A 55,309-nucleotide genomic window follows, 5' to 3' on the forward strand; every position below is an offset into this window, starting at 1 on the left:
GCCCGCCCCGCCGCGCCCCGCGCCTGCCGGGCCGGAGCCGCCCGGCGGGCGGTCCGAGGAGCGGCTGGCGGTGAGCCGGTGAACGTCCGCCGGATCCCCCGGCACGTCCTGGCGGCGGTGTGCGCCTTCCTCGCCACCCTCGCGGTGCTGCTCCGCTTCCAGGTCTACGAGAGCGCCCTGGTGCTCCCGCGCGAGCAGGGCAAGACCTACCGGCTGACCGCGCGCAGCGCCTCCTACTTCGACCTGGGCACGCTCACCGCGCGCACCGGCATCCCGCTGGTGTCCACCACGACGCTGAGCGGCGACCCCGCGGCGGGGGACGAGGAGACCGCGGTGTGGGTGGAGTACACCTCGCTCACCACCGCGTGGGGCGCCCGGATCGACTACCACGAGCGCCGGACCGCCTTCGACCGCCGGACGGGTGAGGTGGTCGACTGCTGCGACGGGTACGTCGACGAGGACCCGCGGGCCCGGCAGGACGGGCTGGCCTTCCGGCTGCCGCCGCGTGCCGAGCCGCGCTCCTACCCGCTCTACGACACGGTGCTGCGCCGGGCGGTCCCGCTGCGCTACGAGGGCGCCGAGGTCGTGCAGGGCGTGCGGACCCACCGCTACGCCTACACCGCGGGCCCGATCAGGATCGAGGACCTCGGGGACCTGCCCGGAAGGGCCCTGGGCCTGCCGGGGCGGCGGACCGTCGCGGTGTCCCGCTACGCCGAGGTGACCCGCACGCTCTGGGTCGAGCCGGAGAGCGGGCTGACGGTGAAGACCGCCGAGCGGCACCGGCAGAGCCTGCGCACCTCCGACGGCGTCGAGCGCCGGGTGAGCCTGGCGGCCGACCTGGTCATGTCCGACGAGGACGTCGCGGTCAAGGCCGCCGACGCGAAGGCCTTCACCCGGTGGGTGCTCCTGGTGCGCGACGTGCTGCCCGGCGTGTTCGGGCTGCTGGCGCTCGTCGCGGCCCTGCTCGCCCTGCCGTCCCGCCGCCGGCCGGAGCCCGGCGGCGGGGGCCGCCCGGACGCCCCGGGCGAGAGCGGCCGCGGTCCGGCCGGCGCCGCCGAGGGCGGGACCGGCGGGGTCAGCGGCGGCGCAGCACCAGCAGGAGGTTCCAGCTCGCGATCTCCCGCAGTCCCGGAACATGGATGACGGCCCGCGCCCAGCGGGGGTGGTAGCGGGGCAGGGCGTCCATGACGCGGACGTCCGGGTGCCGCCTGGCCCAGCGCAGCGCCGCCCCGACCGAGACCGGGTAGAGGCTGCTGCCGTACACGTTCTTGGGCGGGCGGCCGTACCGGCGGGTGTAGCGGGCGGCGGCGCGGTGGCCGCCGAGGTAGTGCCAGGGGGAGGTCTCGTGCCCGCCCCAGGGGGAGAGCCAGTTCGTGAAGGACAGGTAGACCACGCCGCCGGGCCGGGTGACCCGGATCATCTCCTCGCCCATGCGCCACGGGTCCGGGACGTGCTCCAGCACGTTGGAGGAGAAGCAGACGTCGACCGAGCCGGTCGCCAGCGGGATGTCCAGGGCGCTGCCGAGCACCGCCCCCTCCGGGGCCGCGCCCGCCCGGGCCATCATCTCCCCGGCGTCGCAGTCCACGCAGACGGGCCGGGCGCCCGCGGCCCGCAGCACCTCGGTGAAGTAGCCGGGGCCGCCGCCGACGTCGGCGACCAGCGCGCCGTTCAGGTCGGTGTAGGAGCCCAGCTGGGCGACGGTGTCGCGGGCCAGCATGCCGTAGAAGAAGTCCGGGTCGGTCTGCTCCTTGCGGAAGGCGCCGAGCAGTCTGACGGACCGGCCCAAAGTGGCGCGGAACGGCGCCTGCGGGGTCTCCAATGCTGCTCCTCACCGCCGGGGACGAACCAGGGTGCGCGGAGCATAACACCGTATTGCGGGCGATGTTACCGGCTCGTAGGGTGAGCGGCCGGGAGCCTCGCAGGACATCGGAGAAGGAGCGGACAGTGGAGACCACGGAGAGCGGGCCCGTGACGCCGCACGCCGTCCCGCCCGGCCGGGCCGCGCGGCTGCGCGACCCGGTGACGCTCGGCGCGGCGGTGCTCATCGCGGCCTCGCTGGCGCTGCGCGTGCTGATCCTGCGCGACTCCTACTTCGTCGAGGACGACCTGATCTTCGTCGGCAACGCCTACGAGAACGACCTCACCCTCGACTTCGTGACCCGGGTCCACAAGGGCCACTTCATGCCCGGCGCGCTCGCGCTGACCTGGGTGCTGTCGCGGATCGCCGCCTACGACTGGCTGCTGGTCGCCTCCGTCACCTTCGCCGCCCAGGCGCTGCTCGCCGTACTGCAGTTCCGGCTGCTGCGGCTGCTGTTCGGCGGCCGTCCGGCGATCCTGGTGCCGCTGGCGGTGCTGCTGTTCTGCCCGCTGACGATCCCGGCGTTCGCCTGGTGGGCCGCCGCGCTCAACGCGGTCCCGCTCCAGCTCGCCCTGGTGCTCGCGCTGACGGCCCAGGTCCGCTCCGCCCGAGGCGAGGGCGACCGGCACGGCCGGCGGGCGCTGGCCTGGTCGGTGCTGGGCATGGCCTTCAGCACCAAGGGCGTCTTCGTCCCCTTCCTGGCCTTCGCCGTCACCACGGCGTTCTGCGGGGACCGGCGGACCGGCTGGGTCCGGTCGATGCTCCGCGAGCTCGGGCGGCACCGGTGGCTGTGGGCCGCGCACGCGGCCGTGCTCGCCGCCTACACCGCGGTCTACCTCGCCCGCCGGGGCACCGCACCCGGGGAGGGCGCCGCCGTGCCCAAGCCCGGCATCGCGGCGGAGCTGACCGGGCTCCTGCTGGGCCGCACCTTCCCCAGCGGGGCGGTCGGCGGGCCGATCGGCTGGAACCCCACCCCGGCCGGCGGGCTCGCGGCCCCCTCGGACCTGACGGTCGCCGCCGCCTGGCTGGTGCTGGCCGCCCTGGTCGCGGCCACGCTCCTGTACCGCCGGCGGGCGGTGCGGGCATGGCTGATCCTGGCGGCCTACCTGGTCTGCGCCGACGTGATCCCCACGCTGATCGCGCGGGGCAGCTACACCGGACTGGTCGGCCTGGAGACCCGCTACGTCGCCGACGCCGCGGTCGTCCTCGGCGTCTGCCTGGGACTGGCGCTGCTGCCGCTCCGGGACGAACAGGGCGCCTACCGGCGCCCGCTGCCCGACCGGGCCGTGCTCTCGATGACCGCCGGGCTGACCGTGGGCGCCTACCTGGTGACTTCGACGGTCTCCATCGAGGCCTACCGGGGGACGCTCACCGGCGACCGGGTCCGGGCCTACCTGGACACCGCCGCGGCGGAACTGGCCGCAGCCCCGGCCGGCGTCGTGATCTACCCGACCCCGCTGCCCGAGGACATCGTGCTGCCGTTCAACGGGGACCGGAGGCTCACCAGCCACCTGCTCATCCCGCTGGCCCGCCCGGAGCTGCGGGCCCGGATGGCCCACCCCGAGCCCAGCCACGAGGCCAGGGTGTTCGACGAGAACGGCAGGCTGGCGAAGATGACCATCGACGCCGTCTTCTTCCAGGCGGCTCCGGAGGGCGAGCGCTGCATCCCGGTGGTGGACGGCGAGGTGCCGCTGCCCGACGCGATCTCCTGGGGCGGGCAGGCGACCGCGGGCGCGCTGGCGTACACGTCCCGGCGCGCCACCGCGGTCCGGGTCGAGATCGGCGACGAGCGGATCCTGCTCTCCCTGAAGGCGACCCGGGGCGGCATGGTGCACTTCCCGGTGACCGAGGTGGCCAGGGGCATGCGGATCGTCCTGGAGGACCCCGCCGCCCCGCTCTGTCTGACCGGCGTGGGCCTGGGCGCCCCGGCCGCCGAGCGCGCCCTGCCGCGCTAGCGGCGCACCAGGCCGTTCAGCCGCTGGAGGGGACGCTCCACGAACCGGTAGGTCAGCACCGCCAGGCCCAGCGTGATGGCGGTGATGGGCGGCAGGTTGGCGAGGAAGCCGCCGGTGAAGGACTGCTGCTCGGTGAAGCCGTACCACGCGTAGATCGCCACGAACTGCCAGAGGAACACGCCGTAGGAGACGCGCCCGAGGAAGGCCATGACCCGGTTGCCCAGCAGGCGCCGGACGGGGGAGTCGCCCGGCGGGAGCAGCGCCGCCGGGGCGAGCAGGCAGAAGGACACGACGGTGTAGAGGGCCAGTTCGGACAGGCCCGACCAGACGCCGTCGATGCCGAGGAAGCGGGTGCCGGTCACCGGGGAGGCCGCGACGGCGTAGGCGAGGGCGGCGATCAGCCACCACGAGCCGGCGGAGGCGGCCACGTCGCGGGCGAACCGCGCGGCGGGGCCGTCCGGCCGGGCCCGGGCCCAGACCATGACGACGGCCAGCGCCATGCCCGCGGCGAAGAAGACCATCGAGCGCGGCAGCCAGGGGTTCAGGTAGGGCCGGTACTGCGGGTAGTAGGTCAGCAGCGTCCAGACGAAGGATGTCGAGGCCAGGACGGCGAGGCAGGCCAGCAGCCGCCGCGCCCGCCGGTCCACGTCGTCGCCGGCGCGCCGGGCGAAGGCCGCCATCGCGGTGGCGAGCACCGGCAGGGAGACGTAGAACGCGGCCTCCACCGACAGGCTCCACATCTGGGCCAGGCCCTGCGGACCCAGGCCGAACCACCACGGCTCCAGGTCGTAGTTCTGGCTCAGGGTGAGCAGCAGGAGCCAGGACCAGCCGTCGGACAGGTGGTCCCGTGACCAGATGAGCATGGCGACGACGACCACCAGCCAGTAGGCGGGCAGGATGCGCACCGCCCGCCGCCACAGGTAGGCGCGGGCGCGCGGGGCGGGGCCCGCGTCCAGCGCCGCGGCCGCGAAGGGCCGGTAGAGCAGCACGCCGGACAGGGCGAAGAAGACGGAAACGGCCACGTCCCCGCGGGAGAGCAGCGCGCCGATGAACCCCTCCCGCAGCATGGCGCCGGACTCGCTGGCCACGTGGTAGACGAGCACGGTGAACGAGGCGATCGCCCGCATCCCGTCGAGGGCGTCTAGGTGGCCGCCGACCCCGGGAATCCCCTGCCCGGCGGCCTGCGCCGACCTAGAACTTGTTTCGGTCACTTTTCGGCATCCCTGGTGACGTGGGTGATCGGCATCACTAACATACTGGCCAGTAGAACGTGATTTAAGTACATTTCACCCCCCATGACCACCTGCCCGGCCCGGGAACCCCCCAGGAGGATCAATGCGCCGAATAGTCGGGATCGTTCTTCTAGCCCTGGGAGCCTTCCTCGTCGTCCTGGCGCCTCTCGTGCGCTTCCAGGTCGGCGGCAGCCTGATCGCCGCGCCCGCCGACCAGTACGGCGTCAGCAGGCTGGAGGCCGAGGGCGCCCAGTACTTCAGCGTCAAGGACCTGAAGGTCATGACCGCCAGGCTCGGCGTCACCGTCACCACCCGCGGCGACGTGTCGCAGGCCAAGGACGACACCGTCGTGTGGGACGAGTTCACCGCGGTCAACGACGAGACGAACGGCAACTCCGGCATCACGCTGACCGAGCGGCGCAGCGCCTTCGACAAGTTCACCGGTGAGGGCGTCACCTGCTGCTCGGTGAACGTCGACAAGAAGCCGGTCACCCTGGAGGGCCAGATCTACAAGTGGCCCTTCGACGTGGAGAAGAAGACCTACAAGGTGTTCCACTCCGTCACCGGCAAGGCCTTCGACGCCCGGTTCGTCGGGGAGGAGCACGTCAACGGCGTGCTCGTCTACCGCTTCGAGCAGGACGTGCCGGAGACCAAGACCGAGACCCGCAACGTGCCCGCGTCCATCCTGGGCATCACCGACACCGTCGGCGACGTCCAGGCGGACCGCTACCACACCAGCAAGAACACGTTCTGGATCGAGCCCGTCACCGGCTCACCGGTCAAGCAGGAGCAGCAGCGCGACGAGGTCCTGCGCAGCACCGACGGCGCGCACAGCATCACCGCCCTGCGGGCCACCTTCCGGATGACCCCGGAGACGGTGAACACCCTGGTCAACAACGCCGTCGAGAGCAAGAACCAGATCACCCTCATCAAGGTCACGATCCCGCTGGTCCTGCTCCTGGTGGGCCTCGTCCTGCTGATCGCGGGCCTCGTCGTGGCCCGCCGGGCGGGCGCCAGGGCGTGACGGGCGAGGAGAGGACGATCGAACGGCCGCCGGCGGACCCGCCGGCGGCCGTCCGCGCGCACCGGAGGTTCTCCCCGGTCCCGCTGGTCCGGGCCTGCCGGCCCCGCCAGTGGCTGAAGAACACCCTGGTCTTCGCCGCGCCCGGGGCGGCCGGCCTGCTGGGCACCGCCGAGGGACTGCGCGGCGCGTTCATCGCCTTCGCCGCCTTCTGCCTGGCCGCGAGCGGCGCCTACCTCATCAACGACGCCGCCGACGTCGAGGCCGACCGGCGGCACCCCCGCAAGCGGTTCCGGCCCATCGCCGCGGGCCTGGTGCCGGTGGCGCTCGCCCGCGCCGCCGGCGTCCTCCTGATGGCCGCGGCCCCGGCGGTCGCCGCGCTCTCCGGCGGCTGGCGGCTGTCCGCCGTCGTCGCCGGCTACCTGGCGCTGACCTTCTCCTACACGCTGTGGCTCAAGCACCAGCCGGTGGTCGACCTGGTCGCGGTCGCGGGCTGCCACGTCATCCGCGCCTTCGCCGGCGCGGTCGCGGTGGACGTGCCGGTGACGAGCTGGTTCCTGGTGGTGGTCTCGCTCGGCTCGCTGCAGCTCGTGGCGGGCAAGCGGGAGGCCGAGGTGCGCGCCGCGCACGACGGCCCCGGCGGCAACGCCACCCGGGCGATCCTGGCGGCCTACACCCCCGCCTATCTCGCGCAGGTCCGCACCATGGCCTCGGGCGCGATGATCGTCACCTACTGCCTGTGGGCGCTGAACGAGCAGTCGGCCCTGCCGTTCCACGCCATGAGCATCGTGCCCTTCGTGCTCGTCGTGCTGCGGCACAATCTCCTCGTGGACCGGGGCGTCGGGGAGGAGCCGGAGGAGCTCGCCCTGCGAGACCGGCCCCTGCAGCTGTTCATCACCGCCCTGCTGGTACTCCTGACGATCGGCATCCACCTGACATGAGCCCCGCCGCGCCGCCCGGCATGACCTTCCTGACCGGCTGGGGCCGTACCGCGCCCACCCCCGCGCGGCTGGCCCGGCCCGCCTCGGCCGAGCAGGTCGCCGAGCTCGTCCGGCGGGCGCCGGGCCGGGGCGTCGCCGCCCGCGGGCTCGGCCGCTCGTACGGCGACGCCGCGCAGAACGCCGGCGGGCTCGTCGTCGACTGCACCGCCCTGACCTCCTGGTCGCTGGACGAGGGCACCGGCCTGGTCACCGCCGACGCCGGGCTGAGCCTGCACGACCTGATGGCGGCCCTGGTGCCCCGGGGCTGGTTCGTCCCGGTCACCCCCGGCACCCGGTACGTGACGGTCGGCGGGGCGGTCGCGGCCGACGTGCACGGCAAGAACCACCACGTGGACTCCTCCTTCGGGGCCCACCTGCGCTCGCTGACCCTGGTCACCGCCGACGGAGCCGTCCGGGTGCTGACTCCGGCCGACGAGCTGTTCTGGGCCACGGTGGGCGGCATGGGCCTGACCGGGGTGATCGTCGAGGCGGCCTTCCGGTGCGTGCCGATCGAGACCTCGCGGGTCCGGGTGGACGTCGAGCGGACCCGGGACCTGGACCACACCCTGGAGACGATGACCGCCACCGACGACCGCCACCGCTACACGGTCGCCTGGATCGACCTGCTCGCCCGGGGCGGCCGGATGGGCCGCAGCGTGCTCACCCGCGGCGACCACGCCGCCCGCGACGAGCTGCCGCGCGGCGCCGACCCGCTGGAGTTCTCCCCCCGCCCCCTGCTGGCGGCCCCGCCGTGGGCGCCGGGCGGCCTGCTCAACCCGCTCACCGTCCGGGCCTTCAACGAGGCCTGGTACCTCAAGTCCCGCCCCGGCACCTCCGTCCAGCACCTGGCGCCGTTCTTCCACCCGCTGGACTTCGTGGACGGCTGGAACCGCGTCTACGGTCCGCGGGGCTTCGTGCAGTACCAGTTCGCCGTGCCGTTCGGGCAGGAGGCGACGCTGCGGCGGATCGTCTCCCGGCTCTCCGCCGAGGGCGTGGTCTCCTTCCTCACGGTGCTCAAGCGGTTCGGGCCCGGCACGCCGGGGATGCTGTCGTTCCCGATGCCCGGCTGGACGCTGGCGCTGGACATCCCGGCGGGGGTGCGCGGCCTGGCACGGCTGCTGCGCGCCTTCGACGAGCAGGTGGCGGAGGCGGGCGGGCGGCTCTACCTGGCCAAGGACTCCCGGATGGCGGCGGAGACGCTGGCCGCGACGTACCCGAGGCTGGCGGAGTGGCGTAGGGTCCGCGACGAGGCGGACCCCCGCGGGGTGTTCCGCAGCGACCTGGCCCGCCGGCTGGGCCTGTGAGGCGGGACGGCGCGGCCGGGGAGCGGCCCGCGGTGATCGGAGTAGGCGAGGCCCGGCCGCCGAGGCGGCCGGGAGCGGAGAGGGGAGCGGCGCCGTGAGGAACGCCCTGGGCTCGGTGGACACGGTGCTGCTGCTGGGCGGCCGGAGCGAGATCGGGCTGGCGATCGTCGAGCGGCTGGTCCGCGACGGGGCCCGCCGGGTGGTGCTCGCCGCCCGGGGCGCGGCCGGCGGCGAGCCGCCGGTGATCGGGGACGCGCAGGTGCACCTGCTGGACTTCGACGCCTCCCGTCCCGAGACGCACGGCGAGGTGATCGAGGCCGCGGCGGAGCTCGTCGGCGACCTGGACGTGGTGATCCCCGCCTTCGGCGTGCTCGGCAGGCAGGAGGAGTACGACGCAGACCCCCTCGCCGCGGCGCGGGCGGTCGCGGTGAACTACGGCGGGCACGTCTCGGTCGGGCTGCACGCCGCCCGGCGCCTGCGCGAGCAGGGCCACGGGACGCTGGTGGTGCTCTCCTCGGTGGCCGGGGTCCGGGTGCGCAGGGCCAACTTCGTGTACGGCTCGGCCAAGGCGGGCCTGGACGGCTTCGCGCAGGGGCTCGGGGACGCGCTGCACGGCTCCGGGGCGCGGGTGATGGTGGTCCGGCCGGGCTTCGTGATCGGCAGGATGACCCAGGGCATGACGCCGGCGCCGCTCTCCTCGACCCCCGGTCAGGTCGCCGACGCGGTGGTGGCGGGGCTGCGGTCCGGGGCCGAGGTGGTGTGGGTGCCCGGCGCGCTGCGGCTGGTGTTCGCGGTGATGCGGGTGCTGCCCCGGGCGATCTGGCGCAGAATGCCGCGCTGAAACCTGTTCTCATTATAGTTACTCGCTAGTACAGGCGAAATATTCTGTACTAGAACGCGTTGCAGTCTGTCGGGGCCGGTCGTACCGTGGGCCCATGCGGACCCGTGTCACGGACATGTTCGGAATCGAGTTTCCGATCTTCGCGTTCAGCCACTGCCGGGACGTCGTCGCGGCGGTCAGCCGCGCCGGCGGGATGGGCGTGCTCGGCGCGCTCTACTTCACCCCGGAAGAGCTCGAGACGGAGCTCAAGTGGATCGACGACCACGTCGACGGCAGGCCGTACGGCGTCGACGTGGTCATGCCCGCCTCCTACGCGGGAGCCGACCTCGGGGTGGACTCCCCGCAGGACCTGGTGGCCCGGCTGCAGGGGATGATCCCCGAAGGGCACCGGAGGTTCGTCGACGACCTGCTGGCCGCGCACGACGTGCCGCCGCTGGGGGAGGACTCCGACGCGGGCCGGGTCCTGCTCGGCTGGACCGACGCCACCGCCCGGCCGCAGGTCGAGGTCGCGCTCCGGCACCCCATCGCGCTGCTCGCCAACGCGCTCGGCCCGCCCCCCGCCGACATCGTCGAGCTCGCCCACGCGCACGGGGTCAAGGTGGCCGCGCTCGCCTCCACCCCCCGCCACGCGGTCAAGCAGGTCGAGGTCGGTGTGGACGTCGTCGTCGCCCAGGGAACCGAGGCCGGAGGGCACACCGGTGAGATCTCCACGATGGTGCTCGTCCCCCAGGTCGTGGACGCGGTGGACGTGCCCGTGCTGGCCGCCGGGGGCATCGGCGACGGCCGCCAGATGGCCGCGGGCATGGCGCTCGGCGCCGAGGGCGTGTGGACCGGGTCGATCTGGCTGACCGTGGAGGAGGCCGACACCCCCGAGATGGCCAAGCGGCGCATCCTGGAGGCGACCTCCCGCGACACGGTCCGCTCCCGCTCGTGGACCGGCAAGCCCGCCCGCCTGCTGAAGAACGAGTGGACCGACGCCTGGGAGTCGGCCGAGTCGCCGGGCACGCTCCCGATGCCGCTGCAGTTCATGCTGATCTCCGACGCGCTGCGCCGGATCGGCCGCTCCGACGCCGCGGAGCTGGCCACCTTCCCGGCCGGCCAGATCATCGGGACCATGAACCAGGTGAGGTCCGCGCGGGACGTGGTGTTCGGCATGGTCGAGCAGTACGTCGAGGCCATGGACCGCCTGGAGCGCCTCACCCGCGACTGACCGCCCGGTCGGCCCGCCGGGCGCGCCGACCGGTGCCCGGCGTGCCGTCCCGCGCGCCCGCCGGGCGCGCCGTTCTCCCCGGGGTTCCGCCGCTGCGGCGGAGCGGAGCCGCGGGCGTCCCCGGGTCAGCGGCCGTCCGCCGCCGCTCCCGGACCGGGGTCCGCCATCCGCCGGGCGAGCCAGCTCAGGGACGCGGCGATCCGCTCCTTCGGCAGGCCGAGCGTGTGCCGCTGGAAGCGGTACACCTCCGGCGCCAGCGGGGCCAGTGCGGCCTCCACCGCCCCGTCCGGATCGGGGGCGCCGGCGTCGGCCAGCAGCATGCGCACATGGGCCCGCCAGAACGTGTAGGCGCCGGTGGCGAACCTGGTCCCGCCGGTCTCCGCGCCCAGCGCCAGATGGAGGTGCTGCTCCAGCAGGTCGATCGAGGCCGCGTAGAAGGCGGCGAGCCGGTCGGCGGGGGAGGCGCCGGGGCCGAGCGGCGGCGCGCCGCCCAGGATGTGCTCCTGCAGGCGCCGCTCGTGCTCGTCGAGCAGGGCCAGGGCGATGGAGGCGGGGTCGGGATAGCGCCGGTACAGCGTGGCCCGCCCCACGCCGGCGGCGCGCGCGATCTCGTCCATCGTGACCTGCCGGGCGTCCCGCGTGGCGAACAGCCGCTCCGCCGCCGCGAGCACCCGGGCCCGGTTGCGCGCGGCGTCCGAGCGCTCCCGCACCGGGGGCCGGGACCGCGCGGCGGTCCCGGGCCCGAGCACGGGAAGCTCGCGGCCGGCGCGGCCGGCCGGCGCGGCCGGGTGATCCGGCGCCTTCCCGTCCACCGGATCCCCGCCGGCACCCGTGAGCCTGTCGTCCATGCGTCCATCGTACGGCCCCCGTCGCGATGTGGACACGCTGTCCATTTGAGGCGTACCCTTGCCTGGGTTCAAACGGACATCATGTCCGCTTATCGCGTTCGGAGGCTCTCATGCACGCTGTGCTCCTCGCCGCGGCACTGCTCATCGGCTGTTTGCTGGCGGTGCAGGCCTCGGTGAACCTTCAGCTCAACAAGGCCGTCGGCACGCCGTACGGCGCGTCCGCCCTGCAGCTCGGGGTGGCCACCGCCCTGCTGGCCGTGCCGGCCGTCGCGGTCGGCGGGATCGGCGCGGCCCGCCTCGTTCCCGACGTGCCGCTCTGGCACCTGCTCGGCGGTCTGGCCAGCCCGCTCTACATCACCAGCGGGATCCTCCTGTTCCCCAGGCTCGGCGCCCTGGCCGCGGTCGGGCTGTTCGTCACCGGCCAGATGTCCGCCTCCCTCGCGCTGGACCTCCTGGGCGTGCTGGGCGTGCCGCGCAAGCCGCTCAGCGCGGGCGTCGTGCTCGGCGCCGCCGCCGTGCTGGCCGGCATCACCGTGGTCATCCGCAGCCAGCGCGCCGCGCGGCCCTCCGCCTCGTCCGCCCCGGCCGCGCAGCCTGCCGCCGGGCCCGTCGGCGGCTCCGCCGGGACGGCCACCGCGCCCGCCGTGCCCGCCGTGGCGGCCGGGACGGGCGGCGCCGGGCAGTGGGGCTGGATCGCGCTCGGTCTCGTCGCCGGTGCGGCCCTGCCCGTCCAGGGCGCGATCAACGCCCAGCTCCGCAGGGACCTGGAGCAGCCGATGACCGTGGCGACGATCAGTTTCATCGTCGCGACGCTGACGATCCTCGTGGTCCTGCTGCTCCTGCTCGCCCTCCGCCGCACCCCGCGGCCGCGCCTCCGGCCGCTGAGCGGGATGCCGTGGTGGGGCTGGCTCGGCGGTGCCTGCGCCGCGGCGTACGTGACGGCGACTTTCATGCTCATACCGGAGATCGGCGCCGCCACCACCGTGGCGCTCACCGTGACCGGGCAGCAGGCGGCCTCGGCCGCCATCGACGACCGCGGTCTGTTCCGCCTGCCCGCACGCCCGCTCACCGGGCCGCGCCTCGGCGGCCTCGCGCTTCTCATCGCGGGGTCGGTGCTCGTCCAGCTGACCTGAGAGAGGGCGGTGCGCGCCGTCCCTGCCCTGGCACCGCGGCCGCCCGGCTCCCGGCCGCCCCGTCGGCGCGCCCGCCGGTCCCCCGCCCGGGGGAGGCCGGGTCACCCGTACGGCGGGCGTGCCCGGCTGCCGTACGGGGCTACCGTTCTCTGCGTGCCGCCCGGAACGACCGGAGGGCACACCGGTACGTGCGGAAGGAAGATCGCAGTGAGGTGGATGTCGTGGCTCGGGGCCGGGCTGCTGGTGGCGGCCCTGGTCGCCGCGGGCGTGAGCGTGTTGGCGTTCTCCCGGGCCGCCGAGACCCAGGAGCGGCTGGAGTCGCACCTGGCGGAGGCGGGCGCGCTGCTGAACGAGGCGGAGTCCGTCAAGGAGGCGGACCCGGCCCGCCACGAGGAGTTGAAGCAGGAGGCCGGGCGGCACACGTCCTACGCCGAGTCCGACCGGGACGAGTACGCCACCCAGCGTGACGGCGCGCGCTACCTCGCCGCCGGGGCGGTCGCGGGCCTGGCCGGTGGCGGCGCGCTGATCATCATCGGCCGGCGCCGGGCCGCGGGCAGGCCGGTTCCCCAGGGGGTGTAGCCGCCTCGACGGCTCCCGCGCCCGGCCGCGTCCTCGGCGACGGCCGGGCGCCCGTCAGCCGATGATCACGCTGACCGTGGCCGCGACCGCGCCGCCGCCCAGGAGCGGGCCCCGGAACTGCATCGGCACGGAGAACAGGGTGTGCCGGTTGCGCGGCGCGCCCGGCCGGTCGGCGGGCGGGACGGCTGGAGCGGCCCTCGGACGAGGGCGGCCAGGCAAGGGATGCCCAGCGGCGATGATCAAGAGATATCGGCGATCGTCGCGGTTGATTCGATTGTTGTGGTCAGCCCGGTATGCGGCGAAGACGACCATCCCGGAGAACGCCGGTGGTCCCGGAGCCGCCGCCCCGGAGGCTCAGTGGGCGCCGCCTCCGGCGAGGTTGAGGACCACCACGCCGGCGATGATCAGGACGATGCCGGCGACCTTGGCGACGCTGAGGTTCTCGCCGAGGAAGAGCACGCCGATGGCGGCGATGGCGGCGGTGCCCACCCCCGACCAGACGGCGTAGGCGGTACCCATCTCCATCTGCAGCTTCAGCGCCTGGGCCAGCAGGAAGAACGCCGTGCCGTACCCGGCCACCACGAGCAGCGACCAGCCCTTGTGGGAGAAGCCGTCACTCAGTTTGAGCGCGGTGGTGGCCAGGATCTCCGAGACGATCGCCCCCGCCAGCATCAACCAGGCCATGTGTGAGCTTCCCCTCAAGCTGCGCCGTACCGGTGCCTTCCCGGCGGGAGTGTAGCGCCGGCAGTGTCCGCCCGGAGCGCGCGGCCGGGCGCCTCATTCGCCCCGGTAGACCGGGGGGCGCTTCTCGCGGAAGGCCAGGGAGCCCTCCTTGGCGTCCTCGGAGCCGATCACCGGCCAGCCGATGGCGTCGGAGACCTTCAGCGCCTCGGCCTCGGGCAGCCCCTCGGTCTCCCGGTAGGCGCGCAGGATCGCCTGTACGGCCAGCGGCCCGCACGCGGCGACCTGCCGGGCGAGCTCCAGCGCCGCCTCCAGGGCCGTGCCGTCCGGGACGACCCGGTTGACCAGGCCCATGGCCAGCGCCTCACGGGCGGTGACCGCCCGGCCGGTCAGCAGGACGTCCATGGCGAAGGCGTAGGGGATCTGGCGGGGGAGCCGCACCGCCGAGCCGCCCATCGGGAACAGCGCGCGGCGCGCCTCGAACAGGCCGAGCGTGGCCGACTCGGCGACCACGCGCAGGTCGGTGCCGACGAGCAGCTCGGTGCCGCCGGCCACGGCGTGGCCCTCGACCGCGCAGACGATCGGCTTGGCGGGCCGCGCGCCGGGGTCGCGCAGCAGGCCCTTCCAGTGGTAGTCGGGGATCCGCGCGGCCCGCTCGGCGACCCGGGGGTCGGAGGAGGGGCGGCCCATGGCCTTGAGGTCGGCGCCCGCGCAGAAGGTGCCACCCGCGCCGGTCAGCACGGCGACGCGGACCCCGGGCTCGTCCGAGACGTAGGCCCACGCGTCGGCGAGGCCGACCAGCATGTCCGTCGAGAGGGCGTTCCTGGCCTCGGGCCGGTCCATGGTCACGACGACGACGTGGCCGTCGCGCTCGATCCGGCAGTGCGGCGTGCTGATCGGGAGCTGTTCCACGGGCGACCTCCGCTTGGGGCAAGCGCTTGGTCGGTAATCCTAGATCCGTACGGCGCGCCCCGCCAGAGGCCGCCCGCGGCTCAGCCCACCAGGTGGGCGTAGACGATGACGTTGTCCTCGTAGTGCCCGGTCGCCTCGTCGAAGGCGCCCCCGCAGGTGATCAGCCGCAGCTCGGCGGCGGAGGTCTCGCCGTACACCTTGTCGGTGGGGAAGGCGTCCTTGTCCACCCGCTCCAGCTCGTCCACGGCGAAGACGGCGGTGCGGCCGTCGGCGCGCCTGACCTTGATCGTGTCGCCGGGGGCGAGGGCGTGCGCCCTGGCGAAGACCGCCGGCTCGCCGTAGGCGTCCACGTGACCGAGCAGCACGGCGGGGCCGGCCTCGCCGGGCGTCGGGCGGTGCTTGTACCAGCCGACCAGCTCGGGGCGGTTCAGCGGGGGGACCTCGACGGTCTGGTCGGCGTTGAGGCCGACCGGGTCGATCGGCGCGCCCTTCACCCCGATCGCGGGGATGTCGATGGCGACCGGCTCGGCGGCGGCCAGCGGCTCGGCGGCGGCGAACGCGGGCTTCCCGGCCGCCGGGGCGGTGGCCTCGGCCGCGGGGGACTCGTCAGCGCCGGAGCCGGAGGAGGCGGACGCCCCGGGTTCGGCGGAGGCGGTGGCGGTGGCGCCGGAGGTGGCCGCCCCCCGCGCCGGGAGGGGGGACGGGGGGTCGTCCGCCAGCGCGGCTCCGGTGACGAGCACACCGCAGAAGATCGACAGAGCCGCTCCCGTGGTGAGGGCGATGCGGCGCTTGGACGGAGTGGGGCCGGACATGGCCGGGTCACCTGCCTCGGGTCGGGTGGTCGGGCGTGGGCGGCGTCCGGCCGGCCGGACGCGGGGCCCGGACGGCGGGGTCCGGGTCACGGGCGGAGCGGCCCGCGACCCGGGACGGCGGGGCTCAGCCCTGCCGGCCGGACCGGCGCGCGAACAGCGCCGCGCCGGAGCCGCCCGCGAGCAGCGAGCCGCCGAGCACCAGGGCGCCGAGGGTGGAGCCGCCGGTGGCGGAGGGGGCCGCGGCGAGGGTGCGCCCGGCGAGCCCGCCGCCGGTCTGCGCGCCGCCCCGCGGGGTGTAGCCGTGGCTGACGCTGGCCTTCCACGTCAGGACGGTCAGCTTGGCCGAGGACTTCTGCCCGGTGGGCAGCTTGGCGGTGAACCAGTAGGAGCCCGCGTCGGTGCTGGACGGGACGTGGAACTTCTTGATGGCGGTGCCGTTCTTGTCCACCTTGACGGTGAACGGCTTGCCGGCCGGGTCGTAGATGGTGACCTTGGTACCGGGCGCCACGTACGTGGTCGCGACCAGGGCGGTGAACTTCCCGCCCGCCGTGATCGTGTCCGGCGTCAGGTCCAGGGCGATCCGGCCGGCGCGGGGCGCCGGCTTGACGACGGTCAGCGTGGCGGAGTCGCAGGCGCCGTCCGGGAGCGAGGCCGAGACCGCGTGGCGGCCGGGGCGGGTGCCCTTGGGCACGGTCAGGGTGATCCGGGCGGTGCCCCGGGCGTCGAGCTTGGCGCGGTAGGCGCGGCCGCCCGGGTCCTTGACGGTGACCACGGTGCCGGGCTTGGCCTTCTTGGTGGTGATGACGGCCTGGTAGCTCTGCCCGGGCAGGCGCTTGGCCGGGTCGAGCCGGAGGTCCAGCGCGGCGACCGGCGCGGGCTTGACCACCGCCCAGGTGTTGACCGGCATGGCGCCGGTGACGCTGACCCGCAGGGTGTGCTCGCCGAGGCGGGTGTTCACCGGGACGGTCAGCTTGACGACGGCCCTGCCGGCGCGGACGAGGCCGGCGGCGCTCTTGCCGCCGATGCCGCGGACGAAGACGCGGGCGCCGTTCGGCACGTCGGAGGTGCGCACGGTCACGGTGTAGGCGCCGCCGCGGACGACGGCGCCGGGGGTGACGACGGCCGAGTCGATGAGCGGCCGCTTGACGTCCACGACGTCGCCGGGCGGGGTCTTCGGCCCCGAACCGCCGGTGGCGGGGGCGCTCTCCTCCGGCTGGGCGGGAGTGATCTCGGCCGGGGCCGGCGCGGGAGCGGGCTCGGCGGCGGGCTCGGCGGCGGGCTCCGGCTGGGCGGGCGCGGGGGCGGGCTCCGGGCCGGCGGGCTCCGGGTCGGCGGCGGACTGGCGCTCCGCCTCGGGGGCGGGGGCCGGGGCCTCGGGGGCCTCGGCAGGGGCGTCCGCGGCGGACTCGGTGAAGGCGGCGTCGAGGTTCTCCTGCGCCTCCGTCGTGCTGACAGCTGACTCGGTCGGGACGCCGTCGATGTCGTCGGCGGACGCCGGGGCAGCGGTCAGTACGGCGAGGCCGAGGGCACCGGCGGCTGCCAGGGACTTGGTGAAACGCATGATCTCCCCATAGCGGAGACGGCGGCTGGTCAGTATGAGCCCAGCTAGGGGACGCTGTCTCTCGGCCTTCATCTTCGCCGAGCAAAATTCCCATTCGGAACAAATAAGCAGTTTGGTCCCAAAACTTGACTCTCTCCTTACCTTATAGCAACGGAGAGTGACGACGGCGGTGCCATTGGTGAGGAAAAGGTAAAGCCCATATCGGCTCAGGCTTGATAATCAAACGCTTGTTAGGCGGCGGTGGCCGGGTTACTCTGCCCGTGCGCACAAGAACACGTTCTCGTGCACGGCCTCCCGTTCCGCCGGTGTCCAGCCGCGACTCGGGGCGCGTCTCGCTCCGGTGGCCCGGGTGTCTTCCGACCAGAGGGGACCTCGCGATGGGCACGCTCGGTTTCTGGAGACTGGCGCAGGCGGACCCGGACTGGATCGCGGCCGTGGATCCGGACGGCACCGAACACCGCGCCGGCGACCTGCTGGCCCGGGCCAACCGCCTCGTCCACGGCCTGCGGGAGCTGGGCCTGAAAGCCGGTGACGGCATCTGCGGCCTGGTCCCGAACGGCGCGGACGGCCTGGTGCTCTATCTGGCGGCGCTGCAGGCCGGGTGGTACTACACGCCGGTCAACTGGCACCTGACCGGCCCTGAGATCGGCTACATCGTCGCCGACAGCGAGGCCAAGGCCTTCTTCGTCCACGAGCGGTACGCCGCCGACGGCATGCGCGGGGCCGCCGAGTCCGGCATCGCCGCCGACCGCGTCTTCGCCTTCGGCCGCGTCGGCGGGGCCCGGCCGACGGCGGACCTGACCGACGGCCGCCCGGACACCCCGCCGCCCGGCCGCACGGCGGGCGCCACCATGCACTACACCTCCGGCACCACCGGCAGGCCCAAGGGCGTGCGCCGCCCGCTGAGCGGCCTGGACCCGGACGACTCGGCCGAGCTGATGACGTTCCTGCTCTCCCTGTTCGGCATCACCCCCGGCAAGGAGAACGCGCACCTGGTCACCTCGCCGAGCTATCACACCGCCGTCACCCAGTTCGGCGGCACGGCGCTGCACATGGGCCACACCCTCGTCTACATGGACCGCTGGGACGCCGAGGAGATGCTCCGGCTCTGCGAGCGGTACCGCGTCACCAACTCGCACCTGGTCCCCACCCACTTCAAGCGCCTGCTCGCGCTCCCGGAGGAGACCCGGCGCCGCTACGACCTGTCCTCGCTGAGGTGGATGATCCACGCCGCAGCGCCCTGCCCGGTCCCGGTCAAGCGGGCGATGCTCGACTGGTGGGGCGACGTCGTCTACGAGTACTACGCGGCCACCGAGGGCGGCGGCACGCTCGCCACCCCCGAGGGCTGGAAGAAGTACCCCGGCACCGTCGGCACGCCCTGGCCGATCAGCGAGATCCTCATCGTGGACGAGGACCTCGAGCCCGTCCCGGCCGGCACCCCCGGCACGGTCTACATCAAGATGGCGGGCGCCTCCTTCGAGTACAAGGGCGACGCCGCCAAGACGGAGGCGAACCGGCTGCGGGACTTCTTCACCGTCGGCGACATCGGCTACCTGAACGAGGAGGGCTACCTCTTCCTCTGCGACCGCAAGGCCGACATGATCATCTCGGGCGGGGCCAACATCTACCCGGCCGAGATCGAGAACGAGCTGATGGTCCACCCGAAGGTCGGCGACGTGGCGGTGTTCGGCATCCCCGACGAGGAGTGGGGCGAGCAGATCAAGGCCGTGGTCGAGCCCGCGCCCGGCGTCGAGCCGTCCCCCGAGCTGGCCGCCGAGCTCCTCGCCTCCCTGGAGGGCCGCCTGGCGAAGATGAAGTGGCCGAAGTCCGTCGACTTCATCGAGCGGATGCCGCGCGAGCCCAACGGCAAGCTCCTCAAACGACGGCTGCGCGACCCCTACTGGGAGGGACATGACCGTGCCATCTGAGGCGGGACCCGCGACCGGGGAGACGGTCGCCGACCACGTCCTGGAGTTCCCCGGCGGCTACACGCGCACCACCGGGCCGGTGATCGGGCGCTTCCTCACCGAGCTGCGGGACGCGCGGATCGTCGGGGTCCGTACGGCCGGCGGCCGGGTCCTGGTGCCGCCGCTGGAGCACGACCCGGACACCGGCGAGGAGGTGACCGGGGAGTTCACCGAGGTCGGCCCGGCCGGGACCGTGGAGAGCTGGGCCTGGGTGCAGGCGCCCCTGCCCGGCCACCCCCTGGACCGGCCGTTCGCCTGGGCGCTGATCCGCCTGGACGGCGCGGACACCGCGCTGGTCCACGCGGTGGACGCCGGCGACGCCCGCGCCATGCGCCCCGGCCTGCGGGTCCGCCCCCGCTGGCGGGCCGAGCGCTCGGGCCACATCACCGACATCGAGGGCTTCGTCCCCGAGGTCACGAGGATCGTCTCCCCGGTCCGCGCGGACTACCGGCTGCGGCCCGGCCGGGCGCTGGCCCGCTTCCTGGAGGGCGTGGCCGACGGGGTGTTCCTCGGCTGCCGGTGCGGCTCCTGCGGCAAGGTCTACGTGCCCTACCGCCTGTCCTGCCCCGAGTGCGGCGTGCCGATCACCGAGGAGGTCCGGCTGCCCGACACCGGGACGGTCACCACCTTCGCGATCAACAACCTGCCCGACCCGCGCGCCCCCGAGGTGCCGTTCGTCTCGGCCTACATCCAGCTCGACGGCGCGGACATCCCGATGATCGCGCTGGTCGGCGGTGTGCCCGCGCACGAGGTGCGGCAGGGCATGCGGGTGCGGGCCGTCTGGGTGCCGCCGGAGGAGCGGGTCCCGGCCCCGCACTCGATGCAGAACATCAGGTGGTTCGCCCCCACGGGCGAGCCGGACGCGGAACTGTAGGGGGGCGCCAGATGCGTGAGGTGGCCGTCGTGGCGTTCGCGCAGACCCGGCACAGCGCGGTCGACGAGGGGCTGAGCGAGCCGGAGCTGCTCCTGCCGGTGATCGAGGAGGTGCGCCGCCGGTCGGGCCTGCGCACGTTCGGCTTCACCTGCTCGGGCAGCTGCGACTACCTGGCCGGGGCGCCGTTCTCGTTCGTCTCCGCGCTCGACGCGCTCGGCGCCTGGCCGCCGATCTCCGAGAGCCACGTGGAGATGGACGCCGCCTGGGCGCTGTACGAGGCGTGGGTCCGGCTCCAGCACGGCGACGTCGACTCGGCGCTGGTCTACGGCTTCGGCAAACCCTCCCAGGCGGTGGACCCGTACCGGCTGATGACCCTCCAGCTCGACCCCTACTACCTGGCCCCGCTCGGCCTGGACCAGATCTCCTACGCCGCGCTGGCGGCCTCGGCGCGCGGCGCGGACCGGGCCGAGCTGGACGAGGTCGTACGGCGCAGCCGGGCCGCCGGCCGGGCCAACCCCTACGCCCTCGACCTGCCCGACCCGGAAGGGGAGGAGGCGGTGGTCGCCCCCCTGCGGCCGTACGACATCGCGCCGCCCGCCGACGGCGCCGCCGCGGTGGTGCTGGCGGCCGGCGACCTCGCCCGCCGGGTGTGCGAGCGCCCCGCCTGGATCACCGGCATCGCCCATCGCATAGATCCGCATTACCTGGGCATGAGAGACCTCGCCCGGCCGGCCTCCGCCGCCGAAGCCGCACGCGCGGCGGGGGTCGGCAAGGGTGGCGTCGACGTCGCCGAGCTGCACGTGCAGTTCAGTCACGAGGAGCCCGTCCTCCGCGAGGCCCTCGCCCTTCCCCCCGCCACCGAGGTCAACCCGAGCGGCGGCCCGCTGGCCGCCAACCCCGTCATGGCCACCGGCCTGATCCGGATCGGCGAGGCGGCCCGGCGGATCACCGACGGCACCGCGGGCCGCACGGTCGGGCACGCCGCCGGCGGCCCCTGCCTGCAGCACAACCTCGTCGCCGTGATGGAGGGCTGAGCCATGAGCGGAAACCGCTGCGCGGTCATCGGGGTCGGGCAGACCGAGTACCGGACGAAGCGCTGGGACGTCTCGATCGCCGGGCTGGTCCGCGAGGCCGCCGTCCGGGCACTGGAGGACGCCGGGCTGACCTTCAAGGACATCGACGCGGTCGTCATCGGCAAGGCGCCCGACCTGTTCGAGGGCGTGATGATGCCCGAGGCGTACCTGGCCGACGCGCTCGGCGCGGCCGGCAAGCCGATGACGCGCGTGCACACCGCGGGCTCGGTCGGCGGCTCCACCGCGCTGGTCGGCGCCTCCCTCGTCCAGGGCGGCGTGCACGACCGGGTGCTGGTGGTCGCCTTCGAGAAGCAGTCGGAATCCAACGCCACCTGGGCGCTGTCCACGCACGGGCCGTTCAACGCCTCGCTGGTCGTCGGGGCGGGCGGCTACTTCGCCCCGCACATCCGCGAGTACATGCGCCGCTCCGGCGCGCCCGGCCACATCGGCACGCTGGTGGCGGTCAAGGACCGGCTCAACGCGCTGAGGAACCCCTACGCCCACCTGAAGATCCCCGGCATCGACCGGGCGATGGTCGAGTCGACCCCGATGCTCTGGGAGCCGATCCGCTACCTGGAGACCTGCCCGTCCAGCGACGGCGCGTGCGCGCTGGTGCTGGCCTCGGAGAAGGCGGTCACCGGCACCCCGGCCTGGGTCCACGGCACGGCGATGCGCTCCGAGCCGATCTTCCGGGCGGGCCGCGACGCGGTGAACCCGCAGGCGGGCGTCGACTGCGCCGCGGACGTGTACCGGCAGGCCGGGATCACCGACCCGCGCAGGGAGATCGACGTGGCCGAGGTCTACGTGCCGTTCTCCTGGTACGAGCCGATGTGGCTGGAGAACCTCGGCTTCGCCGCCGAGGGGGAGGGCTGGAAGCTCACCGAGTCCGGGGCCACCGAGCTGGACGGCGACATCCCGTGGAACCCCTCCGGCGGCGTGCTGTCCAGCAACCCGATCGGCGCCTCCGGGCTGATCCGGTTCGCCGAGGCGGCGCTGCAGGTCCGGGGGATGGCGGGCGAGCACCAGGTCGACGGGGCCCGCCGGGCCCTCGGGCACGCCTACGGGGGCGGCTCGCAGTTCTTCGCGATGTGGGTGGTCGGCGCCGACCGGCCGTAGCGGGCGCGGAGCGCCCGGGACACGACAGGCGGCCGGCGGCCGCGAGGACGACACGGACACAGGGACAGCACCCAGGGACAGCACGGATCACGAAGGCCGCACCGGCCGGTTGAGGAGCCCCCGATGGAGTTCAACCACGCAGATCTGTTCGAAGGACTCGCGGACGCGATCGGGGAGCGCGTCGCCGTCGTCTGCGGCGGGCGCCGCATGACCTACGCGGAGCTGGACGCGCACGCCAACCGGCTCGCGCACCACCTGGCCGCGCACGGGGCCGGACCGGGAAAGCACGTCGGGATCCACCTCTACAACGGCGTGGAGTACATCGCCGCGCTGCTGGCCGCGCTCAAGCTGCGGGCGGTGCCGGTCAACGTGAACTACCGCTACGTCGAGGCGGAGCTGCTCTACCTCTACACCGACGCCGAGATCACGGCCCTGCTGTTCGACGTGGAGTTCGACGACCGGGTGGCGGCCGTCGCGCCCCGGGTGCCCACGCTCACCCACCTGGTCGCGGTGGGCGGCCCGTCGAGGATCACGGCGGCGGTGCCGTACGAGATCGCGCTGGCGGGACAGCCGGAGACGCGCGGCTTCCCGGACAGATCCGGGGACGACCTCTACATCATCTACACCGGCGGCACGACCGGCATGCCCAAGGGCGTGATGTGGCGGGCCGAGGACCTGTTCTTCGCCTTCGGCGGCGGCAACCCGTACGGTGACCCGCTCCCCACCCCGCAGGCCGTCGTCGAGCAGGCGCGCGCGGCCGGGCCGCTGGTCATGCTGGCGGCCGCCCCGCTGATGCACGGCGCGGCCCAGATGGCCACCTTCATCACCTGGTGGATGGGCGGCACCATGGTCTACGTCCGCCGCTTCGACCCGGTGGAGGTGCTGCGCGCGATCGAGCGGGAGAAGGTCTTCACAATCAACATCACCGGCGACGCGATGGCCCGGCCGCTCGCCGAGGCGCTCGCCGCGGGCTCCTACGACCTGTCGTCGCTGGGCGTGCTGAGCTCCACCGGGGCGATCCTGACCGGGGCGGTCCGCGACCGGCTCCAGGAGCTGCTGCCGCACGTGATGATCCTCGACAACTTCGGCTCCACCGAGTCCGGCTACACCGCCTCGGCGGTCCCGGGCTCCTCGCCGGAGACCGGGCTGCGCTACCGGCCGAACGCCACCTCCGGCCTGGCGGTGCTCGACGAGTCCCTGACGCCGGTCAAGCCCGGCTCCGGGGAGATCGGCACGGTCGCCCGGAGCGGGCACATCCCGCTGGGCTACTACCGGGACGAGGCCAAGACCCGCCGCACCTTCGTCACCGACGCGGCGGGGACGCGCTGGCTGCTCACCGGGGACATGGCCGCGGTCGAGGAGGACGGCACCGTCGCGATCTTCGGCCGGGGCTCGGTCTGCATCAACACCGGCGGTGAGAAGGTCTACCCGGAGGAGGTCGAGGCGGTCCTCAAGGGCCATCCCGCGGTCTTCGACGCGGTCGTCACCGGGGTGCCCGACGAGCGCTGGGGCAGCCGGGTCGCCGCGGTGATCGAGCCCCGGCCCGGCGCCTCCCCGACGGCCGAGGAGCTCGACGCGCACTGCCGCACCCGGCTGTCCGGCTACAAGGTCCCGCGGACCTTCGCCTTCGTCGACGAGATGGTCCGCTCCCCGGCGGGCAAGGCCGACTACCGCTGGGCCCGCGAGACCGTCCAGGCGGCCTCGGCGTAGCCGGGACCCGAGCATGTCCCCGGACGGACCGGCGACGCGGCGCCGCGTGATGGCGTGCGGCGCCCGCCGCGCGGCGGGCGTCACGGGGCGTGGAGGACCGGTATGTCCAGTGCCCGCACCGTCGGATCGTCTTCGCTCGCGTCGGTGATCACTCCGGCGACCTCGCCCGGCGGCAGCACGGCGAACCGGGACGCCGCACCGATCTTCTCCGAGCTCGCCAGCACGTAGGTGTCCGCGGCCTGGCGCGCCAGGGCGCGTTTCATCGCGGCTTCGTCGGCGTCGCCGGTGGTCAGCCCCGCCTCGGGGTGCACACCGGTCACGCCGAGCAGGAAGAGGTCGGCGTGCAGCCCGCGTGCGGCCTCCACGGCGGCGGCGCCGCAGGCGACCATCGAGTGCTTGAACAGCCGTCCGCCGATCAGATAGACCTCCACGTCCCGGTGGTCGCCCAGCGCGCTCGCCACGGTCGGGCTGTGCGTCACGACGGTGGCCCGGAGGTCGGCGGGCAGGGCGCGCACGACGGCCAGCGCGGTCGTTCCGCCGTCGATGATCACGGTACTGCCCGGCCCGACCAGCGCGGCGGCGGCGGCCGCCACCCGCTGCTTGCCGGACGCCTGGACGCTCTGGCGCGCCGTGTAGTCGGCGATCGCGGGGGAGGCGGGCAGGGCGCCGCCGTACACGCGCTGGCACAGGCCCGCCGTCGCGAGATCCCGCAGGTCACGGCGGATGCTGTCCTCCGACATGCCGAGTTCGGCGGCGAGGTCCTTGGCGATGATCCGGCCGTCCGTCCGCAGGCGTTCGAGCAGCAGGTCACGGCGCTGAGCGGCAAGCATGCACATTTCTCCTTGTTTTTGCCGATTCTTTCACGTTATGGTCGGTGCCATGCTCATTCTGATCGCAGGCCCCTACCGCTCAGGAACCGGTGACGACCCGGAGTTGATGGCGCGCAACCTTGCTCGGCTGGAGGAGGCGGCGTGGCCGATCTTCCGCAGCGGTCACGTTCCGATGATCGGGGAGTGGGTCGCGCTTCCCGTGCTGCGCGGCGCGGGCGGCACGGGGCCGGCCGACCCGGTCGCCGAACAGATCATGTACCCCACGGCGGAACGCCTGCTGCGGCACTGCGACGCGGTGCTGCGCCTGCCCGGCGAGTCCACCGGCGCAGACCAGGACGTACGGATCGCCCGGGAGCGCGGCCTGCCCGTCTACCACCGCCTCGAGGACGTCCCGGGTTACCGGTCCCCCGCCGGAGGCGCGGGGCGTCACTGACGACCGGTGCCCGTCACGGCGAGGACACGGCCCGGGGGAGCCTGCCGAGGGCGCGGGCGAGGACGGCGGCGGTCTCGGCGACGACCCTGTCGTCGCGGGCGGCGCCGGCGGACCGGCGGTTGGTGTAGACCGCCATGACGATGGGCGCCGCGTCCCCGGCGGGCCGGACGACGGCGACGTCGTTGGCGGTGCCGTAGGTCCCGCCGGTGCCGGTCTTGTCGCCGACGGTCCAGTCCTTCGGCAGGCCGGCGCGGATGCGCGCGTCGCCGGTCCGGTTCGCGCGCAGCCAGCCGTTCAGCCGCTCCCGGTCCCGCGGGTGGAGCGCGTCGCCGACCGCGAGGGCGCGCAGGGTGCCGGCGATGGCGGCGGGGGTGGTGGTGTCCCGCCTCTCCCCGGGGCGCCAGTCGTTGAGGCCGGGCTCCCGCCGGTCCAGGCGGGAGACCGTGTCGCCCAGCGCGCGCAGGTAGCGGGTCAGGCCCGCGGGTCCGCCGATCCGCGCCAGCAGCAGGTTGGCGGCGGTGTTGTCGCTCTGCGTGATGGCGGCCTCGCACAGCTCGGCGACGGTCAGCCCGTCCTGCACGTGCTCGCCGGTGACCGGGGAGTGCGCCTGGAGGTCGGCGGCCGTCCAGCGCACCCTCTCCTCCATCAGGCCGGGCTCGGCGGTGCGGGCCCGGTGCAGCACGGCGGCGGCCGCCACGGCCTTGAAGGTGGACAGCAGCGGGAAGCGCTCGTCCGCCCGGTGGGAGACCGCCGCCCCGGTTCCGGTGTCCAGGGCGTACGCGCCGATGCGGCCCCCGAAGGAGGCCTCCAGCGCGCGCAGCTCCCGCCGGGCGGCGGCCTGGCCGGGCGCCGGTGCGGGTGCCGGAGCGGACGCCGGAGCGGACGTGCCCGGCGATGCGGGGGACGGCGATGCGGCGGGGGAGGGCGGCGCGGCCGGTGGAGGCGGGGAGGCCGCCGGGGCGGCGCCCGTGCCGGGGGCGGTGCAACCCGTCAGGAGGGCGGCCGTCAGCACGGTCGCTCCGAGTGCCGCCGGAAGGCGGCGGGCGCGGGGATGCCGCATGCCGTGTCCTCGCTCTCGTCCGTGGCCCTCGCCGTCGTTCCCGCCCTCGCTCCCGTCCGCCGGAGGGCGGCGGCGGTGTCCGCCGGAGGGCAGCAGCGAACCAGATCCGCCCGGTCGGCGTCCAATACCGGTATCGGTCCGGCAGCGATACCCGTTCCCCTATGGGACCAGCTCGCGGCGGTGACCGCGCCGGGCCGGGCCGCGTGTCAGCCCTCTCCGGTACGGTCCGGTCGTCCCCGCCTCATCCCGCGGCGCGGGTCGGGCCGCGAGGTGAGGTGGCACGGCGCACGGAAAGCGCTTACCTTAGAGGGTGGCCCGATGCCCGAGCGCTGTGGCCGCCCCCGGTGAGAAAGGTTTCCGATGATCCACTCATATGACCCCCGGACCGGCGAGACCGTCGGCGATCCCTTCCATGCGACCTCCGCGGCGGAGGCGGAGGCCATCGTCCGCGCGGCCCACGCCGCCGGGCGGGCCTGGCGGGAGACGCCCGCCACCGAGCGCGCCCTGGAGCTGTCCGGCGGCTCCGGGCAGGCCCGCGCCCAGGTGCTGGAGGCCGTGGCCGACGCGCTGGAGAAGAACGTCGAGGAGCTGTGGCGGGTCGCCGACGCCGAGACCGCGCTGGGCGAGGTCCGGCTCCGCGGCGAGGTCGCCCGCGCCGCCGGGCAGTTCCGGCTCTTCGCCAAGGTGCTGCGCGATGGCGGGTACGTCGAGGCGGTCATCGACCACGCGACCGCCGAGCCCCCCGCCCCCGACCTGCGCCGGATGAACCGTCCGCTGCCCGGGGTCGTCGGCGTCTACGCGGCCAGCAACTTCCCCTTCGCCTTCTCCGTCGCCGGGGGCGACACCGCCTCCGCGCTGGCCGCCGGATGCGCCGTGGTGGTCAAGGCCCACGACGGTCACCCCCGCACCTCCGAGCTGTCCGCCGAGGTCATCCGGGGCGCCCTGCCGGACGCGGCCCTGCTCGGCCTGGTCCGGGGCCGTGAGGCCGGCGGATGCGTGGTCCGGCACCCCCATGTGGTCGGCGTCGGCTTCACCGGGTCCATCCCCGGCGGCAAGGCGATCCAGTCCATGATCGACGAGCGGCCCGACCCCATCCCGTTCTACGGCGAGCTGGGCAGCGTCAACCCCGTGGTCGTGCTCCCCTCGGCCCGCCGCGAGGGCCTGGCCGAGGGCTTCGCCGCCTCCCTCACCCTCGGCGTCGGGCAGTTCTGCACCAACCCCGGCCTGCTGTTCGTGCCCGAGGACGCGGAGCTGCTGTCCGCCCTCGCCGACGCGGTCGCCGCGACCACCGGCGGGCCCATGCTGACCGAGCGCATGCGCGAGGGCTTCCTGCACGAGCTGGAGCGCCTGGCCGAGCTCACCCCGCTGGCCGAGGGCCGGGCCGGGGAGGGCGCCTACGCGGTGACCCCCAAACTGTTCACCACCGACCTGGAGTCCTTCGCGGCCGCTCTGCCGCGGGTGGCCGAGGAGTGCTTCGGCCCGGCTGGGATCGTGGTGACCTACCGCGACCCCGCGGAGCTGCCCGCCGTGCTGGAGCGGCTGGACGGCTCGCTCACCGCGACCGTGCACGGGACCGACCCGGCCGAGGCGGGCGGGGTCGTCGAGGTGCTGACCCGCAAGGCGGGCCGGCTGATCTGGAACGGCTGGCCGACCGGCGTCGCCGTGCGCTGGGCCATGCACCACGGCGGCCCGTGGCCGTCCAGCAGCGCCCCCGCGCACACCTCGGTCGGCGCCGCCGCCATCCGCCGCTGGCTGGTGCCCACCACCTACCAGGACTGGCCCGCCGAGCTGCTCCCGCCGGAGCTGCGCGAGGGCAACCCGCTCGGCGTGCCCCGCCGGGTCGACGGCACCTTCATCGCCTGACCCCTCCGGTCCCCGGGACGGCGGCCCGCCGCCGTCCCGGGGACCGGATCGGCGGCCCGCCCTCCGCGCCGGTGGAGGGCGGGCCGCACCCCGCGGGCCCCGGGACGGGACCGGACTCCGCCGGCCCGCACTCCGCCGGCCCGCCGCCGGGCGGGCTCAGCGCCGGGCGGACTCCCTGCCGCCGGCGTCGGGGTCGTCCCGCCAGACCCACCAGGAGTAGGCGGCCGGGACCACCCCGCAGGCGACGGCGCCGCCGACGACGACCGGGGCCACGGCCGGGAGCGGGAGCAGGAAGGCGAAGGCGAGCAGGACCAGGCCGAAGCCGGCGAAGAGCCACCCGGCCAGCCGGTGGGTGCGCCGCCAGGACCGCTCGCTCTGCAGCGTCCAGGGGGTGCGCACGCCGACGGCCCAGTTCGCCCGGGTCTTCGGCAGGTAGTTGCCCAGCACCACCAGGAGCAGGCCGACCCCGGCGAGGACGACCCGGGGGGTGGGGATCCCGCCGCCCGCGGCGTTGACGATCCCGGCCGCGTGCAGGCCGGTGATCAGGACGAGCACGCCGAGCCAGGCCGCGGTGTAGGCGCGCGCCGAGCCCGCCAGGCCCTTCCGCCGGGGCAGGACCAGCGGCAGCACGGCCATGAGCACGCAGATCCCGATCATGATCAGTGGGGGCGTGAGCAGGGCCTCGGCCTTGGTCCCGTAGCGGTCGACCTCCCCGGCGGCGTTCCAGTGCATCGGGATGCGCGCGCCGTCGGGGATCGTGCTCCAGCCCCAGGCGGACAGGCCCGCCGAGACGAGCAGCGCGACGGCGCTGCCGATCAGTCCGGGGCGCAGGTCGATGCGCGTGCGGTCAGAGGTGTTCGCGGTCATCGGTCGTCGTCCTCGCTTTCTCGGGCGGGGTGGAGGGCGGCGATGACCGGGCGGGGGCCTCCGGCCCGGTCTTGCCGATCTCGAAGAGGTCGAGCAGTGCCCCCAGGGACTCCTCCAGCAGGGACAGGTGCAGGTGGTAGACGATCGACGTGCCGTGCCGCTCGCCGTACACCAGGCCGGCCTCGCGCAGGATGCGCAGGTGCCCGGAGAGCGTCGGCTTGGCGACGTCGAAGTGCGCGGCGATCTCACCGGCGGACATCTCGCCCTGCCGGAGCAGGGCGAGGATCCGGCGCCGTGTCGGATGCGCCAGTGCCTCGTAGACCGCGTTCATCACTTCTTCCTTATTTAGCTAACAACCGAATTATATGCGCCGGTGATCCTGCGCGCGCACTCGCCCGGGACCGGTCTCAGGGCCGGGTCAGGCGGGTGCCGCGCTCGGTGCGCAGGTGCAGGGCCGTGCGGCCGTCGCGGCGGGTCGTCACCAGGCCCGCCTGGCGCAGTGCGCTCATGTGCTGGGAGACCGCGCTGGCCGTGATGCCCAGCCGCCGGGCCAGCTCCCCGGTGGGACACGGCTCGGCGAGCGCCTCCAGCAGCGCCGCCTTCGTCCGGCCCAGCACCGCGGCCAGCCCGTCGGGCACCGGCTCCGCGGGCTCCCAGAGCGTGCCGAGCCCGCGTGCCGGATAGCGCAGCGATCCGGCGGCCAGCGGCGCCATGTCGATGCAGATGTACGGCCAGCAGAAGATCGTCGGGAAGAGCACCAGGCCGTGCCCGCCCAGGTCGACGGTGAAGGAGCCGGGCGTGCGCCGCCCGTCCACCACCAGGTCGCCCTCCCGCCAGGTGATGTCCTCGTGCAGGGCGGAGAACAGGCCCTCGACGCCGCGCTCCGCGAGGGCGCGCGCCCGGTGTTCGAGGTCGGCGAGCAGGATCGCCCGCATCCGCCCCCAGTGCGGGGCGATCAGCCGGTCGTGGTAGCGCTCCAGCGCCCGGGCCGACCGCTCCAGGACCGCGGCCGGATCGGCGTGCGGGGCCGGGCGGCGGCCCGTCCCGAAGACCCCGTCGAGCTCGGCGTGCACGTAGTCGTGCGGGGCGCCGCGCACCCGCTCCAGCTCCTCGGCGAAGCCGGGCGCCGGGCCGTCCGGCGGCGGCAGCAGGAAGGCCGGCACGCAGCCGGAGATCATCGCGGCCAGGAACGGCAGGTCGGGATCGCCCGCCAGGGCCGTCCTGGCCCGCCGTGCCCAGCGGTGGTGGACCGCGTTCGCGCCGTCCCGCAGCAGCAGCTTGACGGCGAAGACCGTCTCGGCGAGCGGCGAGGCGGCGAACCGGACCCGCCCCACCTCCGCCCGGGACAGTGTGATGGTGACCGCCACCGAGCCCTCCGACGTTGTAGAACCGGCTAAACGATAACTCCGCCCGCCCGCCGCGGCGCAGCCTGTCCGCATGACCATCGCTGACACCTCTTCCGGCGCCTCTTCCGGCGTTCCGGCCTCCGCCGAGGGCCTGCCCGCCGAAGCCCCGCCCGTCAGGGGCCTGGGCCGGGACTGGCGCCGCCTGTGGGGCTCCGGTGCCCTGTCCACGCTCGGCGACGGCGCGCTCGTCGCCGCCATGCCGCTGCTCGCCGCGGCGACCACGAGCGATCCCCTGCTCGTCTCCGGCGTCACCGCGGCCGCCACGCTGCCCTGGCTGCTGCTCAGCCTCCCGGCGGGCGCCTGGGTCGACCGGTTCGACCGGCGGCGCCTGCTGATGGCCGCCCAGGCCGTGCACGTCCTGCTCGTCGCCGTGCTGGCGCTGCTGGTGACGTTCGGCGCGGCCCGGATCTGGATGCTGTTCGTCCTGGCCTTCGGCGTCGGCGCGGCCGGGCTGGTGGTCACAGGGGCGAGCGAGGCGCTGATCGTCTCCGTCGTGCCGAAGGCGCGGCTGGAGACGGCCAACGGACGCCGGGTGGCCACCGACTCGGTGCTGCGGGAGTTCGGCGGTCCGCCGCTCGGTTCGGCGCTGTTCGCGCTGGCCATGCCGCTGCCGTTCTGGCTGGACGCGGTCATGTTCCTGCTGGCGCTCTTGATGATCATCCGGATCCGGGCGGACGGCGCGGTCGGGCGCACCGGGCCGCGCGGGCGCATGCTCGCCGAGATCGGCGAGGGACTGCGCTGGCTGGCCCGCAACCGGCTGCCTCGCACCCTCACCCTGATCGCCGGGGCCGGGAACTTCTGCGAGACCATGGCCCTGGCCACGCTGGTGCTGTTCGCCCGCGACGTGCTGGGCGTCGGCGACGGCGGCTACGGCGTGCTGGTGGCCGCGATGGCGGTCGGCGGCGTGGCGGGCGGACTGGTCGCGGACCGCGTCGTCACCAGGCTCGGCGGCCGGCCGGTCGCGCTCGGCGTGCAGCTGGTGATCCCGCTGAGCTGGCTGGCCATCGCCCTGGTCGGCAGGAACGCCGTCACCGTGGTCGCGCTGTTCACGGTCTTCTCCCTGGCCGTTGCGCTGTGGAACGTGATGGCCTCCTCGCTCCGCCAGCGGCTGATCCCGGCCGAGCTGCTGGGCCGGGTCGGCGGGGCGGGCCGGATGATCGCGTTCGGCGCCATCCCCCTCGGCGCGGTCTGCGGCGGCCTGGTCGCCGACGCCTACGGGCTGGTCGCGCCCTGGTTCGTCTGCGCCGTCCTGCGGCTGCTGGTCAGCCTGCTGGCCTGGCCCAGCCTGCGCCGCTGGGAGGGGTGAGCGGGGCCGGGACAGGGTGCCGGGGAACCGCGGGGCCGGGCTCCGCCGGGTCGGGCGGCGGAGCCCGGCCCCGCGGAGCTCAGCCGCCGTTGCGCTTGGCGTAGGCGGCCTGGGCCTCGGTCAGGCTGGCGGCCATCTCGTCCAGGAAGTCCTTGGCGGGCAGCTGGCCGAGCAGGACCTTCTGGAACTGCGGCTCCGCGGCGGTCTTGGTGATCGTGTTGAACTCCGGCAGGTAGTACGGCATCTGCACGACCTTGGTCGCCGGGTCGTTGAGCACCTTGACCGCCATGTCGACGTGCTGCTGACCCTTGAGCCAGGCCTCCTCGTTGACCTCGGTGTTGGCCGGCAGCAGCCCGGTCTTCTCCGCCCAGTAGCTGTTCATCGCCTTGGAGGCGGCGAACTCGGCGAACTTGGCCGCGGCCTCCTTCTTCTCTCCGGCGGCGAACAGGCCGATGCCGGTGACCGGGTTCGACAGGATCACCCGCGCGCCGCCTCCGGACACGGGCATGGCCATGGCCGCGACCCGGTCCTCGCCGAGCGTCTTGACGTGGTCGTTGTACGAGCCCAGGTTGTGCTGCACCATCCCGATGGTGCCGCCGTCGAACTGCGCGATCATCTTCACGTAGTCGTTGTTGACGTCGGCCCTGGGCGTGACCTTCCGGTAGAGGGCGGCGTACCTCTCCAGCGCCGCCACGTTCCTCGGGTCGTTGACCGTGGACCTGCCGGAGGCGTCGAAGATCTCGGTGATGCCGGACTGGGCGTACAGCACCTCGAGCAGCTGCGCGATCGAGCCCGCGCCGCCCCGGATGGTGTAGCCGTAGCGCTTCCTGCCGGCGTCGGTCAGCTTCTCGGCCGCGGCGTAGAAGTCGTCCCAGCTCCTGGGGACCTCCAGGCCCGCCTCGGCGAACCAGTCCGTCCGGTACCAGAACACGCCCATGTTGGTGGACATCGGCACCATGTAGGTCCCGCCGTCCGGCACGGTCGCCTTGACGGTGTTGACGACCTGCTCGTTCAGCTTGCCGTCCAGCGCGCCGCCGGAGATCAGGTCGTCCACCGGGTCCAGCGCCTCCTGCGCCACCAGGTTGGCCAGCATCGCGGTGGTGACGCCGCCCACGTCGGGCAGGTCGCCGCCGGCGATCGCGGCGTCGTACTTCTGCTGCGCCTGGGAGATCGGGACGCCGACGTACTTGACCTCGATGTCCGGGTGGGCCTCCTGGAACTCGGCGATGATGTGCTGCCACACCGGGGTGCGGGCGGGGCCGCCGTTGTCGTCCCAGAAGGTGATCACCGTCTTGCCGTCGATGCCGGAGCCCGGCTCGTCGGACCCGCACGCGGCCGGACCGGTCCCGAGCATGATCGCGGTGGTGAGGGCCGCCAGACGCCTGGAGCGGGTGGTCATCGCTTCGTACCTCTCTCTGTCTCGTCCCCCGACGTCTCGTCCCCCGACGTCTCGTCCCCTGACGGCGCCGCGATCGCGGCGCCGTACGGCACCGCCCCCGGGCCCGCCGTCCGGTGGAGGGCGCCGGCCGCCGGGCGGATCGGGAGGCCCGCAGGCGCGATGGCGGCCGGCGCGATCAGCGGATAAGGTGTCCGGGCCGTACCGCTCCGGCGGCGCATCGGGGGATCCGCCGTAGTGGGCGCCATGGGCGGCGGCTCCTTCCGGGGCGACGTCACTACCTGCAATCGGTTGCGTGAAACATGGCGGAAATCACAACGCAACGTCAAGGGCCCAATTTGGTAAAGGCGCATTCACCTGGGGGCTGTCGGCGGCCGACGGGATCTCCCCTCTGCAACCGGTCCCACCGCTCGCCGGAAGGGCGGTCACGGGGGCGTTGACGGAGGTGCAACCGCTTGCACTAATGTGCTCTGAGGCCCGGTGAAGGCCCGGTGAAGGCCCCGGACGCGAGGAGCACCCGGACGAAGGAGCGCAGTGGCAGCGACGATCAGGGATGTGGCGCAGGCGTCGGGAGTGCACGTCTCCACGGTCTCCCGGACCTTCTCCGCGCCTCACCTCGTCAACCCCGAGACGCGCAACCGCGTGCTCGCGGCCGCCGAGGACCTCGGCTACCGGCCCAACCGGGCGGCCCGGGCGCTGACCACCGGCCGGACCCACAACATCGGCCTGATCGTGGCCGACATCTCCAACCCGTTCTTCCCCCCGCTGATCAAGGCGGCCCAGGCGCACGCCAGGACCCGCGACTACCACGTCTTCGTGGCCGACACCGACGAGGACCCGCTGGTGGAGGAGGAGCTGATCAAGGCCCTCACCAAGCAGGTCGACGGACTGCTGCTCTGCAGCCCGCGGCTGTCGAACCGGGCCATCGAACGGCTCCGCGCCGACGTGCCGTTCGTCGTGGTCAACCGCGAGATGAAGGGCATGCCGACCGTGCTGATGGACGTCGGCCAGGGCGCCCGGCTGGCGATCGAGCACCTGGCGGGGCTCGGCCACCGCCGGATCGCGCTCGTCTGCGGCCCGAGCGGGTCGTGGACGAGCAAGCAGATGCAGTCGGCCGCCGCCGCGACGGACGGGGTCGACCTGGTCTTCCTCGGCCCCAACGCCCCCACCGAGCAGGGGGGCCTCGCCGCCGCCGCCGAGGTGACCGCCTCCGGCGCGACCGGGGTGCTCGCCTACAACGACCTGGTCGCCATGGGCCTGATCGAAGGGCTCCAGGAGCGCGGCGTCCGGGTGCCCGGCGACGTCAGCGTGGTCGGCGTCGACGACACCGTCCCCGGCCGGCTCAACCGGCCCAAGCTCACGACCGTCGCCATGCCCACCGCCGCCGCCGGGCGCATGGCCGTGGACCTGCTGCTCCAGTCCGTCGACGACGACGGCGCCGCGACCCTGGCCACCCTGGCGACGAGCCTGGTCGTCCGCGAGTCCACCGGTCCGGCCCCGCCGCCGCGCCCGGCGGGGGAGGCCCGCCCGTGAACGGGGCGCCCGCGGCCCGCTACCTGCGCGTGTACCACAGGGCGATCCCGTCGGTCTCCGCGGTGGGGATGTACGGCCGGTCCTGGTGGAGCCCTCCGCCGAGCACCTGTGCCACGCCGGACGCCGGCACGCCGCGCAGCGGCTCCACGGCGTCCAGGAACCGCCCGGGATCGGCGCCCGGGGGCAGCAGCCTGATCACCACCCGGGCGCCGGAGGGGTCCTCGGCGGGGTAGGCGTGCGGGCGCGCGTCGCCGAGCCTGCCGGTGATCCGGTGTCCCGCCAGTTCGCGCGGGTCGGACGGGGTCAGCGGTGCGGCACGTGACATGGGGATGTCCCGTGCTCGGGGAGGAGGCGCCGTAGATCACCCATTATGGGCGCGGCCGCCGCGGGGGAGAGGGCCGCCGCCGCGATCACCCCTCCGGGTGCGCCGGTCGCGGGACGGGCGAATGGGGCGGCCGGACCCGGGCAGGGAGCGGGGGACGGATGACTCGGCGCCCGCGGCGCCGGGACGGGCCGGAGAAGGAGGTGCGCCATGCCCGCACGCGGTGAGCCCTCGGTCGCGGCCTCGGGCGAGTGGGTGGACGACGACGGTGTGCGCATGCCCGCGGGCGAGGTGCACGCCTGGTGGCCGGGGACGAACCAGACCCTGTGCGGCCTGGCGCTGAGCAGGTCGCGGCTGCACCGGTTCCACCACGTCCGGTGGCCGGACACCTTCCCGGAGTCGGGCGGGGCGGCTGCGGAGGTGCGCCAGGTGTGCCGCCGGTGCCAGGGCGCGACCGGCCGCTCCAGCCGGGGCTGGAGCAAGGGCTGGACCCGTACCTCGCCCCGGCCGTGAGTCCCCGCCGTCCCCGCGCCGCGCTCCGGCGGAGGCGGCTCAGGCCCTGGCGGCCGCGCTCTCTCCGGTGAGCGCGGTGACGGCGCCCAGGCCGAGGTAGACGGCGCCGCTGGTGACGTCCAGGCGGCGGCGGGCGCGGGCGGAGCCGCGCAGCCGTCCGGCCAGCGCGGAGGCCAGCAGGGCGAACGCGCCGTCGCTGGCGATGCCCAGGACGATCCAGATCACGCCGAGGAGCACGATCTGCGGGGCGATCGGGCCGGCGGCCGGGTCCGCGAACTGGGGGAGGAACGCGAGGAAGAAGATCGCGGTCTTCGGGTTGAGCACGTTGACCACGAAGCCCTCCCAGAACATCCGGCGCCTGCTGGCCGCCGGGGGCTCGGCGGCCTCGCCGCCGTCCCTCGCGCTCATGAGCTTGCGCAGGCCGAGCCAGACGAGGTAGGCCGCGCCGAGGTACTTCACGACCGTGAACGCGGTGGCCGAGGCGGCGAGCAGGGCGCTGATGCCGAGCGCGGCGGCGGCCACGTGGACGACGGACCCGGCGTGGATGCCCAGGACGGAGACCAGTCCGGCGCCGCGGCCCTGCGCGACGCTCCGGGTGACGATGTAGACGACCGCGGGGCCCGGCACGACCAGCAGGGCGAGCGTGGCGGCGGCGAACAGGGCGAGCGTCGCGAGGTCCGGCATACCGCGGAGCCTAGGCCCGCCCCGGCGCTGATCGCCTCTGGTTTTCCGCGGGAGGACGTCCCGCCGGCCCGTCTCCCGGCCGCAGGTCCATCCGGAGGGCTCGGGGGAGGATCAGCTGACCTCGACTTCTGTGATCTTCGCCCATCTGCCGGCCGGGGCCGAGCACCAGGAGCCCCAGACGGACGCCGTGAGCTCGAAGGCCGCGGTCCGTCCCGGCTTCACGTCCGTCAGGTATTCGACGCCGCTGTCGAAGGCCTTGCCGACGCCCACCTGGCCCTCGATCCAGTAGGACCTCGTGGCGGTGGTGTTGTTGCGGATCGTGCCCTTGGCCACGACGGTGCTGGAGCACCAGCCCGCCCCGTCCGAGCTGTCCAGGGCGAACACCGGTTTCACGCTGATCGTGTAGGCGGGCTTGATGACCTTGATGGAGACGCCGGGCCTGCCCTTGGTCCTCCAGCCCTTCTTGCCGAGCTTCTTCGTCCAGGTGGTGGAGCGCGTCGCGGAGAGCGTGACGGTCTTCTTGACCGTCTTGCAGCTCTTCTTGCAGACCTTCTGACTGAAGGTGATCACGGTCTTGTACCGCGTCTTGTTCCTGACGGTGGCCGTGAGGTAGGACTTGCCCTTCTTCTTGACGACCGCCGTCTTGACGCTGTAGGAGGTCGTGCTCTCGGTGCCCGCCTGGGCGGGCGTGGCGGCCAGGGTGGTCCCCGCGAGGACGCCCGCCGCCATGACGGCGGTGGCGATGATCCGCTTCATGTTGTCCTTGCCGATCTCTTATGTGGACATTACCGGCAAACAGTACATATGGCGGGAGTATGGCTAGAACATGGATGAAATGGTGTTCGTCACCGGTGGTCGCGCGGTGGCCGCGGGACCACCGAGGCCAGGGCCGCCAGCAGGGCCGCGGCGGCGGGCGGGTCGGGCGGCTCGCCGTACGTGGCGGCGTAGACGTGGCGGACCGAGCCGGGGAGCTCGGTCGTGCCGACCCCCGGATGCCGGTGGGCCCGCAGCGCCAGGCCGGGCAGGACGGTGACGCCCATGCCCGCGGCGACCAGCGCCTGGACGGCCACGATGTCGTCGGTGGTGAAGGCGACCGCGGGTTCGAAGCCCTCCTGCGCGCACAGGTCGAGCAGGTGGCTCCGGCACCGCTCGCAGCCCGCGATCCACCGGGCGCCGCGGTGGGCGGACAGGGCGCCGTCCGGACCGGCCGGGACGCCGGCGCCTCCGGGGACGATCAGGTGGCTCGGGTCGTCCAGCAGGTGCAGCAGGCGGATGCCGCCGTCCTCCGGGGCGGTGTCGTCGTAGCGGAAGACGACCGCCGCGTCGACGTAGCCCGCCCGGAGCATGCGCAGGGCCTCGGGCGGCTCGGTCTCGGCCAGCCGGAGCTCCAGGCCGGGATGCTCCCGGGCGAGCAGGGCGGCGGCCTCGGGCACGAACGTGCCCAGCGCGGAGGGGAAGGCGGCCAGCCTGACCCGGCCGGCCCGCAGGCCGACGTGCGCGGCGAGCTCCGCGGCGGCCGAGTCCACCCGCCCGACGATCTCGACGGCCCGCTCGGCCAGCAGCCTCCCCGCCTCGGTCAGCCGGATGCCGCGGCCCGCCCGCTGGACGAGCTTCGTCCCGGTCTCGGCCTCCAGCCGGGCGAGGTGGTGGCTGACCGAGGGCTGGGAGTAGTGCAGCTCCCGGGCCGCCGCGGTCACCGAGCCGTGCCGGGCCACGGCGGCGAGCACGCGGAGCCGTACCAGGTCGAGCATTCATCAACGTTATCTATGGGTGGACCGGAAGATAGGCATTGGACCCGATGAGTCGCCGGGCGCACGCTGGAGGCATGGGAACCACGACACTCATCCGCCCCGGTCTGGCGGAGCTGGTCGCGGACATCCGGGAGGTCACCGCCCGCCCGGCCGCGCCGCGCCGGACCGCGCTCGCCGTCGCCGACGCGCTGCGCGAGCGGCTGCCCTCCCCCGGGATCCTCACCGAGGAGGAGCGGGCCGGATCGCCCGCCGCCTACACCCGGCACATCCTGCACACCGAGTCCGCCTTCTCGGTCGTCGCCATCGTCTGGCGGCCCGGCCAGGGCACCGGCGTCCACGACCACATCGCCTGGTGCGCGTTCGGCGTCCTGCAGGGCGTCGAGGACGAGACGCTCTACCGCGACCACGGCGACCACCTCACCGAGATCGGCCGGGTGCTCAACCGCGCGGGCGACGTGAGCGGTTTCGCCCCGCCCGGCGACATCCACCGGGTCCGCAACACCGGGGCGACCACCGCCGTCTCGCTGCACGTCTACGGGGCCGACCTCAGCGCCTGCCCGAGCAGCGTCCGCCGCGACTACGACCTGCCGGTGCGCTGAGCCCGCCGTACGGCGCGGCCCCGGCGGGTGCGGCGGCCTCGGCGGGGCGCGGCGGGTGCGGCGCGGGCCGGGGACGGGCGCACGGCCGGGGGAGCGCGGCGGCTATCCGGCCGCCACCCGGCCGTGGAGCAGCTCGACCAGGGTGGCGTGGACCCGCTCGATCGGGCGGTCCGGGTGGAGCACCTTGCGCTCGATGGCCACGGTCAGCACCATCCCGAACACGGCGGCCGCCGCGGTCTCCACGTCCAGGTCGTCGCGGACCACGCCCTCGGCCACGGCCCGGCGCAGCACGCCGGCGTAGACCCCGAGCGCGTCCCGGCGGAGCCCGGCCACCGCGTCCTGCCAGGCGGTGCGCCACATCTCGGCGAGCAGCACCCGGGCGAAGGCGCCGTACTCCTCGAAGAAGCGCAGCTGCGCCATGACCACGGAGTCCAGCGCGTCCAGCGCGGTCCTGCCGGCGGCCGCCCCGGACAGGGCGCCGGACAGCAGGCCGATCCCGTGGTCGAGCAGGCCGGTGAAGAGGGCCTCCTTGCTGCCGAAGTTGTAGAACACGGTGCCCTTGGCCACCCCGGCGCGCTCGGCGATCGCGTCCACCGTGGTCGCGGTGTAGCCCTGCTCCGCGATCAGCTCCACCGCCGCGCTGAACAACCGCAGTCTCGTCTCGGCCCGGCGGCCGCTCGCCTTCATGGGCTCCACGTTAGATCACAGCGCGAGCTCGGGGTGGAGACGGCGCATCGACCAGGTCCGCCCCCGGTGCACGGCGCGGACGCTCAGCGCCAGCCCCAGCGCGGTCCACAGGCCCAGCACGCCGCAGGCCTGCCAGGCCACGGTCAGGTCGCCGCCGCTGATCAGCCGGCGGAGCGCGCTGACCACCCAGCTCATCGGGAGCCACGGCGAGATCGTCTGGAAGAAGCCCGGTGAGGTCTCGATCGGGTAGGTCCCGGCCGCGGAGGTCAGCTGGAGCATGAGCAGCGCCAGCACCGCGACCCGGCCGGGTGCGCCGAGCAGGGCGTTGACCGCCTGCACGACCGCGAGGAACGCGGCCGCGGTGAGCAGCAGGATCCCGGCCACCCCGGCCCAGTGCGCGGCCTCGAGGCCCAGGGCGAACCGGAGCACGGCCAGCAGCACGCCGACCTGCGCCGCGCCCAGGGCCAGGCCGGGCAGCCAGCCGCCCGCGGCGATCCGCCAGGCGGGCGCCGTGCCGGCCAGGAGCCGGGGGTTGAGCGGGCGGAGCACCATGTAGGTCACCATCGCGCCGACCCAGAGCGCCAGCGGGACGAAGAACGGCGCGAACCCGGTGCCGTAGTTGGGCACCTCGTTGACGGTGCGGCCGGCCAGGGTGACGGGCTCGCTCATCATCTCGGTGCGCTCCGACCGCTCGTCCGCCCCGTAGGCGGGGATCGCCCCGGCCCCGTCGCCGAGCTTCCGGCTCAGCTCGCGGGAGCCGTCCGCCAGCTCGCCGAGCCCGCCGGAGAGCTCGCCGAGACCGGTCGCGAGCCGTCCGGCACCGGCGTGCAGCGTGCCGGTGCCCTCGTCCACCTGGGCGGCGCCGGTCCGGAGCTTCCCGATGCCGGCGCCGAGCTCGGTGAGCCCGCCGGCGATCCGGTCCGAGCCGGCGCCGAGCCCGGTGACGCCGGAGGCGATCTTCTTGTTCGCGGCCGCGGCCTCGGAGAGTCCCGTGCCGACCTGTGCCGAGCCGTCGGCCAGCCTGGCGAGCCCTTCGTCGAGCCGGTTGACGCCGTCCCTGGCCTGGTCGAGCCGGCGGGCGTGGTCGGTGGCGAGGCCGGCCAGGCGGTCGGCCTGCTCGGCGGCCTCGGCCGCGCGGGAACCGCTCCGCCCCGGCGGGGCGGGCATGCCGGTGCCGTCCGCTGAGGCGTCCGCCAGGCCGTCGGCGACCTCGCCGGTGGACCGGGCGAGCCGCTGCGCGGCGGCCCGCAGTTCCGGGTCGGTGCCGGCGTCGCCCTCCAGCAGGGCCAGCAGCCGGTCGGCCTGCTGCCGGGCCTGCTCGGCCTCCCGGTCCACCCCCGCGGGCACCGCGGGCGCGGCGCCGGCCGTACCGGCGTCCTCGCGGAGGGCGCGGGCCAGGGCGCGGAGCCGGGCGCCGCCCTGCTCCAGCGCGGGGACGAGCGTGTCGGCCGCCTGGTTGACGGTCGCCACCTGGGCGTGGACCTGCCGGTAGGCCTCGGCGTTGCCGTCGGCGACCTCCGCGGCGCCCGCGGTGAGCTCGTCGAGCCCCGCGCCGAGCTCGGTGAGGGCCTTCTCGGCGTCGGCCAGGCCACCGCTCAGCTTCCCGGCCCCGGCGGTGAGCTCACCGGTGGCGCCGGCGGCGTCGTCCAGCCCCTCGGCGAGCCGCCGGGTGCCGGTGGAGAGCCGGCCGAGCCCGTCCCGCAGGGAGACCGCGCCCTTGCGCAGCTCGCCGCTGCCGTCCAGGGCCTTGCGGCTGCCGTCGTGGAGCCGCCCCGCGCCGTCGGCGGCCTCGGCGGTCGCGTCGTGCAGCTCGCCGAAGGAGACGAAGACGTCGTCCCAGTAGTCCTTGAGCGCGGTACGGCCGGCGGCCTCCTTGACCTCGGTGAAGACCATGTCGGAGATGGAGCCCATGATGTAGCTGCGGCCGGTGTCCACCGTGACGTCCAGCTCGGCGGGGACCGGCGTGTCGCCGCCGGAGGGCGAGGCCAGGCGGGCGCTGAAGTCGGCCGGGATGGTCAGGGACAGGTAGAAGGAGCCGTCGGCGACGCCGTCCGCGGCCTCGCGGGCGCCGACCCGGCGCCAGGCGAAGACCCCGCGCTCGACCAGCTCGTCGGCCAGCTCCCGGCCCGCGTCGACCGTTCGGTCCCCGGTCTCGGCCGGGCGGTCCTCCACGACGAGCGCCACCGGGACGTTCCCCAGGTTTCCCTGCGGGTCCCAGAACGACCACAGGTACAGCCCGGCGTAGAGCAGCGGCAGCATCACCACGCCCGCCAGCGCGGCCCGGGTGAGCCGCGAGCGGGTGAAGCGCCGCAGCTCCAGTCGTCCCAGCCGGACCGGTCTCATCGCCCGTCCCCCTCACCGGTCCGCCCGGCGTGCGCCGCGGCGCCGAGGCGGAGCGTGCGGGCCGGCGGGCCCGGCGGGCTCTCGGTGCAGGCGGCGACGACCGTGGTGCCCTGGGAAGCCAGGTCCTCCAGGGTCGCCCAGAGGGCCTCGCGGCGGGCGCGGGTGAGCCCGGTGCCGACGTTGTCGAGCACCAGCAGCCCGGGTTCGTCGAGCAGGGCGAGCGCGATCCCGAGCCGGACCCGCTCCTCGCGGCCGAGCCCGCGGACCAGCGTCCGGTCGTCGGGGGAGAGGCCCAGCCCCGCCCGTTCCAGCGCCGCCGCGGCGCGCCCGGCGCTCCTGGCGCTCCAGAACGGCCCCCGCACCCGCTCGTGCACGTGCTCGCGGACCGTCAGCGCCCCGTCCAGGTCGTTGACGCCGTCGACCAGGCCGAGCGCGGCGATCCGCCGGATCGCCCGCGGCTTGGTCTGCCCCGCGACGGCGAGCGTGCCCGCGGTGGGCCGCATCCGGCCGGACAGGGTGAGGAGCAGGCCGGTCCGCCCGCTGCCCGCCTGCCCGGCGAGGGCGGTGAGGCTTCCCGGCCCGGCGTCCAGGTCGACGTCGCGGTAGACCCACCCGTGCCCGCCCTTCAGGGACAATCCGGCCGCGCGCACCGCCGCTCCCCCCGCCATCGGGACCCCTTCCCCCATTTTTATAACTGACTGGTCAGTACAAAAATTACCACAGAGAAGAAGCCCCGCCGAGGCGGGGCTTGTGCCGCACCTGTCCCGCACCTGCCCGCGCGCGGACCCGGCGGGGACCGGACCGGTCGCCGGGGCCGGGTCAGCCCGTGGCCGCGGAGCCGTACTCCTGGAGGAAGAGGGCCTCCGACAGGATCGTGCGGCGGAGCTCCTCGATGACCAGCCGCTCGTTGGGCGCGTGGATCGAGGCGCCGTCGTCCTCCGCGCCGAAGAGCAGGACCTCGGCCGCGGGGAACTGCCGGACCAGCGTGGACACGAGCGGGATCGAGCCGCCGGCGCCGACGTCGCGCGGCGGGCGGCCGTAGGCGCGCTCCATGGCCCGGTTGAGCGCGGAGCGGGCCGAGCCCGCCGTGTCGGCGAGGAAGCCGGAGCCCATCGTGTAGTCGGTGAAGTCCACCCGCACGCCCCAGGGGGCGACCTGCTGCAGGAAGCCCACCACGGCCTCGATGGTCGTCTTGGGGTCGCCCGCCGGAGGCACGCGCACGGTGACGCGGGCCCGGGCCATGGGCTGGACCGCGTTGATCGCCCCGGAGACCGTCGGCACGTCGAGGCCGGTGACGGTGATGGCGTAGGACGCCCACAGGCGGTCGGCCAGCGAGCCGGAGCCGACCAGGGAGACCCCGTCGAGCACCCCGGCCGTCTCGCGGAACTCCTCCTCCGTCGGCCCGACTCCCAGGAAGGTGCCGCGCGGCAGGCCGGGGACGCGGATGTCGCCGTGGTCGTCGTGCAGGGCGGCCAGCATCCGGATGAGCGCCGCCAGGGCGTCCGGGGCGGCGCCGCCGAAGGAACCGCTGTGCAGCGGCTCGGCGAGCGTGCGCACCTCGACGGTGAAGGCGCCCATGCCGCGCAGCGAGGTGGTCACCGACGGGTCGCCCACGCGCGGGTTGCCGGTGTCGGCGATGACCATCGCGTCGGCCCGGACCAGCTCGGGGTTGCGCTCGACGAAGGCCTCCAGGCGCTCCCCGGCGTACTCCTCCTGGCCCTCGATGATGACCTTGACGCCCACCGGGAACCGGCCCTGGAAGACGCGGAGCGCGGCGACGTGGGAGATGATGCCGGACTTGTCGTCGGCGGCGCCCCGGCCGTAGACGGCCCCGTCGATCTCGGTCGGCTCGAAGGCCGGGGTGCGCCAGAGCGCCGGATCGCCCGCGGGCTGGACGTCGTAGTGGGCGTAGAGCAGCACGGTCGGCGCGCCGGGCGGAGCGGGGGCCTCGGCGTAGACGGCGGGGAAGCTCCCCTCCACCGGGATCTGCTGGACGTGCGGCAGTCCGGCGCCGCGCAGCAGCTCCTCCGTCACCGCGGCGGCGGCGCGCACCGGCTCCTCCGGGTGGCCGGGGAAGGCCACCGAGGGAATGGAGACGAGCCGCTTGAGCTCTTCGATCGCCCGGGGCAGTTCCGCGGCGACGGCGCCCTCGATCTCGTCAGGAGTCAACGTTTTCCCTCGCATCTCGACATCTGGTCTCCCCCTATTGGAGCACAGCGGCCGGGCGGTCGTGTTCTCCCGCCGCCCTCCGCGGACCGCTCCGGCGCGGTACCGGTCCCTGCCCGCCGTGTCCCTCCCGCCGTGGCCGCGCCCGGCGTGGTCCCCGCCGTGGCCGCGCCCGGCGCCGCGGCGTGCGGGCGAGGGCGGTGACGGAGGGCGCCGGGGGCGCCGGGGGAGCGTTGACCGGCGGAACCGCATCGCTGATTTCGTCGTCATGAGACTTATGAGATGCGGATTCAAGTGTTGTTTCGCTGAGAGTCAACGCTTTCACTTGTCAAGACCTTCTCCGGGTGTGCACACTGTGGGCAGCCCAGCTCACCGAGGGAAGATGGCGATGACGCACCCCGAGAACACCGACGTGGCGTCGGTCATGAAGGCCGCGCAGGAGAATCTGTGGCTGCACTTCACCCGGCACGGCCCCTACGTCGACGGCGACGTCCCGATGATCACGCGGGGTGAGGGCGCCTACGTCTACGACGTCAACGGCAAGCGCTACCTCGACGGCCTGGCCGGCCTGTTCGTGGTGCAGGCCGGACACGGCCGCAGCGAGCTCGCCGAGGCCGCCGCCAAGCAGGCCCAGGAGCTGGCCTTCTTCCCCCTGTGGTCGTACGCCCACCCCAAGGCCGCCGAGCTCGCCCAGCGCCTGGCGGCGGAGACCCCCGGCGACCTCGACCGGGTCTTCTTCACCACCGGCGGCGGCGAGGCCGTGGAGACCGCCTGGAAGCTCGCCAAGCAGTACTTCAAGATCACCGGCAGGCCGCTCAAGCACAAGGTCATCAGCCGCCAGATCGCCTACCACGGCACCACCCAGGGCGCCCTGTCGATCACCGGCGTCCCGGCCTTCAAGCAGATGTTCGAGCCGCTGGTGCCGGGCTCGGTCCGGGTGCCGAACACCAACCACTACCGCGCCGACGAGATCACCGGCGTGCCCGGCATGACCCCGGAGGAGTACGGCCGGTGGGCCGCCGACCGGGTCGCCCGCGCCATCGAGATGGAGGGCCCGGAGACCGTGGCCGCCGTCTTCGTCGAGCCGGTGCAGAACGCCGGCGGCTGCTTCCCGCCGCCGCCCGGCTACTTCCGGCGGCTGCGCGAGATCTGCGACGCCTACGACGTGCTGCTCGTCTCCGACGAGGTCATCTGCGCCTTCGGCCGGCTGGGCACCATGTTCGGCGGGCAGAAGTTCGACTACGTGCCCGACATCATCACCTGCGCCAAGGGCATGACGAGCGGCTACTCGCCGATCGGCGCCATGATCGCCTCCGAGCGCCTCTTCGAGCCGTTCAAGAACCCCACCGAGATGTTCGCCCACGGCTACACCTTCGGCGGCCACCCCGTCTCCGCGGCCGTGGCCCTGGCCAACCTCGACCTGTTCGAGCGCGAGGACCTGCTCGGCCACGTCACCCGCAACGAGCCGGTCTTCCGCGCGACCCTGGAGCGCCTGCTCGACCTGCCGATCGTCGGCGACGTGCGCGGCTCCGGGTTCTTCTGGGGCATCGAGCTCGTCAAGGACAAGGCGACCAAGGAGACGTTCAGCCCGGACGAGTCCGAGCGGATGCTCCGCGGGTTCCTCTCGCAGGCCCTGTTCGACGCGGGCCTGTACTGCCGCGCCGACGACCGCGGCGACCCCGTGATCCAGCTCGCCCCGCCGCTCATCTGCGGCCCGAAGGAGTTCGACGAGATCGAGTCGATCCTGCGCTCCGTGCTGACCGAGGCGTGGAACCGGCTCTGACCGGGCTCTGACCGCACCGCCGCCCGGGGCCGGCGCCGCTTCGGCGGGCACCGGGCCGCGGCCCCCGGCGGTGCGGCCCGCGCCCCGGCACCGGGTCCGCCGGCGGTGCGCGGCTCAGGCCGGGGCGTCGCCGCCGGCGCCGAGCGGCCTCCGGAGGGCGGCCGTGCGGGGCGGGGAGCGGGGCGCCGCGCGGAGGGGGAGGCGTCCCGGCAGGGGCGGGAAACGACGGGAGGCAGGGCGCCGCACGATGCGCGGCGCCTTTTCCACGCGCTCGCCGGGAGCGGCCCGGAGCGCGGCCGCGGCTCCTACCAGGGCGTATGATCACCGCGCCGCGGCCACCTGTGAGAAAGCTGAAAATCCGTGATCATCCCGTGATTGCGGCGCGAGCATTTCTTTTCGGTGGTTAGTGTGATTCGGCACCCTCGGAAGCCGTGGAGGTTTCCCCGATAACCGCAGGGAGTTGTTGTCGAATGCACGTCCCCTCCACCCCTGACCGCCCCGCGCAGCCCGAAGAGGCGGAGATCCTCGACGGGCCCGCAGGCGGGCGCGCCGCCCGCCGGAACGACCGGAACGACCGCAACGGCAGGCGCGGCCTGGCCGTGGCCGCGGCGTCCGTCGTCGCCGTGCTGCTGGTGGGCGGAGGCATCGCCTACTCGGTCGTCTCCTCCGGCGACGAGGAGGGCTCCGCCCCGACCTCGCAGCGGACCGAGGCGGACCGGCCCGGCCAGGGGGGCCAGGAGGACTCCGCCGGCGAGGGCGGTGAGAGCGGCGAGGACGCCGCCCGCTCCGGCGAGGAGGACGCCTCCGCGGGGTCCGGCGGGGAGGCCTCCGGCGGGTCCGGCGGATCCGGCGGCTCCTCCACCGGGTCCGCGGGCTCGGCCGGTGACGCCTCCGGCGGCGGTTCCGGGAGCTCGGGCGCCACGCCCTCGACCTCCGCCCCGACCCCGGCGAAGCAGAAGCAGAGCGGCACGCGGCCGCAGCAGGACGGCGAGGAGGGCTACACCGACCCGCGCTCGGACGGCGCCCCCGGCTTCGTCGCCCCGCAGGGCCCCACGGGAGGCTGACGCCGCCCGGGGTGTCACGGGGCCGTGCCCCCGCCCGGGGCCTACACCGGCGTCGGGGCCCGCACCGGGGTTCCGGGCCGCCCTGGGCTAGTCTGGCGGCGTGCTTGTCGCCGCAGCCGTCTGCCCGCATCCTCCGCTGCTCGCCCCCGAGCTGGCCGGGGCCGCCGCGGGCGAGCTCGACGGGCTCCGCGCCGCCTGCGCGGCCGCGACGGCCGGTCTGCGGTCCGTGCGGCCCGACGCCGTCGTGGTGGTGGGCGGGGCCGCGGAGGCGGGGAGCTACGGGCCGGACGCCGCCGGGAGCCTCGCCCCCTGGGGGGTGGACGTCCGGGTCGGCGCGGGTGAGCCCGTGCTGCCGCTCTCCCTCACGCTCGGCCGCCGCCTGCTCGACGAGGCCGGCCTGGCCGCCTCCGCCTTCCACGCGGTGCCCTTCGACGCCTCCCCGCAGGAGTGCGCGGCCCTGGGCGCGCGCCTGGCGGAGCAGGCCGGGCGGGTGGCCATGCTGGTCATGGCCGACGGCTCCGCCCGGCTGACCGAGAAGTCGCCGGGTTACCTCCATCCCCGGGCCCTGCCGTACGACGCCGCGCTGGCCGCCGCGCTCGCCCGCGGCGAGATCCCGGACCTCGACCCCGCGGAGGCGGCCGAGCTGTGGGCCGCCGGCCGGGCCGCGCTGCAGGTCCTGGCCGGAGCCGCGGGCCCCCTCGGCGGCGAGCTCCTCTACCACGACGCCCCCTACGGCGTCGGCTACCTCGTGGCCCTGCTGCGCGCCGTCTGAGGGCCGCCGGGGATACGCGGGCCGGGGCCGCCCGGCGCGGCTTGCCTGCGCCCGGCGCGCACCGGCCGGACGCCCGCCGTACGGTGCCCCCGGGTGCCCCCGGGTGCCCCGTGCCCCGGTCAGAGGCGCCTGGGCACGGGCACGCGCAGCAGGTCGTGGGCCAGGACGACGTCCCCGTCGAAGGCGGCGCGGGCCTCGGCCAGGAAGCGGGCCTCGTCGTCGGTCCCGTAGCGCTCGGAGACGTGGGTCAGCACCAGGCGCCGGACCCCGCACTCGGCCGCCACCCGGCCGGCCTGGGCCGCGGTGAGGTGGCCGTACTGCGCGGCCAGCTCCGCCTCCGGCGACAGGAACGTCGACTCGATCACCAGCAGGTCCGCCCCGTCGGCGAGCTCGAACACCCCGTCGCAGAGCCGGGTGTCCATGACGAAGGCGGCGCGCTGGCCGCGGCGGGGCTCGCTGCAGTCCTCCAGCCGCACGGTGGAGCCGTCCGGCGCGGTCACCGTCCCGGCCCGCTGGAGCTCGCTCACCAGCGGCCCCTGGACGCCGCGCTCGCGCAGCCGCTCGGGGAGCATGCGGCGGCCGTCCGGCTCGTCGAGGCGGTAGCCGTACGACTCGACGGGGTGGGACAGCGGGCGCGCGGTGAGCGTCACGGGGCCCGCGTCGAAGGAGGCGGCCGGTCCGGAGACGGGCCGCTCGGCGATCACCGAGGTGTCGGCGAAGACCGCCGCGTGGCGCAGGCGGCGCCAGTAGGTCTCCCCGCTCGCCGGGTAGGCCGCCTGCACGGGGTGGGCGACGCCGTCCCTGGCGATGCGCTGGACGACGCCGGGCACGCCCAGGCAGTGGTCGCCGTGGAAGTGGGTGACGCAGATCCAGGTGACGTCGTGGGCGCTGACGCCCGCGTGGAGCATCTGGCGCTGGGTGCCCTCCCCGGGGTCGAACAGGAAGCCCTGGCCGTCCCAGCGCAGCAGGTAGCCGTTGTGGTTACGGTGGCGGGTGGGGACCGCGCTGGAGGTGCCGAGGACGACGAGCTCGCGAAGGGACATGATGCCAATGGTAGGAACGGTGGTCTTCGCGAGCGTGCCGACTCCGCTGGGCGAGATGGCCGTCGCCGTCACCGAGGACGGCGTGGCGGCCACCTGCTGGGGCGACGCCGGGGCGCTCAGGGCCCGCCTGGCCGGCCGGCTCGGCCTGCCCGAGGCCGGTGACGCCGGGCGCGCGGCCCCGGCGCTGACCGAGCTGGCCGCCTACTACGCCGGTCGGCTGCGGGCCTTCACCGTGCCCGTCGACTGGCGGCTGACCACGCCCGTGCAGCGCGCGGTCCTCGGCACGCTGCACGCGACCGTGCCGTACGGCCGTGCCGTGACCTACGGCGAGCTGGCCGCGCGCAGCGGGACGGGCGTGCCCGCCCGGGCGATCGGCTCGATCATGGGAGCCAACCCGATCCCGGTCATCGTGCCCTGCCACCGGGTGGTCGCCGGGAACGGCCTGGGCGGGTTCAGCGGTGGCGAGGGCGTGGAGTCCAAGCGGTGGCTGCTGACCCTGGAGGGCTACCTGCAGCCGACCCTCGACTGGGACTGACCCGGCTCCGCCCCGCCGGGACCGGCCCGGCCCCGCCCCCGTCAGGACGGGCGGCCGGCCGGATCCCCGCCCCGCGACCGCGACGCGCCCGGACCGCCGGGGAGGCGCGCCGCGATCCGCGCGCCTTCCCGGTGTTGGGACACTTGTCCCGTGTCTCAGCCACCTGTCATCGCCGTCGTCGGCCCCACCGCGGCCGGGAAGTCCGATCTCGCCGTCGAGCTCGCCCTGGAGCTCGGGGGCGAGGTGATCAACGCCGACTCCATGCAGCTCTACCGCGGCATGGACATCGGCACGGCGAAGCTGACCGTCGAGGAGCGGCGCGGGGTCCCGCACCACCTGCTGGACGTGTGGGACGTGCGCAGGACCGCGAGCGTGGCGGAGTACCAGGCCATGGCGCGGCCGCTGATGGACGCCCTGCGGTCCGGGGGCGCCGTGCCGATCCTGGTGGGCGGGTCCGGCCTGTACGTGCGGGCCGCCCTCGACGAGCTGGAGTTCCCCGGGACCGATCCGGGGATCCGCGCCCGGCTGGAGGCCGAGCTGGAGGCGGGCGGCCCGGCCCCGCTGCACGCGCGGCTCCGGGAGGTGGACCCGGAGGCGGCCGCGGCGATCCTGCCGGGCAACGGCCGCCGGATCGTCCGGGCGCTGGAGGTGATCGAGCTGTCCGGCAGGCCGTTCTCGGCCTCGATGCCGTCCTACGAGGCGGTCTACGACAGCGTGCAGCTCGGCGTCGAGGTGCCCCGGGCGGTGCTGGACGAGCGGGTCGCGCGCCGGGTGGAGCGCATGTGGGAGGCCGGCCTGGTGGACGAGGTGCGCTCCCTGGCGGAGCAGGGCCTGGCGGAGGGGCGTACGGCCTCCCGTGCGCTCGGCTACGCCCAGGTGCTGCGCTTCCTGGCGGGGGAGTGGACCGAGGAGCAGGCCAAGGAGGAGACCATCCGGGCGACGCGCAGGTTCGTCCGGCGCCAGGAGTCGTGGTTCCGCCGCGACCCCCGGGTGCTCTGGCTCCCCCAGCAGGAGCCCGGCCTGCTCGGACGGGCCCTCGCCGCGGTGCGCGCTCACCGCCGTCAATAGGGTGGGAGCATGCGCTTCGTAAAGGGTCACGGCACCGAGAACGACTTCGTCATCCTCCCCGATCCGGACGGCGAGCTGGAGCTGTCCGGGACGCTCGTGGCGGCGATCTGCGACCGCAGGGCCGGGATCGGCGCCGACGGCGTGCTTCGGGTGGTGCCCGCCAAGCTCAGCCCGGAGGCGGCCGGGCAGGCCGACGAGGCCGAGTGGTTCATGGACTACCGCAACGCCGACGGCAGCGTGGCCGAGATGTGCGGCAACGGGGTGCGGGTCTTCGCCCGCTACCTGGTCGAGGCGGGGCTGGTGGACGCCGACGGGTTCGCGGTGGCCACCCGGGCCGGGATCCGGCGGGTGCGGCTGGAGCCGGGCGGCGACGTGACGGTGGACATGGGCGCGCCCCGGGTGCTGGGCGAGAGCCGCACGACCGTGGCCGGCCGGGAGTACGGCGGGCTCCGCGTCGACATGGGCAACCCCCACCTGGCCTGCGTCATCGGTGACCCGGTGGCCGGGCTCGACCTGACCCGCCAGCCGGCCTTCGACCCGCTGGTGTTCCCGCAGGGGGTGAACATCGAGCTGCTCAACGCGGTGGGCCCGCGCCGGGTCGTGATGCGGGTCTTCGAGCGGGGGGTGGGGGAGACGCGGTCCTGCGGGACGGGCACGGTCGCCTCGGCCGTGGCGGCGGCGCACCTGGCGGGGGAGACGGAGGGGAGCTGGACGGTCGAGGTGCCCGGCGGCACCGTCACCGTCACCCTCGACGGGCGGACCAGCTACCTGTCGGGTCCCGCCGTCCTGGTGGCCTCCGGGGAGCTGGATCTGTAAGGGGAGGGCGCCGGTACTTGCCGAACCTTCTTCTGGTGGGCCATGCTGAGTCCATTCAGTAGACCGAGGAGGGTGGCATGGCGGATCCGCAGGCGACGGCGGCGGCGGTCAAGGACGCGATCGGCAGGTACGGCGGCGGGTTCATGATCTCGCGCGAAGTCAAGGCGCTGGGCGAGCGGACCGGGCTCGATCTGTGGCCGCTGTACTTCCGCGGCCGGTGCGGGGTGCTCGGCGAGGTGGACGCCGACGTGGTCTGCTCGGCGGCGGCCTTCTTCCCCGCCGAGCGCGTGCGCAAGAACTGGGAGGCCGGCCGGGCGCTCCCGGTGGGCGAGGCGGTGCAGCTCTACGCCGGGGCCTGCCGGGAGTGGGGCCGCCGCCGGCTCGGCTCCTTCGCCGGGGCCGCCCGCCTGGCCGGGCTGCTGGAGCGGGTGGCGGCCGGCGCGGACGTCCTGGGCGCCCCGCTCTTCGCCGGATGGCGGGCCGTGCCGCTGCCCGAGGACGCCCCGGCCCGGGCGACCCAGCTCATGCACGTGCTCCGCGAGCTGCGCGGCGGCCTGCACGCGGTGGCGGTGCTGGCCGAGGGGCTGACCCCGCTCCAGGCCGTCCTGTGCGACTCGCACGAGACCCCCAGGGGCCGGGTCTCCGGCCGCGACATGGCGCTCTTCCACGAGTGGCCCGAGCCGTACCCCGAGCCCGGCCCCGAGATCGCCGCGCGCCGGGCGCGGGCCGAGGAGCTCACCGACCGGCTGATGGCCCCCGCGTTCGCCGTGCTGGACGAGGCGGAGTCGGCGGAGCTGGTCGCCCTGCTCGGCGCCCTCGCCTGACCGCTCCGCCGTGACCGGCGGAGGGCCGCGTCGTTTGGGGCATCCCCGCCGAGCTGGCAGACTGGCGTGCCATGGACGTGGACATCTGGGCCTGGGTGGGCGACACCCAGCGGCAACTGCACGAAGCCGGTAACACCGGCCTGGCCATGGCGATCGGCAGCATCCCTGCCCAGGCGCTCGAGGGCCGGTACGGGCAGCTCGACGTGCTGGCGCCGGCCATCGCGCAGGAGGCGGAGAAGCTGGGGCAGCCCTGGCTGGAGTTCTACGCCCGCTACTGGCACCTGATCGGCCGCGTCGGCGACCGCGCGCAGGGCGTGGTCGCGCTCGACGACGCGCGGGCGCTGGTGGAGTTCGCCCGGCGCGAGGACGTCCGCGACTGCCCCTCGGCCCCCGGCGCGGTCGAGGCGCTGGTGATCGCCCAGGCCAACACCGACGGCCCCGGTCACGCCGCCGAGCGGCTGCAGGCGCTCGACGCCGCCGGGATCGAGCCCGATTCGCCCGCCTTCCCCGCCTACGCCGAGCAGTACGTCGCGGCCCTGGTGGACGCCGGGCGCGTCGAGGAGGCCGTCATCCACGCCGAGTCCGCGGTCGAGCGGCTGGGCGGCGTCGGCCGCGAGGCGAGCTGGGAGCTGGGGGCGGCCTCCGCCCGCGCCCTGCTCGCCGCCGGCCGCGCGCAGGACGCGCTCGCCGCCCTGGACGCCGCGACCGGCTTCAAGCCCGACGACCCGGTGGCCAAGGAGCACCGCGAGGGCGTGCTGCGCGCCCTCGTGCTCGCCACCCTTGACCGGGTCGCGGAGGCCGTGGAGGCCCTGCCCGACCTCGACGTGGTCGGCAACCACCCCCGGGTCTGGGTCGAGTGGGCGCGGGCCGTGCGCGCGCTCGCGGGCTCTGCGCAGATCACCAACACCTGGCAGCTCGGCCGGGTGCTCAAGCAGTGGATCGACTACTTCGCCGTGATGGGCGCCTACCGGGCGCGCGTCGAGCTGGCCCTGATCGCCGGCGACCTGGCGGTGGAGCGCAAGGGCGTCTGGCAGGCCCGCATGCTGGCCGACCTCGCCGAGTCCGCCGCGGCCGAGCTGAAGGACCCCTCGGCCGTCGCCGACCGGATCGCCGCGCTGCGCGCCGCCGCGGACGCCGTGACGCCGCTGCCGGCGCCCGGCCCGCAGGACGAGCTCGTCGGCTACTTCGACGCCGCCGACGGCTTCAACGCCGACCCCGAGCGCTGGGTGGGCTGGCTGGAGCCGCTGTCCGGGCGGGACCTCGAGGCCACCCGCCGCCACACCACCACCCTCGGCTTCCTCGGCTACCCGGCCAGGGGCGCCGACGTCTACTGGGACATGCTGGTCGAGTCGGGACAGGTGGGGACCGCCGAGGAGCAGGACGTCTCCTTCCTCACCGGCCTGCTCGTCGAGGCCCGCCAGGACGAGCGCCTGGAGCAGATGGCCGAGCGGCTCCCCGAGGCCGGCCGCCACCTGGCGCTGGCCCGGCTGCACCGCGCGCGGGAGCGCTGGGAGCAGGCCGCGGCCGCGGCCGAGGCGGCCGTCACGGCCGGCGCGGGCATCGAGGCGCGCCGCATCTGGGCCGGCGCGGTCCAGCAGCTCGACGACAACGCCAAGGGCGCGCTGATCCTGCGCGAGGTCCTCGACAGCGAGGAGATCGAGGCCGAGGACGTCTGGCGCATGATCACCATGGCGACCGCCGCCGAGGACTGGGAGACCGTCCGCGCCGGCGCCAGGAAGATCGGCATGCCGCTGAAGTCCACGGAGGGGCCGATCGAGGAGGACATGGGCCTGGTGCGCATCGTCCTGCCCGCCCCCGACGGCAGCCAGCGCGCGGTCGTGAGCGTGCGCACCGGGCCGGCCACGGCCCGCCTGGCGATGCCGCAGCCTCCCGGCCTGGAGTTCAACGCCGGTGACCTGGTCGTCTTCGACCCGGCGCTGCTGGAGCCCCTCCCGGAGAGCCCGGAGGAGCAGGAGAGCTTCATCCCGCCGTTCGCGGCGGTCGGCATGCTCCGCCCCGGCGGCTACACCAGCTGGTTCTTCGACGGCGCGCGGCCCGGCGAGGCCGAGTGGGCCGAGTTCAACGAGGTCCTGGCCGAGCGGGGCTGGCCGATGTGGGTCTACAGCGACGACGACTACACCGTGACCCACCCGAGCACGGGCGAGCCCCTGCCGGGCGTCTTCGGCTGGATCGCGATCCCGCCGAACGTCACCCCGGTGGAGCTGGACGCGGTGCTCGACGACGTCACCGAGCGCTGGACGCACCCGCTGGCCTGGCTCGACCTGGCCAAGGCCGTGGGCGTCGAGGTGGAGCGGCACGAGCGCATCACCCGGGAGTACGGCCTGTAGGGGGCCGGCGGAGCAGGCACACCGCCCGCGAGGGGGCTCCTCGCGGGCGGTATGCTTCTCCAATTCCAGAACATCGTTCTGTGCTTCCCCGCGGGTCAGGAGGATCTGAATGCTGGACCGATTCCGGCTGGACGGCAAGGTCGCCATCGTCACCGGGGCCTCCTCCGGGCTGGGCGTCGCCTTCGCGCGCGGCCTGGCCGAGGCGGGCGCCGACATCGCGATCGGTGCGCGCCGCGCGGACCGCCTGGAGGAGACCCGGCGCCTGGTGGAGGAGACCGGCCGCCGGTGCGTGGCGGTCGCCACCGACGTGTCCAGGCCCGAGGACTGCCAGGCCCTGGTCGAGGCGGCGGTCGCGGAGCTGGGCGCGGTGGACGTCCTGATCAACAACGCCGGAGTCGGCACGGCGGTGCCCGCGCTGAAGGAGACGCCCGAGCAGTTCCGCCAGGTGGTGGACGTCAACCTGCACGGCACCTACTGGATGGCGCAGGCCTGCGCGCGGGTCATGCGGCCCGGCTCCTCGATCGTCAACATCGGCAGCATCCTGGGGGAGACCACCGCCGGGCTGCCGCAGGCCGCCTACAGCGCCTCCAAGGCCGGCGTCGTCGGGCTCACCCGCGACCTGGCCCAGCAGTGGACCTCGCGGCGCGGCATCCGGGTCAACTGCCTGGAGCCGGGCTTCTTCGCCTCGGAGATGACCGAGCAGTACGCCGAGGGCTACATGCAGTGGCAGCTGGAGCACCGCGTGCTGATGAAGCGCGCCGGAGATCCCGCCGAGCTGGTGGCCGCCGCGATCTTCCTGGCGAGCGACGCCGGCTCCTACGTCACCGGCGCGGTGATCCCCGTCGACGGCGGGATCCTCACCACCTGAGCCGGACGGCCGCCGGGCCCGGGCGCCCCGCGGGCGGGACCCGCCCGGAGCGGGGACGCCGGGGTGCGCGCCCGGAGCGGGGACGCCCCGGGCGGCGGGCCGTCTGAGCTGGGGATCCGCTGGGAGAGAACACCCGCACTCTTAATCATCCGGTTGCGTGAAGACCGCTCATCCGTCACGGACACGTGCGAGAGTTCTTGTGACGTGATGGAGGGGATGGAGGACATCTTGCTGGAAGTCGACAGGCTCGGGGCGGTCGTGCACGACGAGCGGCCCTGGGGCGGGTTCGAGCGCTACACGCTCAACGAGCCGACCACGGTGAAGATCATCAGCGTCGCTCCCGGCCAGCGGCTCAGCCTGCAGCGGCACGAGCACCGCGACGAGCTCTGGGTCGCCCTGGACCCGGGGGCGGTCTTCGAGATCGACGGGGAGCGGATCACCCCCGCGGTCGGCGACCGCGTGCTCATCCGGGCCGGCCAGACCCACCGCCTCGGCTCCTCCGGCCCGGCCGTCCGGATCCTGGAGATCGCCTTCGGTCACTTCGACGAGGACGACATCGAACGGCTCGAGGACGCCTACGGGCGGGCCTGAACCGGCCGGCCGCGCGGGCGGCGACCGTGCCCCGCCCGCGCCCCGCGGGGCCCCGCCGCGGCGCGCCCGCGGTGCCCGCCGTACGGCGGGCACGGCTTTACGGTGTCGTTGAGTAGATTTGCCGCTTGCGGGTAGCGGAATCCCGTGAGAGGTGGCGGCAGGATGCGGGAG

Annotated in this window: 54 protein-coding genes (1 of these 54 cut by a window edge); 31 read left to right on the forward strand and 23 right to left on the reverse strand. The window is 74.6% G+C overall.

Features of this window, described 5'->3' with window-relative positions:
• The coding region (pgfA, locus tag ABD823_RS23365; protein WP_344863007.1) for a cell envelope lipid trafficking protein PgfA at positions 1-1,143 on the forward strand (1,143 nt) is incomplete at its 5' end.
• Here pgfA (ABD823_RS23365) and ABD823_RS23370 read toward each other — a convergent pair.
• Entirely contained in the window at positions 1,076-1,819 is a 744-nt protein-coding gene (locus ABD823_RS23370) for a class I SAM-dependent methyltransferase (RefSeq protein ID WP_344863009.1), read from the reverse strand. The two genes, pgfA (ABD823_RS23365) and ABD823_RS23370, sit on opposite strands and share 68 nt — an antisense overlap.
• Positions 1,820-1,944: 125 nt before the next feature.
• Here ABD823_RS23370 and ABD823_RS23375 point away from each other — a divergent pair, with 125 nt between their 5' ends.
• Entirely contained in the window at positions 1,945-3,813 is a 1,869-nt protein-coding gene (locus tag ABD823_RS23375; protein WP_344863011.1) for a hypothetical protein, read from the forward strand.
• On the opposite strand, the gene ABD823_RS23380 is transcribed toward ABD823_RS23375, so the two are convergent.
• Complete coding sequence (locus ABD823_RS23380; RefSeq protein ID WP_344863013.1) at positions 3,810-5,024, reverse strand: acyltransferase family protein; 1,215 nt, start codon at positions 5,022-5,024, stop codon at positions 3,810-3,812. The two genes, ABD823_RS23375 and ABD823_RS23380, sit on opposite strands and share 4 nt — an antisense overlap.
• A gap of 124 nt (positions 5,025-5,148) precedes the next feature.
• On the opposite strand from ABD823_RS23380, the gene pgfA (ABD823_RS23385) reads away from it, so the two are divergent.
• The 5 genes from pgfA (ABD823_RS23385) to ABD823_RS23405 all read left to right on the forward strand — a co-directional run bounded on the left by pgfA (ABD823_RS23385) (position 5,149) and on the right by ABD823_RS23405 (position 10,401).
• On the forward strand, positions 5,149-6,069 hold the full coding sequence (pgfA, locus tag ABD823_RS23385; RefSeq protein WP_344863014.1) for a cell envelope lipid trafficking protein PgfA: 921 nt from the start codon (positions 5,149-5,151) through the stop codon (positions 6,067-6,069).
• Entirely contained in the window at positions 6,066-7,007 is a 942-nt protein-coding gene (locus ABD823_RS23390) for a decaprenyl-phosphate phosphoribosyltransferase (RefSeq protein ID WP_344863016.1), read from the forward strand. The genes pgfA (ABD823_RS23385) and ABD823_RS23390 overlap by 4 nt, the downstream gene beginning before the upstream one ends.
• Positions 7,004-8,350 (forward strand): FAD-binding oxidoreductase, encoded by a 1,347-nt coding sequence (gene dprE1, locus ABD823_RS23395; RefSeq protein ID WP_344863018.1) that lies wholly within the window; start codon positions 7,004-7,006, stop codon positions 8,348-8,350. Before ABD823_RS23390 ends, dprE1 begins: the two co-directional genes overlap by 4 nt.
• Positions 8,351-8,444: 94 nt before the next feature.
• Positions 8,445-9,191: a decaprenylphospho-beta-D-erythro-pentofuranosid-2-ulose 2-reductase gene (gene dprE2 / locus ABD823_RS23400; protein WP_344863020.1), complete on the forward strand. Its 747-nt coding sequence runs from the start codon at positions 8,445-8,447 to the stop codon at positions 9,189-9,191.
• Between the two features lie 94 nt (positions 9,192-9,285).
• A complete protein-coding gene (locus ABD823_RS23405) occupies positions 9,286-10,401 on the forward strand; it encodes an NAD(P)H-dependent flavin oxidoreductase (protein ID WP_344863022.1) in 1,116 nt (371 codons plus the stop codon).
• A 125-nt stretch (positions 10,402-10,526) separates the two neighbouring features.
• Here the strand turns inward: ABD823_RS23405 and ABD823_RS23410 are convergent, their stop codons facing one another.
• A complete protein-coding gene (locus ABD823_RS23410) occupies positions 10,527-11,249 on the reverse strand; it encodes a TetR/AcrR family transcriptional regulator (protein ID WP_344863024.1) in 723 nt (240 codons plus the stop codon).
• Between the two features lie 110 nt (positions 11,250-11,359).
• Here ABD823_RS23410 and ABD823_RS23415 point away from each other — a divergent pair, with 110 nt between their 5' ends.
• Positions 11,360-12,382 (forward strand): DMT family transporter, encoded by a 1,023-nt coding sequence (locus tag ABD823_RS23415; protein ID WP_344863026.1) that lies wholly within the window; start codon positions 11,360-11,362, stop codon positions 12,380-12,382.
• A 207-nt stretch (positions 12,383-12,589) separates the two neighbouring features.
• Positions 12,590-12,961: a hypothetical protein gene (locus ABD823_RS23420; RefSeq protein WP_344863028.1), complete on the forward strand. Its 372-nt coding sequence runs from the start codon at positions 12,590-12,592 to the stop codon at positions 12,959-12,961.
• Between the two features lie 54 nt (positions 12,962-13,015).
• Here ABD823_RS23420 and ABD823_RS23425 read toward each other — a convergent pair whose 3' ends face one another.
• From ABD823_RS23425 to ABD823_RS23445, 5 genes are all read right to left on the reverse strand, one after another.
• On the reverse strand, positions 13,016-13,273 hold the full coding sequence (locus ABD823_RS23425) for a hypothetical protein (RefSeq protein WP_344863030.1): 258 nt from the start codon (positions 13,271-13,273) through the stop codon (positions 13,016-13,018).
• 42 nt (positions 13,274-13,315) lie between these two features.
• Positions 13,316-13,645 carry a DMT family transporter gene (locus tag ABD823_RS23430; RefSeq protein ID WP_344863032.1) on the reverse strand — a complete coding sequence of 110 codons (330 nt, stop codon included), beginning with the start codon at positions 13,643-13,645 and terminating at the stop codon, positions 13,316-13,318.
• 93 nt (positions 13,646-13,738) lie between these two features.
• Positions 13,739-14,554 (reverse strand): crotonase/enoyl-CoA hydratase family protein, encoded by an 816-nt coding sequence (locus ABD823_RS23435; RefSeq protein ID WP_344863034.1) that lies wholly within the window; start codon positions 14,552-14,554, stop codon positions 13,739-13,741.
• 80 nt (positions 14,555-14,634) lie between these two features.
• On the reverse strand, positions 14,635-15,366 hold the full coding sequence (locus ABD823_RS23440) for a class F sortase (RefSeq protein WP_344863036.1): 732 nt from the start codon (positions 15,364-15,366) through the stop codon (positions 14,635-14,637).
• Positions 15,367-15,490: 124 nt separating this feature from the next.
• A complete protein-coding gene (locus ABD823_RS23445) occupies positions 15,491-16,927 on the reverse strand; it encodes a hypothetical protein (protein WP_344863038.1) in 1,437 nt (478 codons plus the stop codon).
• Between the two features lie 377 nt (positions 16,928-17,304).
• Here ABD823_RS23445 and ABD823_RS23450 point away from each other — a divergent pair, with 377 nt between their 5' ends.
• The 5 genes from ABD823_RS23450 to ABD823_RS23470 all read left to right on the forward strand — a co-directional run bounded on the left by ABD823_RS23450 (position 17,305) and on the right by ABD823_RS23470 (position 23,667).
• A complete protein-coding gene (locus ABD823_RS23450; RefSeq protein WP_344863040.1) occupies positions 17,305-18,855 on the forward strand; it encodes an acyl-CoA synthetase in 1,551 nt (516 codons plus the stop codon).
• Positions 18,839-19,768: a Zn-ribbon domain-containing OB-fold protein gene (locus ABD823_RS23455; RefSeq protein ID WP_344863042.1), complete on the forward strand. Its 930-nt coding sequence runs from the start codon at positions 18,839-18,841 to the stop codon at positions 19,766-19,768. The genes ABD823_RS23450 and ABD823_RS23455 overlap by 17 nt, the downstream gene beginning before the upstream one ends.
• Positions 19,769-19,779: 11 nt before the next feature.
• Entirely contained in the window at positions 19,780-20,802 is a 1,023-nt protein-coding gene (locus ABD823_RS23460) for a lipid-transfer protein (protein ID WP_344863044.1), read from the forward strand.
• Between the two features lie 3 nt (positions 20,803-20,805).
• Positions 20,806-21,957 (forward strand): thiolase domain-containing protein, encoded by a 1,152-nt coding sequence (locus tag ABD823_RS23465; protein ID WP_344863046.1) that lies wholly within the window; start codon positions 20,806-20,808, stop codon positions 21,955-21,957.
• Positions 21,958-22,080: 123 nt separating this feature from the next.
• On the forward strand, positions 22,081-23,667 hold the full coding sequence (locus tag ABD823_RS23470) for an acyl-CoA synthetase (RefSeq protein WP_344863048.1): 1,587 nt from the start codon (positions 22,081-22,083) through the stop codon (positions 23,665-23,667).
• Positions 23,668-23,747: 80 nt separating this feature from the next.
• Here ABD823_RS23470 and ABD823_RS23475 read toward each other — a convergent pair whose 3' ends face one another.
• Entirely contained in the window at positions 23,748-24,497 is a 750-nt protein-coding gene (locus ABD823_RS23475) for a DeoR/GlpR family DNA-binding transcription regulator (RefSeq protein ID WP_344863050.1), read from the reverse strand.
• 49 nt (positions 24,498-24,546) lie between these two features.
• On the opposite strand from ABD823_RS23475, the gene ABD823_RS23480 reads away from it, so the two are divergent.
• Positions 24,547-24,930, forward strand: coding sequence for a hypothetical protein (locus ABD823_RS23480; RefSeq protein ID WP_344863052.1), 384 nt, complete (start codon positions 24,547-24,549; stop codon positions 24,928-24,930).
• A gap of 13 nt (positions 24,931-24,943) precedes the next feature.
• Here the strand turns inward: ABD823_RS23480 and bla are convergent, their stop codons facing one another.
• Positions 24,944-25,990 (reverse strand): class A beta-lactamase, encoded by a 1,047-nt coding sequence (gene bla, locus ABD823_RS23485; RefSeq protein ID WP_344863054.1) that lies wholly within the window; start codon positions 25,988-25,990, stop codon positions 24,944-24,946.
• 360 nt (positions 25,991-26,350) lie between these two features.
• On the opposite strand from bla, the gene ABD823_RS23490 reads away from it, so the two are divergent.
• Entirely contained in the window at positions 26,351-27,853 is a 1,503-nt protein-coding gene (locus ABD823_RS23490) for an aldehyde dehydrogenase (NADP(+)) (protein WP_344863056.1), read from the forward strand.
• A 156-nt stretch (positions 27,854-28,009) separates the two neighbouring features.
• Here the strand turns inward: ABD823_RS23490 and ABD823_RS23495 are convergent, their stop codons facing one another.
• From ABD823_RS23495 to ABD823_RS23505, 3 genes are all read right to left on the reverse strand, one after another.
• On the reverse strand, positions 28,010-28,720 hold the full coding sequence (locus ABD823_RS23495) for an SdpI family protein (protein WP_344863058.1): 711 nt from the start codon (positions 28,718-28,720) through the stop codon (positions 28,010-28,012).
• A complete protein-coding gene (locus ABD823_RS23500; protein ID WP_344863060.1) occupies positions 28,701-29,051 on the reverse strand; it encodes an autorepressor SdpR family transcription factor in 351 nt (116 codons plus the stop codon). Before ABD823_RS23500 ends, ABD823_RS23495 begins: the two co-directional genes overlap by 20 nt.
• A gap of 76 nt (positions 29,052-29,127) precedes the next feature.
• On the reverse strand, positions 29,128-30,087 hold the full coding sequence (locus tag ABD823_RS23505) for an ArsR/SmtB family transcription factor (protein ID WP_344863062.1): 960 nt from the start codon (positions 30,085-30,087) through the stop codon (positions 29,128-29,130).
• Between the two features lie 70 nt (positions 30,088-30,157).
• Here ABD823_RS23505 and ABD823_RS23510 point away from each other — a divergent pair, with 70 nt between their 5' ends.
• Positions 30,158-31,432 (forward strand): MFS transporter, encoded by a 1,275-nt coding sequence (locus tag ABD823_RS23510; protein WP_344863064.1) that lies wholly within the window; start codon positions 30,158-30,160, stop codon positions 31,430-31,432.
• Positions 31,433-31,511: 79 nt separating this feature from the next.
• On the opposite strand, the gene ABD823_RS23515 is transcribed toward ABD823_RS23510, so the two are convergent.
• Entirely contained in the window at positions 31,512-32,831 is a 1,320-nt protein-coding gene (locus ABD823_RS23515) for an ABC transporter substrate-binding protein (RefSeq protein ID WP_344863066.1), read from the reverse strand.
• 531 nt (positions 32,832-33,362) lie between these two features.
• On the opposite strand from ABD823_RS23515, the gene ABD823_RS23520 reads away from it, so the two are divergent.
• On the forward strand, positions 33,363-34,361 hold the full coding sequence (locus tag ABD823_RS23520; RefSeq protein WP_344863068.1) for a LacI family DNA-binding transcriptional regulator: 999 nt from the start codon (positions 33,363-33,365) through the stop codon (positions 34,359-34,361).
• Positions 34,362-34,380: 19 nt separating this feature from the next.
• Here ABD823_RS23520 and ABD823_RS23525 read toward each other — a convergent pair whose 3' ends face one another.
• Entirely contained in the window at positions 34,381-34,686 is a 306-nt protein-coding gene (locus ABD823_RS23525) for a hypothetical protein (protein WP_344863070.1), read from the reverse strand.
• A 207-nt stretch (positions 34,687-34,893) separates the two neighbouring features.
• Between ABD823_RS23525 and ABD823_RS23530 the strand changes: the two genes are divergently transcribed.
• Complete coding sequence (locus ABD823_RS23530; RefSeq protein WP_344863072.1) at positions 34,894-35,196, forward strand: hypothetical protein; 303 nt, start codon at positions 34,894-34,896, stop codon at positions 35,194-35,196.
• A gap of 39 nt (positions 35,197-35,235) precedes the next feature.
• On the opposite strand, the gene ABD823_RS23535 is transcribed toward ABD823_RS23530, so the two are convergent.
• From ABD823_RS23535 to ABD823_RS23545, 3 genes are all read right to left on the reverse strand, one after another.
• Positions 35,236-35,880 (reverse strand): LysE family translocator, encoded by a 645-nt coding sequence (locus tag ABD823_RS23535; RefSeq protein WP_344863074.1) that lies wholly within the window; start codon positions 35,878-35,880, stop codon positions 35,236-35,238.
• Between the two features lie 111 nt (positions 35,881-35,991).
• Complete coding sequence (locus tag ABD823_RS23540) at positions 35,992-36,636, reverse strand: hypothetical protein (protein ID WP_344863076.1); 645 nt, start codon at positions 36,634-36,636, stop codon at positions 35,992-35,994.
• Between the two features lie 89 nt (positions 36,637-36,725).
• A complete protein-coding gene (locus ABD823_RS23545) occupies positions 36,726-37,631 on the reverse strand; it encodes a LysR family transcriptional regulator (protein ID WP_344863078.1) in 906 nt (301 codons plus the stop codon).
• 74 nt (positions 37,632-37,705) lie between these two features.
• Between ABD823_RS23545 and ABD823_RS23550 the strand changes: the two genes are divergently transcribed.
• Complete coding sequence (locus tag ABD823_RS23550; RefSeq protein WP_344863080.1) at positions 37,706-38,230, forward strand: cysteine dioxygenase family protein; 525 nt, start codon at positions 37,706-37,708, stop codon at positions 38,228-38,230.
• A 102-nt stretch (positions 38,231-38,332) separates the two neighbouring features.
• Here ABD823_RS23550 and ABD823_RS23555 read toward each other — a convergent pair whose 3' ends face one another.
• The 4 genes from ABD823_RS23555 to ABD823_RS23570 all read right to left on the reverse strand — a co-directional run bounded on the left by ABD823_RS23555 (position 38,333) and on the right by ABD823_RS23570 (position 43,429).
• Positions 38,333-38,917, reverse strand: coding sequence for a TetR/AcrR family transcriptional regulator (locus ABD823_RS23555; RefSeq protein WP_344863082.1), 585 nt, complete (start codon positions 38,915-38,917; stop codon positions 38,333-38,335).
• Positions 38,918-38,932: 15 nt separating this feature from the next.
• Entirely contained in the window at positions 38,933-41,260 is a 2,328-nt protein-coding gene (locus tag ABD823_RS23560; RefSeq protein ID WP_344863084.1) for a YhgE/Pip family protein, read from the reverse strand.
• The gene (locus tag ABD823_RS23565) at positions 41,257-41,928 is read right to left on the reverse strand and encodes an ATP-binding cassette domain-containing protein (RefSeq protein WP_344863086.1); all 672 of its coding nucleotides are present in this window, start codon (positions 41,926-41,928) and stop codon (positions 41,257-41,259) included. Before ABD823_RS23565 ends, ABD823_RS23560 begins: the two co-directional genes overlap by 4 nt.
• A 151-nt stretch (positions 41,929-42,079) precedes the next feature.
• Entirely contained in the window at positions 42,080-43,429 is a 1,350-nt protein-coding gene (locus ABD823_RS23570) for a M20/M25/M40 family metallo-hydrolase (protein ID WP_344863087.1), read from the reverse strand.
• A gap of 385 nt (positions 43,430-43,814) precedes the next feature.
• Between ABD823_RS23570 and ABD823_RS23575 the strand changes: the two genes are divergently transcribed.
• The 3 genes from ABD823_RS23575 (at position 43,815) to ABD823_RS23585 (ending at position 47,045) form a co-directional block, all read left to right on the forward strand.
• The gene (locus ABD823_RS23575) at positions 43,815-45,209 is read left to right on the forward strand and encodes an aspartate aminotransferase family protein (RefSeq protein ID WP_344863088.1); all 1,395 of its coding nucleotides are present in this window, start codon (positions 43,815-43,817) and stop codon (positions 45,207-45,209) included.
• A 470-nt stretch (positions 45,210-45,679) separates the two neighbouring features.
• Positions 45,680-46,273 carry a hypothetical protein gene (locus ABD823_RS23580; RefSeq protein ID WP_344863089.1) on the forward strand — a complete coding sequence of 198 codons (594 nt, stop codon included), beginning with the start codon at positions 45,680-45,682 and terminating at the stop codon, positions 46,271-46,273.
• 100 nt (positions 46,274-46,373) lie between these two features.
• A complete protein-coding gene (locus ABD823_RS23585) occupies positions 46,374-47,045 on the forward strand; it encodes a class III extradiol ring-cleavage dioxygenase family protein (RefSeq protein WP_344863090.1) in 672 nt (223 codons plus the stop codon).
• A 119-nt stretch (positions 47,046-47,164) separates the two neighbouring features.
• Here the strand turns inward: ABD823_RS23585 and ABD823_RS23590 are convergent, their stop codons facing one another.
• Complete coding sequence (locus ABD823_RS23590) at positions 47,165-48,088, reverse strand: ribonuclease Z (RefSeq protein ID WP_344863091.1); 924 nt, start codon at positions 48,086-48,088, stop codon at positions 47,165-47,167.
• A gap of 7 nt (positions 48,089-48,095) precedes the next feature.
• Here ABD823_RS23590 and ABD823_RS23595 point away from each other — a divergent pair, with 7 nt between their 5' ends.
• The 8 genes from ABD823_RS23595 to ABD823_RS23630 all read left to right on the forward strand — a co-directional run.
• Positions 48,096-48,623 (forward strand): methylated-DNA--[protein]-cysteine S-methyltransferase, encoded by a 528-nt coding sequence (locus tag ABD823_RS23595; protein ID WP_344863093.1) that lies wholly within the window; start codon positions 48,096-48,098, stop codon positions 48,621-48,623.
• A gap of 150 nt (positions 48,624-48,773) precedes the next feature.
• Positions 48,774-49,691: a tRNA (adenosine(37)-N6)-dimethylallyltransferase MiaA gene (miaA, locus tag ABD823_RS23600; RefSeq protein WP_344863095.1), complete on the forward strand. Its 918-nt coding sequence runs from the start codon at positions 48,774-48,776 to the stop codon at positions 49,689-49,691.
• A gap of 9 nt (positions 49,692-49,700) precedes the next feature.
• The gene (dapF, locus tag ABD823_RS23605) at positions 49,701-50,507 is read left to right on the forward strand and encodes a diaminopimelate epimerase (RefSeq protein WP_344863097.1); all 807 of its coding nucleotides are present in this window, start codon (positions 49,701-49,703) and stop codon (positions 50,505-50,507) included.
• A gap of 77 nt (positions 50,508-50,584) precedes the next feature.
• A complete protein-coding gene (locus ABD823_RS23610) occupies positions 50,585-51,331 on the forward strand; it encodes an SCO6745 family protein (protein WP_344863099.1) in 747 nt (248 codons plus the stop codon).
• Positions 51,332-51,402: 71 nt separating this feature from the next.
• Positions 51,403-53,679: a tetratricopeptide repeat protein gene (locus ABD823_RS23615; RefSeq protein WP_344863101.1), complete on the forward strand. Its 2,277-nt coding sequence runs from the start codon at positions 51,403-51,405 to the stop codon at positions 53,677-53,679.
• 109 nt (positions 53,680-53,788) lie between these two features.
• Positions 53,789-54,547, forward strand: coding sequence for an SDR family NAD(P)-dependent oxidoreductase (locus ABD823_RS23620; RefSeq protein WP_344863103.1), 759 nt, complete (start codon positions 53,789-53,791; stop codon positions 54,545-54,547).
• Positions 54,548-54,775: 228 nt separating this feature from the next.
• A complete protein-coding gene (locus ABD823_RS23625) occupies positions 54,776-55,138 on the forward strand; it encodes a phosphomannose isomerase type II C-terminal cupin domain (protein ID WP_344863105.1) in 363 nt (120 codons plus the stop codon).
• Positions 55,139-55,300: 162 nt separating this feature from the next.
• Positions 55,301-55,309 carry the beginning of an HNH endonuclease family protein gene (locus ABD823_RS23630; RefSeq protein ID WP_344863107.1) on the forward strand. It continues 672 nt past the right edge of the window, so 9 of the gene's 681 nt are visible here — the first part of the coding sequence; it begins with the start codon at positions 55,301-55,303; the stop codon falls past the right edge of the window.

Source organism: Planomonospora alba (assembly GCF_039534085.1).
Lineage (GTDB): Bacteria > Actinomycetota > Actinomycetes > Streptosporangiales > Streptosporangiaceae > Planomonospora_B > Planomonospora_B alba.

Coding starts and splice junctions, on each gene's coding strand:
- pgfA (WP_344863014.1), top strand. CDS start 5,149: ATGCGCCGAATAGTCGGGATCGTTCTTCTAGCCCTGGGAGCCTTCCTC.
- ABD823_RS23475 (WP_344863050.1), bottom strand. CDS start 24,497: ATGCTTGCCGCTCAGCGCCGTGACCTGCTGCTCGAACGCCTGCGGACG.
- ABD823_RS23620 (WP_344863103.1), top strand. CDS start 53,789: ATGCTGGACCGATTCCGGCTGGACGGCAAGGTCGCCATCGTCACCGGG.
- ABD823_RS23530 (WP_344863072.1), top strand. CDS start 34,894: ATGCCCGCACGCGGTGAGCCCTCGGTCGCGGCCTCGGGCGAGTGGGTG.
- ABD823_RS23480 (WP_344863052.1), top strand. CDS start 24,547: ATGCTCATTCTGATCGCAGGCCCCTACCGCTCAGGAACCGGTGACGAC.
- ABD823_RS23405 (WP_344863022.1), top strand. CDS start 9,286: ATGCGGACCCGTGTCACGGACATGTTCGGAATCGAGTTTCCGATCTTC.
- ABD823_RS23595 (WP_344863093.1), top strand. CDS start 48,096: ATGGTAGGAACGGTGGTCTTCGCGAGCGTGCCGACTCCGCTGGGCGAG.
- ABD823_RS23550 (WP_344863080.1), top strand. CDS start 37,706: ATGGGAACCACGACACTCATCCGCCCCGGTCTGGCGGAGCTGGTCGCG.
- ABD823_RS23455 (WP_344863042.1), top strand. CDS start 18,839: ATGACCGTGCCATCTGAGGCGGGACCCGCGACCGGGGAGACGGTCGCC.
- ABD823_RS23460 (WP_344863044.1), top strand. CDS start 19,780: ATGCGTGAGGTGGCCGTCGTGGCGTTCGCGCAGACCCGGCACAGCGCG.
- ABD823_RS23500 (WP_344863060.1), bottom strand. CDS start 29,051: ATGAACGCGGTCTACGAGGCACTGGCGCATCCGACACGGCGCCGGATC.
- ABD823_RS23535 (WP_344863074.1), bottom strand. CDS start 35,880: ATGCCGGACCTCGCGACGCTCGCCCTGTTCGCCGCCGCCACGCTCGCC.
- ABD823_RS23540 (WP_344863076.1), bottom strand. CDS start 36,636: ATGAAGCGGATCATCGCCACCGCCGTCATGGCGGCGGGCGTCCTCGCG.
- ABD823_RS23470 (WP_344863048.1), top strand. CDS start 22,081: ATGGAGTTCAACCACGCAGATCTGTTCGAAGGACTCGCGGACGCGATC.
- ABD823_RS23440 (WP_344863036.1), bottom strand. CDS start 15,366: ATGTCCGGCCCCACTCCGTCCAAGCGCCGCATCGCCCTCACCACGGGA.
- ABD823_RS23425 (WP_344863030.1), bottom strand. CDS start 13,273: ATGGTCGTCTTCGCCGCATACCGGGCTGACCACAACAATCGAATCAAC.
- dapF (WP_344863097.1), top strand. CDS start 49,701: ATGCGCTTCGTAAAGGGTCACGGCACCGAGAACGACTTCGTCATCCTC.
- ABD823_RS23610 (WP_344863099.1), top strand. CDS start 50,585: ATGGCGGATCCGCAGGCGACGGCGGCGGCGGTCAAGGACGCGATCGGC.
- ABD823_RS23580 (WP_344863089.1), top strand. CDS start 45,680: ATGCACGTCCCCTCCACCCCTGACCGCCCCGCGCAGCCCGAAGAGGCG.
- ABD823_RS23560 (WP_344863084.1), bottom strand. CDS start 41,260: ATGAGACCGGTCCGGCTGGGACGACTGGAGCTGCGGCGCTTCACCCGC.
- ABD823_RS23510 (WP_344863064.1), top strand. CDS start 30,158: ATGACCATCGCTGACACCTCTTCCGGCGCCTCTTCCGGCGTTCCGGCC.
- ABD823_RS23450 (WP_344863040.1), top strand. CDS start 17,305: ATGGGCACGCTCGGTTTCTGGAGACTGGCGCAGGCGGACCCGGACTGG.
- ABD823_RS23525 (WP_344863070.1), bottom strand. CDS start 34,686: ATGTCACGTGCCGCACCGCTGACCCCGTCCGACCCGCGCGAACTGGCG.
- ABD823_RS23430 (WP_344863032.1), bottom strand. CDS start 13,645: ATGGCCTGGTTGATGCTGGCGGGGGCGATCGTCTCGGAGATCCTGGCC.
- ABD823_RS23515 (WP_344863066.1), bottom strand. CDS start 32,831: ATGACCACCCGCTCCAGGCGTCTGGCGGCCCTCACCACCGCGATCATG.
- ABD823_RS23445 (WP_344863038.1), bottom strand. CDS start 16,927: ATGCGTTTCACCAAGTCCCTGGCAGCCGCCGGTGCCCTCGGCCTCGCC.
- bla (WP_344863054.1), bottom strand. CDS start 25,990: ATGCGGCATCCCCGCGCCCGCCGCCTTCCGGCGGCACTCGGAGCGACC.
- ABD823_RS23465 (WP_344863046.1), top strand. CDS start 20,806: ATGAGCGGAAACCGCTGCGCGGTCATCGGGGTCGGGCAGACCGAGTAC.
- ABD823_RS23410 (WP_344863024.1), bottom strand. CDS start 11,249: ATGGACGACAGGCTCACGGGTGCCGGCGGGGATCCGGTGGACGGGAAG.
- ABD823_RS23615 (WP_344863101.1), top strand. CDS start 51,403: ATGGACGTGGACATCTGGGCCTGGGTGGGCGACACCCAGCGGCAACTG.
- ABD823_RS23565 (WP_344863086.1), bottom strand. CDS start 41,928: ATGGCGGGGGGAGCGGCGGTGCGCGCGGCCGGATTGTCCCTGAAGGGC.
- ABD823_RS23555 (WP_344863082.1), bottom strand. CDS start 38,917: ATGAAGGCGAGCGGCCGCCGGGCCGAGACGAGACTGCGGTTGTTCAGC.
- ABD823_RS23415 (WP_344863026.1), top strand. CDS start 11,360: ATGCACGCTGTGCTCCTCGCCGCGGCACTGCTCATCGGCTGTTTGCTG.
- ABD823_RS23590 (WP_344863091.1), bottom strand. CDS start 48,088: ATGTCCCTTCGCGAGCTCGTCGTCCTCGGCACCTCCAGCGCGGTCCCC.
- ABD823_RS23490 (WP_344863056.1), top strand. CDS start 26,351: ATGATCCACTCATATGACCCCCGGACCGGCGAGACCGTCGGCGATCCC.
- dprE1 (WP_344863018.1), top strand. CDS start 7,004: ATGAGCCCCGCCGCGCCGCCCGGCATGACCTTCCTGACCGGCTGGGGC.
- ABD823_RS23545 (WP_344863078.1), bottom strand. CDS start 37,631: ATGCTCGACCTGGTACGGCTCCGCGTGCTCGCCGCCGTGGCCCGGCAC.
- ABD823_RS23575 (WP_344863088.1), top strand. CDS start 43,815: ATGACGCACCCCGAGAACACCGACGTGGCGTCGGTCATGAAGGCCGCG.
- ABD823_RS23495 (WP_344863058.1), bottom strand. CDS start 28,720: ATGACCGCGAACACCTCTGACCGCACGCGCATCGACCTGCGCCCCGGA.